The organism is Pseudomonas sp. 1D4 (assembly GCF_001728925.1).
GTDB lineage: Bacteria > Pseudomonadota > Gammaproteobacteria > Pseudomonadales > Pseudomonadaceae > Metapseudomonas > Metapseudomonas otitidis.
The window spans coordinates 55082-110454 of the sequence record NZ_LXJQ01000008.1 but is presented as its reverse complement, the minus strand read 5'-3'; the positions used below and the strand labels follow the sequence as shown (position 1 = coordinate 110454).

The 55373-nt window shown below is 63.5% G+C and carries 55 protein-coding genes and 2 tRNA genes (2 of these 57 running past the window's edge); 23 read left to right on the top strand and 34 right to left on the bottom strand.

The features are described 5' to 3' along the window. The 14 genes from A7D27_RS06575 to A7D27_RS06510 all read right to left on the bottom strand — a co-directional run. Positions 1-1405, bottom strand: the 5' portion of a protein-coding gene (locus A7D27_RS06575; RefSeq protein WP_069563256.1) for a TolC family protein. Its footprint begins 92 nt before the window's first position; only the first 1405 of its 1497 coding nucleotides appear in the window; it begins with the start codon at positions 1403-1405; its stop codon lies beyond the left edge, outside the window. Between the two features lie 49 nt (positions 1406-1454). Continuing rightward, entirely contained in the window at positions 1455-8819 is a 7365-nt protein-coding gene (locus A7D27_RS06570; protein WP_083265541.1) for an Ig-like domain-containing protein, read from the bottom strand. Between the two features lie 41 nt (positions 8820-8860). Then, a complete protein-coding gene (locus tag A7D27_RS06565) occupies positions 8861-9724 on the bottom strand; it encodes a sulfotransferase (RefSeq protein WP_069563255.1) in 864 nt (287 codons plus the stop codon). Positions 9725-9797: 73 nt separating this feature from the next. After that, positions 9798-10346 (bottom strand): phage tail protein, encoded by a 549-nt coding sequence (locus A7D27_RS06560; RefSeq protein WP_069563263.1) that lies wholly within the window; start codon positions 10344-10346, stop codon positions 9798-9800. Positions 10347-10448: 102 nt separating this feature from the next. Next, entirely contained in the window at positions 10449-10757 is a 309-nt protein-coding gene (locus tag A7D27_RS06555) for a hypothetical protein (protein WP_069563254.1), read from the bottom strand. 10 nt (positions 10758-10767) lie between these two features. Continuing rightward, a complete protein-coding gene (locus A7D27_RS06550; protein ID WP_240919441.1) occupies positions 10768-11265 on the bottom strand; it encodes an N-acetyltransferase in 498 nt (165 codons plus the stop codon). 171 nt (positions 11266-11436) lie between these two features. Further along, the gene (locus A7D27_RS06545; RefSeq protein WP_069564427.1) at positions 11437-12405 is read right to left on the bottom strand and encodes an aspartyl beta-hydroxylase; all 969 of its coding nucleotides are present in this window, start codon (positions 12403-12405) and stop codon (positions 11437-11439) included. Next, a complete protein-coding gene (locus A7D27_RS06540) occupies positions 12402-13202 on the bottom strand; it encodes an aspartyl/asparaginyl beta-hydroxylase domain-containing protein (protein WP_069563251.1) in 801 nt (266 codons plus the stop codon). Before A7D27_RS06540 ends, A7D27_RS06545 begins: the two co-directional genes overlap by 4 nt. Before the next feature lie 22 nt (positions 13203-13224). Continuing rightward, a complete protein-coding gene (locus A7D27_RS06535) occupies positions 13225-15321 on the bottom strand; it encodes an efflux RND transporter periplasmic adaptor subunit (RefSeq protein WP_170832276.1) in 2097 nt (698 codons plus the stop codon). Further along, positions 15318-16637 (bottom strand): efflux RND transporter periplasmic adaptor subunit, encoded by a 1320-nt coding sequence (locus tag A7D27_RS06530; RefSeq protein WP_069564425.1) that lies wholly within the window; start codon positions 16635-16637, stop codon positions 15318-15320. The genes A7D27_RS06535 and A7D27_RS06530 overlap by 4 nt, the downstream gene beginning before the upstream one ends. Continuing rightward, positions 16634-17407, bottom strand: a complete 774-nt coding sequence (locus A7D27_RS06525) for an efflux RND transporter periplasmic adaptor subunit (protein ID WP_371850583.1) — start codon at positions 17405-17407, stop codon at positions 16634-16636. Before A7D27_RS06525 ends, A7D27_RS06530 begins: the two co-directional genes overlap by 4 nt. Before the next feature lie 109 nt (positions 17408-17516). After that, positions 17517-18338, bottom strand: coding sequence for an aldo/keto reductase (locus A7D27_RS06520; protein WP_069563247.1), 822 nt, complete (start codon positions 18336-18338; stop codon positions 17517-17519). Next, positions 18331-18891, bottom strand: a complete 561-nt coding sequence (locus A7D27_RS06515) for a cysteine hydrolase family protein (protein ID WP_069563246.1) — start codon at positions 18889-18891, stop codon at positions 18331-18333. Before A7D27_RS06515 ends, A7D27_RS06520 begins: the two co-directional genes overlap by 8 nt. 74 nt (positions 18892-18965) lie before the next feature. After that, positions 18966-19658 carry a bifunctional 2-polyprenyl-6-hydroxyphenol methylase/3-demethylubiquinol 3-O-methyltransferase UbiG gene (locus tag A7D27_RS06510; protein WP_069563245.1) on the bottom strand — a complete coding sequence of 231 codons (693 nt, stop codon included), beginning with the start codon at positions 19656-19658 and terminating at the stop codon, positions 18966-18968. 159 nt (positions 19659-19817) lie between these two features. Here A7D27_RS06510 and A7D27_RS06505 point away from each other — a divergent pair, with 159 nt between their 5' ends. From A7D27_RS06505 to A7D27_RS06495, 3 genes are all read left to right on the top strand, one after another. After that, entirely contained in the window at positions 19818-22922 is a 3105-nt protein-coding gene (locus A7D27_RS06505; RefSeq protein WP_069563244.1) for a transglycosylase domain-containing protein, read from the top strand. Between the two features lie 334 nt (positions 22923-23256). Continuing rightward, entirely contained in the window at positions 23257-23922 is a 666-nt protein-coding gene (locus tag A7D27_RS06500) for a RadC family protein (RefSeq protein ID WP_069564424.1), read from the top strand. Between the two features lie 42 nt (positions 23923-23964). Further along, positions 23965-25809: a DEAD/DEAH box helicase gene (locus A7D27_RS06495; RefSeq protein ID WP_069562168.1), complete on the top strand. Its 1845-nt coding sequence runs from the start codon at positions 23965-23967 to the stop codon at positions 25807-25809. A 239-nt stretch (positions 25810-26048) separates the two neighbouring features. On the opposite strand, the gene rmuC is transcribed toward A7D27_RS06495, so the two are convergent. The 4 genes from rmuC to A7D27_RS06475 all read right to left on the bottom strand — a co-directional run bounded on the left by rmuC (position 26049) and on the right by A7D27_RS06475 (position 29517). Next, positions 26049-27410: a DNA recombination protein RmuC gene (rmuC, locus tag A7D27_RS06490; protein WP_165663966.1), complete on the bottom strand. Its 1362-nt coding sequence runs from the start codon at positions 27408-27410 to the stop codon at positions 26049-26051. 166 nt (positions 27411-27576) lie between these two features. Next, positions 27577-27990 (bottom strand): tetratricopeptide repeat protein, encoded by a 414-nt coding sequence (locus A7D27_RS06485; protein WP_069564422.1) that lies wholly within the window; start codon positions 27988-27990, stop codon positions 27577-27579. A gap of 387 nt (positions 27991-28377) precedes the next feature. After that, complete coding sequence (locus A7D27_RS06480; RefSeq protein WP_044405542.1) at positions 28378-29127, bottom strand: RES family NAD+ phosphorylase; 750 nt, start codon at positions 29125-29127, stop codon at positions 28378-28380. An 18-nt stretch (positions 29128-29145) separates the two neighbouring features. Continuing rightward, a complete protein-coding gene (locus tag A7D27_RS06475) occupies positions 29146-29517 on the bottom strand; it encodes an XRE family transcriptional regulator (protein ID WP_044405544.1) in 372 nt (123 codons plus the stop codon). A gap of 132 nt (positions 29518-29649) precedes the next feature. On the opposite strand from A7D27_RS06475, the gene A7D27_RS06470 reads away from it, so the two are divergent. The 3 genes from A7D27_RS06470 to A7D27_RS06460 all read left to right on the top strand — a co-directional run bounded on the left by A7D27_RS06470 (position 29650) and on the right by A7D27_RS06460 (position 30934). Next, positions 29650-30132, top strand: a complete 483-nt coding sequence (locus A7D27_RS06470; protein WP_069564421.1) for a GreA/GreB family elongation factor — start codon at positions 29650-29652, stop codon at positions 30130-30132. A 36-nt stretch (positions 30133-30168) separates the two neighbouring features. Continuing rightward, positions 30169-30564, top strand: a complete 396-nt coding sequence (locus A7D27_RS27680; RefSeq protein ID WP_069564420.1) for a hypothetical protein — start codon at positions 30169-30171, stop codon at positions 30562-30564. Between the two features lie 187 nt (positions 30565-30751). After that, positions 30752-30934 carry a hypothetical protein gene (locus tag A7D27_RS06460; RefSeq protein WP_069564419.1) on the top strand — a complete coding sequence of 61 codons (183 nt, stop codon included), beginning with the start codon at positions 30752-30754 and terminating at the stop codon, positions 30932-30934. Between the two features lie 27 nt (positions 30935-30961). On the opposite strand, the gene A7D27_RS06455 is transcribed toward A7D27_RS06460, so the two are convergent. From A7D27_RS06455 to A7D27_RS06445, 3 genes are all read right to left on the bottom strand, one after another. Continuing rightward, positions 30962-31390 carry a LexA family transcriptional regulator gene (locus tag A7D27_RS06455; protein ID WP_069564418.1) on the bottom strand — a complete coding sequence of 143 codons (429 nt, stop codon included), beginning with the start codon at positions 31388-31390 and terminating at the stop codon, positions 30962-30964. 109 nt (positions 31391-31499) lie between these two features. Then, positions 31500-33107 carry a M28 family metallopeptidase gene (locus A7D27_RS06450; RefSeq protein ID WP_069564417.1) on the bottom strand — a complete coding sequence of 536 codons (1608 nt, stop codon included), beginning with the start codon at positions 33105-33107 and terminating at the stop codon, positions 31500-31502. 275 nt (positions 33108-33382) lie between these two features. Beyond that, positions 33383-34048, bottom strand: coding sequence for an O-methyltransferase (locus A7D27_RS06445; protein WP_069564416.1), 666 nt, complete (start codon positions 34046-34048; stop codon positions 33383-33385). A 94-nt stretch (positions 34049-34142) separates the two neighbouring features. On the opposite strand from A7D27_RS06445, the gene A7D27_RS06440 reads away from it, so the two are divergent. Beyond that, positions 34143-34775 (top strand): TetR family transcriptional regulator, encoded by a 633-nt coding sequence (locus A7D27_RS06440; protein ID WP_069564415.1) that lies wholly within the window; start codon positions 34143-34145, stop codon positions 34773-34775. Positions 34776-34954: 179 nt separating this feature from the next. After that, positions 34955-35506, top strand: a complete 552-nt coding sequence (locus A7D27_RS06435; protein ID WP_083265538.1) for a GNAT family N-acetyltransferase — start codon at positions 34955-34957, stop codon at positions 35504-35506. 450 nt (positions 35507-35956) lie between these two features. Here A7D27_RS06435 and A7D27_RS06430 read toward each other — a convergent pair whose 3' ends face one another. Further along, positions 35957-36493, bottom strand: a complete 537-nt coding sequence (locus A7D27_RS06430) for an Arc family DNA-binding protein (protein ID WP_069564414.1) — start codon at positions 36491-36493, stop codon at positions 35957-35959. Between the two features lie 86 nt (positions 36494-36579). Between A7D27_RS06430 and A7D27_RS06425 the strand changes: the two genes are divergently transcribed. From A7D27_RS06425 to A7D27_RS06395, 11 genes are all read left to right on the top strand, one after another. Next, complete coding sequence (locus tag A7D27_RS06425; protein ID WP_069564413.1) at positions 36580-36864, top strand: hypothetical protein; 285 nt, start codon at positions 36580-36582, stop codon at positions 36862-36864. A 147-nt stretch (positions 36865-37011) separates the two neighbouring features. Further along, positions 37012-37248, top strand: a complete 237-nt coding sequence (locus A7D27_RS06420) for a type II toxin-antitoxin system ParD family antitoxin (RefSeq protein ID WP_069564412.1) — start codon at positions 37012-37014, stop codon at positions 37246-37248. Continuing rightward, on the top strand, positions 37245-37568 hold the full coding sequence (locus A7D27_RS06415) for a type II toxin-antitoxin system RelE/ParE family toxin (RefSeq protein ID WP_069564411.1): 324 nt from the start codon (positions 37245-37247) through the stop codon (positions 37566-37568). The genes A7D27_RS06420 and A7D27_RS06415 overlap by 4 nt, the downstream gene beginning before the upstream one ends. A gap of 175 nt (positions 37569-37743) precedes the next feature. After that, positions 37744-39270: a tyrosine-type recombinase/integrase gene (locus tag A7D27_RS27000; RefSeq protein ID WP_083265537.1), complete on the top strand. Its 1527-nt coding sequence runs from the start codon at positions 37744-37746 to the stop codon at positions 39268-39270. A gap of 571 nt (positions 39271-39841) precedes the next feature. Beyond that, positions 39842-40015: a hypothetical protein gene (locus A7D27_RS28270; protein ID WP_165674352.1), complete on the top strand. Its 174-nt coding sequence runs from the start codon at positions 39842-39844 to the stop codon at positions 40013-40015. Continuing rightward, the gene (locus A7D27_RS28265) at positions 40008-40169 is read left to right on the top strand and encodes a hypothetical protein (RefSeq protein ID WP_165679314.1); all 162 of its coding nucleotides are present in this window, start codon (positions 40008-40010) and stop codon (positions 40167-40169) included. The genes A7D27_RS28270 and A7D27_RS28265 overlap by 8 nt, the downstream gene beginning before the upstream one ends. A gap of 148 nt (positions 40170-40317) precedes the next feature. Further along, positions 40318-41619, top strand: a complete 1302-nt coding sequence (locus A7D27_RS27675; protein ID WP_139134059.1) for a hypothetical protein — start codon at positions 40318-40320, stop codon at positions 41617-41619. A gap of 197 nt (positions 41620-41816) precedes the next feature. Continuing rightward, entirely contained in the window at positions 41817-42326 is a 510-nt protein-coding gene (locus A7D27_RS27670; protein ID WP_139134058.1) for a hypothetical protein, read from the top strand. A 1-nt stretch (position 42327) separates the two neighbouring features. Continuing rightward, entirely contained in the window at positions 42328-42708 is a 381-nt protein-coding gene (locus A7D27_RS27665) for a hypothetical protein (RefSeq protein WP_139134057.1), read from the top strand. A 27-nt stretch (positions 42709-42735) separates the two neighbouring features. After that, positions 42736-42963, top strand: coding sequence for a hypothetical protein (locus A7D27_RS06405; protein WP_069564409.1), 228 nt, complete (start codon positions 42736-42738; stop codon positions 42961-42963). 414 nt (positions 42964-43377) lie between these two features. After that, positions 43378-43635 carry a hypothetical protein gene (locus A7D27_RS06395; protein WP_069564407.1) on the top strand — a complete coding sequence of 86 codons (258 nt, stop codon included), beginning with the start codon at positions 43378-43380 and terminating at the stop codon, positions 43633-43635. 40 nt (positions 43636-43675) lie between these two features. On the opposite strand, the gene A7D27_RS06390 is transcribed toward A7D27_RS06395, so the two are convergent. Further along, a complete protein-coding gene (locus tag A7D27_RS06390) occupies positions 43676-43990 on the bottom strand; it encodes a hypothetical protein (RefSeq protein ID WP_069564406.1) in 315 nt (104 codons plus the stop codon). 162 nt (positions 43991-44152) lie between these two features. Here A7D27_RS06390 and A7D27_RS06385 point away from each other — a divergent pair, with 162 nt between their 5' ends. Further along, the gene (locus tag A7D27_RS06385) at positions 44153-44701 is read left to right on the top strand and encodes a recombinase family protein (RefSeq protein ID WP_069564405.1); all 549 of its coding nucleotides are present in this window, start codon (positions 44153-44155) and stop codon (positions 44699-44701) included. Between the two features lie 362 nt (positions 44702-45063). Here A7D27_RS06385 and A7D27_RS06380 read toward each other — a convergent pair. From A7D27_RS06380 to dapA, 4 genes are all read right to left on the bottom strand, one after another. Further along, positions 45064-45153: transfer RNA gene (locus tag A7D27_RS06380), tRNA-Ser, on the bottom strand. A gap of 148 nt (positions 45154-45301) precedes the next feature. Further along, positions 45302-46171, bottom strand: coding sequence for a phosphoribosylaminoimidazolesuccinocarboxamide synthase (locus A7D27_RS06375; protein WP_044414056.1), 870 nt, complete (start codon positions 46169-46171; stop codon positions 45302-45304). A 122-nt stretch (positions 46172-46293) separates the two neighbouring features. Then, a complete protein-coding gene (gene bamC, locus A7D27_RS06370; protein ID WP_069562184.1) occupies positions 46294-47409 on the bottom strand; it encodes an outer membrane protein assembly factor BamC in 1116 nt (371 codons plus the stop codon). An 18-nt stretch (positions 47410-47427) separates the two neighbouring features. Then, a complete protein-coding gene (gene dapA / locus A7D27_RS06365; protein WP_069564404.1) occupies positions 47428-48306 on the bottom strand; it encodes a 4-hydroxy-tetrahydrodipicolinate synthase in 879 nt (292 codons plus the stop codon). A 166-nt stretch (positions 48307-48472) separates the two neighbouring features. Between dapA and A7D27_RS06360 the strand changes: the two genes are divergently transcribed. Both A7D27_RS06360 and A7D27_RS06355 read left to right on the top strand, forming a co-directional pair. Further along, positions 48473-49030: a glycine cleavage system protein R gene (locus tag A7D27_RS06360; protein ID WP_044414064.1), complete on the top strand. Its 558-nt coding sequence runs from the start codon at positions 48473-48475 to the stop codon at positions 49028-49030. Positions 49031-49046: 16 nt separating this feature from the next. Then, positions 49047-49520, top strand: coding sequence for a peroxiredoxin (locus A7D27_RS06355; protein WP_069564403.1), 474 nt, complete (start codon positions 49047-49049; stop codon positions 49518-49520). 51 nt (positions 49521-49571) lie between these two features. Here the strand turns inward: A7D27_RS06355 and A7D27_RS06350 are convergent, their stop codons facing one another. Then, positions 49572-50651, bottom strand: a complete 1080-nt coding sequence (locus A7D27_RS06350; protein ID WP_069562187.1) for an AI-2E family transporter — start codon at positions 50649-50651, stop codon at positions 49572-49574. 22 nt (positions 50652-50673) lie between these two features. Further along, positions 50674-50913, bottom strand: coding sequence for a sulfurtransferase TusA family protein (locus A7D27_RS06345; RefSeq protein ID WP_044414073.1), 240 nt, complete (start codon positions 50911-50913; stop codon positions 50674-50676). Between the two features lie 107 nt (positions 50914-51020). Between A7D27_RS06345 and A7D27_RS06340 the strand changes: the two genes are divergently transcribed. Then, the gene (locus A7D27_RS06340; protein WP_069564402.1) at positions 51021-52454 is read left to right on the top strand and encodes a M48 family metalloprotease; all 1434 of its coding nucleotides are present in this window, start codon (positions 51021-51023) and stop codon (positions 52452-52454) included. 58 nt (positions 52455-52512) lie between these two features. Here the strand turns inward: A7D27_RS06340 and nadA are convergent, their stop codons facing one another. The 5 genes from nadA to ybgF all read right to left on the bottom strand — a co-directional run. Beyond that, the gene (nadA, locus tag A7D27_RS06335) at positions 52513-53571 is read right to left on the bottom strand and encodes a quinolinate synthase NadA (RefSeq protein ID WP_044414080.1); all 1059 of its coding nucleotides are present in this window, start codon (positions 53569-53571) and stop codon (positions 52513-52515) included. A gap of 187 nt (positions 53572-53758) precedes the next feature. Continuing rightward, positions 53759-53834 (bottom strand) — tRNA-Lys (locus A7D27_RS06330). A 59-nt stretch (positions 53835-53893) separates the two neighbouring features. After that, entirely contained in the window at positions 53894-54568 is a 675-nt protein-coding gene (queC, locus tag A7D27_RS06325; protein ID WP_069562189.1) for a 7-cyano-7-deazaguanine synthase QueC, read from the bottom strand. A 1-nt stretch (position 54569) separates the two neighbouring features. Continuing rightward, complete coding sequence (gene queE / locus A7D27_RS06320) at positions 54570-55217, bottom strand: 7-carboxy-7-deazaguanine synthase QueE (RefSeq protein WP_069562239.1); 648 nt, start codon at positions 55215-55217, stop codon at positions 54570-54572. Between the two features lie 118 nt (positions 55218-55335). Further along, positions 55336-55373, bottom strand: partial view of a tol-pal system protein YbgF gene (gene ybgF / locus A7D27_RS06315; RefSeq protein ID WP_069564401.1) — the final stretch only. Its footprint extends 784 nt past the window's final position; only the last 38 of its 822 coding nucleotides appear in the window; its start codon lies beyond the right edge, outside the window — the gene reads right to left on this strand; the stop codon is at positions 55336-55338.

The following is a 55373-nucleotide window of genomic DNA, read 5'->3' as shown; positions in this document are numbered from 1 at the left end:
AACCGGGCAGCGGGTCGACACCGGCGCTGACGAACACCTGGTTGTAGGCGTTGCGCAGGTCGGCGTAGGCCAGGTCGCGCTTGAGCTGGGCCTGCAGGGTGTTCAGCTCGCCCTGGATCAGCTCCAGCTCGCCGATGCTCTGGGTGCTGTAGCGGTTGCGCAGTTGCTCGGCGATCTGCCCGTCCAGGTCGGCCAGTTGCTGGCTGGTCTGGAACTGCCGGCGGGCCTCGGCATAGTTGGCGCTGGCCACGTAGAGCTGCGCGAGGATAGCCATGGACATGGCCTGGCGGCGGGCCACGGTGACATCCTGGCCGGCCTTGGCCACGTCGATGGCCGCCGGGGCGGAGAGCACGTTGAACAGGTTCCAGGTGACCTTCACGCCGTAGTCGGCCCAGCTCTGGTTCACCAGGAAGCTGTTGCTGTCGTAGTGGCCGCCGGCGGAGAACTCAAGGCCAGGCAGCAGGCGCAGCATGGCCTTGCGGGTCTCGGCGGCGCTGATGCGCGCCTGGTAGTCCTGCTCGCGCAGTTCCGGGCGGCTGGCCAGGGCCTGCTGTTCCAGTTGGGCGAAGTTCACCTTCAGCTCGGGCACCGCGTAGTCGTTGCTGGCGGCCAGTTGGAAGTCGGTGTTCAGCGGCAGGTTGATCAGCGCGGCCAGCTCGGTCTTGGCCAGGGACAGCGCGCGGCGCTGCTCTTCCAGTTGACGGGTGGCCTCGATCAGTGCGCGCTGGTAGCTCAGCGCCTGCACCGGGTCACCGATACGCTGGGTGCTGAGGTTGCGGCTGTCCTCGCGAGCCTTGTCGACACGGGCCATGAGGCTGTCGATCTGCTTGAGCAGGCGTTCGGCAGCCACGGCACGCCAGTAGGCGGAGCGCACGTCCTGGGTGATGGTGTGGATGACCTTGCGGCGGCGCTCCTCGACGATCAGGCGCTGGTCGGCCTGCTGCTTGGCGCTCATGTAGCTGACGCCGAAGTCGAGCACGTTCCACACCATGGTCAGGTCCGCCACACCACGGTCGCGGTCCTGGGAGGTGGACGGTTCCAGGGACTGGGAGCCGGTCTCGATGCTGCGGCTGCTGGAGGCGCTGACGTTGTTGCGCCCGGCATAGCCGGCGGACAGTGCCATGCGCGGCAACATGTCGAAGGTGGCCAGGTCCAACTGGCGCTCGGCCAGGGCGTGCTCCATGACCTTGAGGCGCGCTTCGAGGTTGTACTTGATGGCACGGGCCATGGCGTCGTTCAGGGTCAGGGGCCCGCTGAGGGGCTCCTGGTCCTTGAACATGCTGGAGAGGTCCGCCCGTGCGCGGGCCTCGCTCTCGCCGCGATCGATGGGCTGAGTGGTCACGGCGCATCCGCTGATGGCCAAGGCCAGCAGGCTGGCGGTGAAGAGCTTGTAGGTCTGGTTCATGCTGGCGGCCGCCCCCTGGTACGGCACGATGGTTCCCTTTCTTGTCATGTCAGCCACGGGGGGTGGCCCCCGCCACCTGCCCGAGGGCCTGGGCCAACTCGCGCACCGGGCGCAGGTCGGCTTCCTTCATGGCGTGCAGTTGCTGGCCGAGGGTGGGAGCGCCGGTCAGGCCCTGCCCGCTCTTGCCGGTGTCACCACCGCGCCACTGCTTGCCGTCGAATACCTTCAATTGCATGTCCTGCTGCGGCACATCCTTGCCGAACATGCTGGAGAAGCTGCTGCTGCCGAACACCCCACCGTCGCCCCCGCCAAAGCCGAGGAAGCCATTGGCGCCGCCTTCACTGACGGAGCTGTCGCTGCTGGCGAAGACCTGGGCGATGTAGCTGGGCGCCAGGGCATTCGGGTTGATGAAGATGTTGCCCACGGTGGGCACCCCGCTGCCCAGGGTCGGCTGCTCGAACAGTGGCGGCGGCAGCAACGGCGAGGTGGCGCTGGACGGCGGCACACTGGGTACGTTGGGCTGGAGCGGTTCGCTCGGCGTAGTCGGCACACTGGGCGATGGGTTGACGCGGAATTCCGGGTCGCCCTCGACTCCGCCGAGTACGTAGCCCACGGTGGCGAAGTTGTTCGCCATGGCATTGCCGACAGCGTCGGTGATGCCACTGCCGGCGGCCGCCAGGGACAGCCCCAGGGTGCCCTGGCCGGTGACGCCGATGACGGTGACGCGGTAGGTGCGCGCATCCACCTGCACCAGCGACAGCAGGGTGCCGCTGGCGCTGCCGCTGGTGGCCAGGGCGAAGTCGGCCAGGTCGACGCCGCTGACGTCCTCGCTGAAGGTCACGGTGAAGCTGAGGGTGGTATCCCGGGTCGGCGAGGTGCCATCGATGGCGATGTTGGTGACCTGCGGTGCGGCGGCATCCACCAGCACGCCGGCGGTGGAGCCCACATTGTTGAGCGCGGTCTGGGCGTTGTTGCCGGCGGCGTCGCGCAGGGTCGCGCCGTTGGCATCGAGGCTGGCACCCACGGCGATGCCGTTGCTGTCCTGCTGGCCATTGGCGACGGTGAGGCGAAACACCAGGGCGGTGCCGCCCGAGCCGCTGACGTAGTTGGCGTAGACGGTGCCGCCAGTGTCCAGGGTGATCGCCAGGCGCGGCGTACCGCCGGTGGTGTCGACGGTCACGGCTTCGTCGAAGTTCACCGTGAAGTCGAGGGTGTTGCCGGTCAGGTAGGTGCCGTTGGCCGGCACGTCGACGGAGGTGACCGCCGGGGCACGGCTGTCGATGGCGTAGTTGTTGGAGTCGGTGCTGCCGGTGCCGGTGTTGCCGGCGGCGTCGGCGTAGCCGGTGTTGTCCAGGGTGATCAGGTTGGTGGCGTCGGTGACGTTGGCGCTCGGGGTCAGGGTCGCCGTCCAGGTGATGCCGCCATCGCTGCTGCTGAGCCCGCTCAGGCTGCCGTTGGCCACGCTGAAGTCAGCCGTGGTCAGCCCGCTCACCGCCTCGCTGAAGGTGATGGTGACGGTGGTGGTCTGCCCGGCCTTCAGCGCGGTGTCGGCCACCACGAGGGTGGCCGTCGGGCGCTGGGTGTCGATGGCGTAGTTGTTGGAATCGGTGCTGCCGCTGCCGGCGTTGCCCGTCAGGTCGGTGTAGCCGGTGTTGTCCAGGGTGATCAGGTTGGTGGCGTCGTTGACGTTGCTGCTGGGCGTCAGGGTCGCCGTCCAGGTGATGCCGCCATCGTTGGAACTGAGGCCGCTGAGGCTGCCATTGGCCACGCTGAAGTCCGCCGTGGTCAGCCCGCTCACCGCCTCGTTGAAGGTGATGGTGACGGTGGTGGTCTGCCCGGCTTTGAGCACGGTGTCGCTGACCACGATGGTGCCCATCGGACGCTGGGTGTCGATGGCGTAGTTGATCGAATCGGTGGTGCCGCTGCCGATGTTGCCCGCCTGGTCCATCACCCCGGTGTTGTCGAGGGTGATGACATTGGTGGCGTCGGCGATGTTGGCGCTGGGGGTGAAGGTCGCCGTCCAGGTCAGGCCGCCGTCGCTGGTACTGAGCCCGCTGAGGCTGCCATTGGCCACGCTGAAGTCGGCGATGTCCAGGCCACTGACCTGCTCATTGAAGGTCACGGTGACGGTGGCGGTCTCACCGATCCGCAGGTTGGTGTCGCTGAGGGTGATGCTGGTGGCGGCCGGGCGCACACCGTCCACCACCAGGTCCTTGTTGGCGCCCAGGGAGCCCGCGCCACCGGGGGTCGGCAGGGTGAGGACGGCGTTCTGGTTGGCAGCGTCCTGGATGGTGCCGCCATTGAGGCTCAGGGCCGAGGTAGAGGCGTAGTCCAGGTCGGCAGAACTGTCCCCGGCCTGCACGGTGTAGCTGAAGGTCAGGGTGTCGGTACCCGAGCCGGACACGTAATTGAGCACCCGGTCGGTGGCACCGGTCTCCAGGGTCAGGGTCGGGGTGCCGGTCACGTTCACCGTGCTGTCGAAGCGCACGGTGACGGTGATGACGTCACCGATCTTGTAGGTGCCGTTGGCGGTGCCGGACGACACGCTGGTGACGGTCGGGGCGATGGGCGCGGTGAGAGACAGGTCGTTGCCGCTGCCGCCTATGTAGCTGGTGGTCAGTTGGGTGCCGTTGCCAGCGGCATTGAACGTGCCGCCCTCGCTGACGCCGCTGAAAGTGCCGGTGACGGCATCGGCGGCGTCGTTGACGATCACCGTGTAACTGTCGCCGCTGCCGGCCGCGTAGCCGTGGGTGACCGCCAGGGTGGCACCGGAGACGTCGACGGTGCCGTTGACCACCACCCGGTCGTAGCCGGTGCCGGCGGTGGCGCCGTTGATGTCCAGGGCCAGGGTGCTGCCCGAGGCCAGGGTCAGGTTGCCGTTGACGGTCAGGGTGGCGACGCCCGCGCCGCCCGGGGCGAGGGTGCCGCCGCTCTGTACGGTGACATCGCCACCCAGGGCGCCGCTGCCGGCCAGGGTCGCGCCGCTGGCCACAGTGGTGGCGCTGGCGGTGCTGCCGTCGACCACCAGGGTGCCGGCAGCCACGGTGGTGGTGCCGGTGTTGGTGTTGCTGCCGGAGAGGGTCAGGTTGCTGGTGCCGGTCTTGGTCAGGCTGCCGGTACCGCTGATGACGCCGGACAGCGTAGCGGCAGCGCCGGCGTTGACGGTCACCAGGCCGGTCAGCGCCAGGGCGTTGTCGAGGGTAGTGTTGCCGGTGATCTGCAGCGTGGTGCCGTTGACCAGGTTGAGGGTGCCGGTGCCCAGGTTGCTGTCACTGGCGATACTCAGGGTTCCGGCACTGATGGTGGTGCTGCCGCTGTAGGTGTTGTTGCCGGTCAGGGTCAGGGTGCTGGCGCCGGTCTTGGTCAGGTTGTTGCTGCCACTGATCACCCCGGACAGGGTGGTGTCGGCACCGGTGTTGACCGTGGCGCTGCCGCTCAGGGCGATGGCGTTGTCGAGGGTGGCGGCGCTGGTCACCGCCAGGGTGGTGCCTGCACCCAGGGTCAGCGTGCCGCTGCCGAGGTTGCCGTCGCTGGCGACGCTGAGGGTGCCGGCACTGACGGTCGTCGCGCCGTAGGTGTTGCTGCCGGACAGGGTCAGGGTGCTGGCACCGGCCTTGGTCAGGGTGAAGGCACCGCTGATCACGCCCGAGAGGGTCGCGGCGGCCGAGGTGCTCACCGAGGCGTTACCGCCGAGCACGATGGCGTTGTCGATGATGTTGGCGCCGGTAAGCGCCAGGGTGGTGCCGGCGGCCAGGTTGACGGCGCCCGAACCCAGGTTGCCGTCGTTGTCGATGGACAGGGTGCCGGCGCTTACGTAGGTCGCGCCGTAGCTGTTGCTGCCGGACAGGGTCAGGGTGCCGCTGCCGGTTTTCGTCAGGTCGAAGGCGCCGCTGATGGCACCGCTGAGGGTGACGGCGTTGCTGTTGCCGATGCTGCTGTTGCCGGCCAGGACGATGGCGTTGTCGATGGTGGTCGCGCCCGTGACGTCGAGCACGGTGCCACTCGCCAGGTTGAGGGTGCCGGTGCCCAGGTTGCCGTCGCCGGCGATCGACAGGGTGCCGCCGGAGACGGTGGTGGTGCCGCCATAGCTATTGCTGCCGGAGAGGGTCAGGGTGCCGCTGCCCTGCTTGACCAGCGAGCCGGTGCCGGACACGACACCCGAAACCGAGGTGGAGGTGTTGTCACCGCCGGCGGTCAGGGTGTAGCTGCCCAGTTGGATGCTGGCGTTGGCGTTGTTACTCGCCAGGCTGCCGAGGGTCTGGTCCGAAAGCAGCGTCAGGACACTGTTGCCATTGACCCGCACGGCATTGGTATCAGCCATGGAAGCGTTGCCGTCGAGCTTCAACCAGCCGTAATTGAGCAGGAGGGTGTTGCCGGTGTAGGTGTTGGTACCGGTAAGCGTGGTCGAGTAGGTGGCGGCACCGGACTGGGTGAAGATCATCCCACCGGTGCCGCTGATGTTGCCGGAGAAGGTGGTGTCCAGCGTCTGGTTGCTGGTGAGGTTGAAGCTGCCGAGCGTCACCGAGCCGGCACCGGACAGGTTGCCGAACGCTTCGTCGCCGGCCAGGGCCAGGGTGGCACCGGCAGCGACCGACACGCTGGTGTTGGAGGCAAGCGCATCGCCACCACTGACCGTCAGGGTACCCGCGCTGATGGTGGTGGCACCGCTGAAGGTGTTGCCGGAACCGGAGAGGGTCAGGTTGCCCGCACCGGCCTTGGTCAGGGCGCCGCTGCCGGCGATGACGCTGCTGATGGTGGCGGTGTCGCCGGCGCCATGGGTGAAGGTCTGGGTGGTGCCGCCACCCAGGGTGAGGGTGCCGCCAGTGAGGACCAGGCCGCTGGCCTGGTCCATGTCGAAGCTCAGGCTTTCATTGATCGAGACGGCGTTGAGGTTCAGCGTCTGGCCGGCCATGGTGCTGGCGAAGACGATGGTCTGGCTGCCGGTGCTGTCGGCCGCGGCGATGGCGACGGCCTCGCTGAAGCTCGTGCCGTTGCTGGCATCGACGGTGGCGGTGTCGCTGGTGCTGGTGACGTAGATGAAGTCCGTGGCCACGGTGACGTTGGCCGTCGCGCTGGCCCCGGCACCGTCATTGAGGGTGAACTGGACGTTGGCATCACCGGCCGGCGTGTCGTTGCGGTAGGTGATGCGCTGCGCCACATCGTTCACCAGGGCCGTGGTGGCTGTGGTGCCGCTGCTGGTGAAGGTGATGGTCAGCACGCCACCGGTGTTGGTGAAGGTGGCGAAGGTCTGCCCACCGGACTGCAGGTTGCTGCCACTGACGGTGAACAGTGCGCTGGCTGTGTCGAAACCGAACATATCGCTGCTCACCGCCGTGCCGTTGCGCTGGATCACCAGGCTGGCGCCGGACCAGTTGCCGTTGCCGCCGTTCAGCGCGCCCAGCTCGGCATCAGCCAGGCTGGCACCCGTGCCGGTGTCAAGGCGAACGGTATTGCCTTCACCAGCCCAGGCGACACTGTCACCGTCGAGGTTGCCGAGGGTGGGCGCGGCATTGGGGTTGTAGTTGGTATCGGTGGTACCACCGTTGGTGGTGTAGATGGTCGAGGTGGACGCGCCGTTGGCGCCATCGACGTTGCCGGCTCCGGCCGCCCTGCCGCCCAGACCGCCACCGCCCACGTTACCGGTACCGAGGGTGTTGAAGCTGGTGCTGTCCATCCGTACCGTGCCACCCGCGTTCCAGATGGCACCGACCCCGGCACCACCATCACCGCCACTGCCCACCCGGCTGTAGTTTGCGGCCTGGTCGTTGGAAACCCCGCCCCCACCACCGCCCCCCGCACCGAGGTTGTTGGTCACGCTGCTGTTGACGATAGTCAGGATGCCGCTGCTGGAGTTGTAGATGCCGCCTGTGGCAGCAGCCCCCCTGCCGCCGGCCGCCGATGAGCCGCCGCCACCTCCGCCACCGCCAATGCTGGTGCTGCCGTTGTTGGCCAACCCACCCGATCCCCCGGCGGTGTAGCCGGAGATGCTCGATCCATTGCCGGTGTAGCTGCCACCCGCCCCCGCCGCAGCGCTACCGCCACGCCCACCCATGTTGCTGTTGGGGCCGGCGCCATTGCCACCCGTGACCGAAGACGGTGCGGTGGGCGTGATAGCCGCATCAGTGCTACTGCCACCTGTACCACCGAGGGTGGTACCAAAACCACCACCGCCGCCGCCGCCGCCGCCGTAGTTGCCTCCGAAGTCGCCACCGCCACCGCCACCGCCGGATGCCTTGTTGGCGGTGATGGTGCTGTTGGTGATGGTCAGTACGCCCGCGTTGCGGATACCCGCGCCCAGGCTGTCCGTGGCGGATGCACCTTCATTGGCACCGTTGCCGACGACCAGGCCGTTACGGATGGTGATGTTGTCCAGCGCGACCTTGGAGTTGAGGCCGCTGGTGGTCACGTCCAGCACCCGGGCCTTGTTGGCGCCGTCCAGCGCGAACCCCCCGCCGACGATCTGCAAGGTATGGCCGTCGGTGACGTTGATGGTGATGGCATCGCTGAAGCTGGCGAAAGTGATGTTGCCCGTCAGGGTGATGACATCGTCGACGCCGTCGGTATTGCCCGTGGCAATGGCGCTCTTCAGGTCGGCGATGTTGTTCACCGCCGTGGTCACCAGCAGGTGGTCATACCCCCCCAGGCGCGACAGGTTCAGGGCATTGCTGGCAGCGATCTGGCCGGTGGCGATCTCCAGGTCCCAATCGCCGCCCTTGGCGCTGCCGCCGGTGTTGTCGTCGGAGGCGGCGATGTCCGCCCCGGTCATGCCGGCCAGTTTGGTGACAAAGGCCTGGCCTTCGCTGCCTGCCCCTACTTCGCAGCCGTAGAGGAGGATGTCGCCCTCGGTGGTCAGCGCCTTGCCGATGCTGGAAAGCTGGGTGGCGTACTGCGCGAGGTTACCTTCGAAGAGCGGTCCGTTACCCAGCAGCAGCACCCCGGAATCGCCGTGGGAAATGATGTGGATGGCGTCGATGCCGGTGCGGCCGGCCAGGGCGTCGGCGATCTGCTGCACCCCGTCCTTGTTGGTGGACAGCAACACCACCTCGGCATTGGGCGAGACGGCCTTGAGCAGCTCCTGGTAGTTCGGCGCACGGGTATCGACGAAGACGATTTCCTTGCGCACGCCGCTCTGCCCGTCGGTCACCGGGCTGGCCTGCAGGTCCTGGGTGCCGTGGCTGTTGTCGGCGCTCGCGTGGCTGCTGTCGCGCGCGCCGGTGTCATGGGCTGCATCGGCGGTGGGGGCCGCTGTCGCCGTTGTGGCGGCGGTATCGGCCACGGTGGCCGCGACCGCGCCGTCGAACATCATGCGCGGCTCCAGCGCACTGATCAGCGGCAGCGGACATGCCAGCGGTGCAGCCTCCGCACCCTTGGCCTTGCCGTTGCGACCTGCCTTCTTCGAAAGACCCCAGCCCATGACTTCTACCTCCTCTTTCCAGCGCCCGCCTCAGCGGGTGCTCAGTTGCGTTCTTGTTCCAGGGCCCGGGCGTCCCGGGTGGTCCTGATCACATGGGCCTCGCTGTTGCGCGAGTCCTTCCAGAAATCCAGTTGTGCGTACTGCTCGAACAGGTCCGGCGGCAGCAGGGTGCGCCGTGCGGCCACCTCCACCTTCGGCCGTACCTTGTGCAGCCCACTCAGGCCCAGGGCCTGGTCGAACGCCGGGGCGTCGTACTCGATGTGCTCGAAGTCATGCTCGAACCAGGGCTCGCCGAGGAATTCGTAGACCAGCCGCAGCACCCGCTCGGGCGTGGCCACCAACAGGTCGTAGTCCACCAGCAGCAGGGAGCGGGCGTGCTCGCCGTAATAGGCATCCTTCAGCGCCGACCAGGCCAGGCCCACCAGGCGGTTGCGCTGGGCCAGGGTCTCGACCCGGCTGTAGACGGTGTTGCGTTCGCTGTCGTCGTTGAACAGCTTGGTGATCTCGTACGGATTGGCGCGGTAGAGCCGCTCGATGCTGTCCATCACCCAGGCGACATTGCGCACGCAGGCGATCACCTTGGCCTGGGGGAACAGGTCCAGCAGGGCCGGCAGTCGCGCGCACCACAGCCGGTTGGTGTCGAAGATCACCTCATGCTCGGTCTGGTCCGCGTAGTAGCTGCTGAACAGGCCGGCGAGCAGACGCTTGCGCTGCTCCTGGGTCACCACCGGACCAAACTCGCTCTCGGCGCCGAACTGCTTGAGCAGAGCCGAGAAGAAGCTGCCCACCGGGCTGGTCATGCCGGCGTGGAAGCGCGGGTTCTGCCGCAGCAGCGCCGCCAGTAGCGTGGACCCTGAGCGCGGCAGCCCGGAAATGAAGTGGAAGGTGGGTGTTGGATTGGCCATGGTCTGCGTGTACGTCTGCCTGTCGATGAATCACGGTGCCACCGGTGCAGCGAAGCACCGGTGGCCAAGGTCCTCAGTTGCGGGAGGGGAAGATGCCGTCCAGCGCAATGATGAAATTGATCCCGAGGAAGGGGCTGCGGATGCCCACCGGCTGGCTGCCGCCCGCCATCTGCACCGTGACATGCAGGGAGCTGGGGTTGGCCAGGGGGACCGGATCTTTCATCTCGCTCGACCAGATGGATGCCGCTCCAGCCGAACCTGCCGACGAGCCACCCAGCACGTCGTTGTCAGGGGTGGGCGACAGCGTCGTGCTGGTCGGGGTGCCCGCAACGTAGAGGGTGCAGGTACCGGAGGCCAGGTGGTTGTGCGCTGGCATCTGGGACTGCAACAGCGTGACGGCTTCCTCCCCCCCCGTTTCACCGAGCACGATGGGCGTCAGGCCGGGCCCCTCGAACTGGCCGACCGGCGAGCGGCCACGCAGGTCCGGCAGCCCGAAGGTGGTCTGGCCATTCCCGCCGTAGGTGGTGCCGAGCAGGGCAAACAGCGCCGTGTTCTGCGAAATGCTCATGGTCTGCCCCATGCAGTACGCATAGCCACGGGGCGCGAAGTTGCCGCCGAACATCTTGATCTCACCGATGAAAGGTTCCACGTGTTGACTCTCCTCTGGCTCTGGTTTCGCGCGCCTGAAAGACTCAGCCGCACATGCAGGCTTGTTGTTGTCGATTCATGCCGGCCGATCGGTGTGGAACACGGCCTGGAGTACATGGCGCCCATCCGAGGTGGGCATGCCGGGGGTCAGCAGCAGCGCCCAGCCGTCCTCTCCCGGCCGCCCGACGCGGTACACCTCCTGGGGCAGGCTGTAGGGCAAAGGCAACGCGAAGTGGGCGTGGTAGCAGCAATGCCGGGGGGTCATGGCAATCCCCTCCTCGACCCCGATCAGTTCGATCGCCAGCACCTGCTCCGGCGAAAGCCAGAGGTGGAAGGGCTGGCCGACGGCCGCGCTCAGCAATGCAAAGGATGGCATCGAGTCCATGGGCAACTCCTCAGGACAGGCCGGCGGCACGCTGTGCAAGCACAGCCGTGGGCTGATGGGCGCGAGCGGGACGGCGCAACTTCAGGTACACGCCGTTTTCCCCCACCACCTCGAAGCCATGGCGGAAGTAGAGGCGCTGGGCCGGGTTGTAGGACTCCACATGCAGCCCCGCACTGAGGCCCTCGCGGTCGGCCCGTTCGAGAAAGCGGCCCAGCAACTCACCGCCGATGCCACGGCCACAGGCCTCGGGCAACAGCGCCAGGTCGATGATCTGCAGGTGGGTGTCGGTCCAGAGCAGGTAAGCGCGGCCCAGGGACTGGCCGGACGCCTCGATGACGTATTGCTCGGCATCGGGGTAATGCGCCTGGTAATAGCCGCGCTGGGCGTCGAATTGCTGGTCGAGGAAACGCTCGCAGGCGGCCTGGTCCCAGCCGGTGTGCTCCAGCTCGTGGGCACGGGTGGTGCCGTAGAGGATGCGCAGAAAGGAGTGGTCGGCTGAGGATGCCAAACGAAGCGTCAAAGTCTGAACAGACATACGGCGTGCGTCCCTGCCGGCTCCGGGAATAGAGCCTACAACGATGGTTAAAGTTTCCCTGCACGGAGCATAGACGAGGATTTCAGTTGGCCACCATCGAAAAATCACCATTCAGCGGTTTCTGCAATGAATGTGAAGCGGCATTCACAACTGACGGTGTGAGAGCGCCTCCAGCGCGTCATAGGGCGCCTTTGCCCAGCGTTCCACCGCCGCCCGCATGGCCTCGTCCGCTTCGCTGCGCTTGGCCTCGCCATCGGCGCTGAAGGCTTGCCCCGGACGCTTCGCATCGTGCCCGGCAATGGCCTGCAGGTGCGGCACGGCGGCCGGGTTGATCCCCAGCAGCGGGCCCAGGCGCCCCCATAGGGCGCCGGGCAGCTCGCGGTAGTTCAGGGCCACCGCCTCCCCGCCCGCGCACAGGTCGAGTCCGGCCTGCAGCAGTTGCCCGACCATCCTGGCCAGGTAGTCGCCGGGCTCCAGCGCCTCCCGCCCAGGCAGGCCATCCAGCCCGGACGGACCCAGCAGCCCCGGTACCGCGTGCAGACCTGGCTGACGCCGCTGGGACACCACCACCTCCAGCGGGTCGCGGTAGAGGAACAGGCACGGGACCTGCGGGTAGAGCCGGCGCAACAACTCGGCCTCGAAGAGGTTCCAGGCGTCCAGCTTGACCACCAGCCGGGTCTCGTCGCCACGGCGGCGCTGGCCATAGGCCGAGCACAACGCCCTTACCGCATCCGCCTGCCAGGCCGAAGCGCTGGGGTCGCGGTAGTGCGCCCGCAGCAGGGCATCCAGCGGCGGCGGCTCGGACAGCACCACATGCCCGGCCAGACCACGCAACAGTTGAGCCAGCAAGGTGGAACCGCAGCGGGAGGTGTGGAACACCAGTAGCGACGGTGCCAGTCCGGGGCTGCGGGCCTGCCAGTCGAACAACGCTTCAAGCCCGCTCTGACGCCGCAGGGCCTGGTTGAACGGCAGGTGCAACACCTCGTCCACGTCGTCGTTGAAGAAGGGGCGGGCCAGGGGCATGGTGCCGAACCAGGCCCAGTCCAGTTGCCAGGTGCCGGCCTCCTCGAAGGCACGGATCGGCAGCCACTCGGTGAAATCCAGGGCTGTCATCGCATGTTCCATTGCTGGCTCCAGGTCTGCCGCCCCAGGCGCATGGCCATGCGCACATCCGCCTCCTCGAACACCAGCCCAAGGGATTGCCCGGCGGCCACTGCATGGCGGCAGAAGTCGGTGGGGTCGGTGATCCGTTGCAGCGCATGGGCCAGTTCCGGGCGCTGCTGCACCTGCTCGTTGAACGCGGCGAAGGCCCGCACGCCCCGACTGGGTTGCAGTTTCGGCGTGGTCGCCAGGCCCTCGAAGAGGGCCTGGCGCAAGCGCGTATCCATCATGCAATCCAGCACCAGGTGGATGCGTGGGCCCGGACCGGGGTTGTCCACCCGGTGCGGGCGGGACAGGTCGATGAACCAGCACTCACCCGGCGCCATCGGCACCTGCCGGCCGTCCACCAGGAACTCCACACCGGGCGGGCTGAGCAGCGGTACGTGCAGGCGCAGCGGTCCTTCCGGGCTGCCCAGGTCGGGGTCGCAATGCTCGCGGATACTGGCGCCCGCGCCCAGGCGCAGCAGGCGCGCGCTGCGCAGGCCCTCGCCGAACCACTCGATGGCTGCCTGCCACGCCGGCTCGGCCTCGCAATGGGCGGTGCGGGATACCGGCCCCTGCCCCGGCGCCAGGGGAATCGGTGCATCCAGCGCTGCCACCAGGTCCAGGCCGCTCCAGTCCCCCTGGTAATAGGCGGTGTTGAAGTGCGGCACCCAGGCCGTCGGGTCGATCCGCTCCAGGGCCGCCAGCAGCGGCGCCAGGTCGAAGCGCCAGGGCAGGCGGGAGCAGATCGGCAGGGTTACATCCATGGAACCTTCCTTGTCAGATGGGCTAGAAGCCGCTCTCCCTCACACCCAACGCCGCCACGCGGCGCCAGGCGAAGCCCAGCAGCGATTGCCGGCTGCCCTCCAGCACCACCACGCCGCGCAGCGGCTGGTCGGGGGGTGGCAGGTCCTGCAGCAGGCTGAGGCGCACGCCGTACTGAGCCTGCACCGGCTCGGCGCGTTGCTGGGCATTGCGTCGCACGGCCACCTGGCCGTGGTGGTCGGAGGCCAGGGCCTCCAGTTCGAGGAAGGCGACGCCGGTGGTGTCTACCTCATCCAGGCGCACCGGCAGGGCAGGCCGTGCCGGGTCGTCGGCGATGAAGCGGCCCTCGGCCCCCGGCGCCACGCGCCAGAGGCTCTCCTCGGCCAGGTAGCCGCGCAGGCGCAACCCGGGGGCGATCACCCGCGCCAGGGTCTCTCCGCTGTGCAGCCAGCGCCCCACCACCAGGTCCGGCGGCAGGTCGCGCACCACGCCGGCCAGGGGCGCGCGCAGTTGCAGGCGCTCGCGCTGGGCGGCCAGGCCGCGGTACTCAGCCACGGCCTCGGCCAGTTGCTGCTCGATCACTCCGGTCTCGGCGGCGGTCTCGCTGCGCCCGGCCTGGCGCCGCAACTGCAACTGGAGGATGCCGATCTCGCGGCGGACGATGCCCTGGCGCGCCTCCAGGTCCGGCGACTCCAGCTCCACCAGCAGGGCGCCCTGCTCCACCGTGTCACCGTCCTTCACCCGCACCGCCTTGACCCGCGCGCCGATGGGTGCGTGCAGGGTGCCGGTACGCGAGGCCTCCAGCATGGCCGGCACATCCACCGCGTTACGCCAGGGCACCAGCAGCACCAGCAGCACCAGCCCCAGGGCCGAACCGGTGAGCAGTACCTTGCGCGGCTCGGCCTGGTCGCGGCGCTGCCACCATTCGCCGAACTCCTTCCAGATCGGCAGGCCGATGAACCACACCAGTTCCACCAGCATCAGGAAGATGCCGAGCACCTTGAAGAACAGGTGGTAGACCGTCAGCGCAATGCCGAAGAACAGCGCCGCACGCCAGATCCAGGCACCGTAGCCCCACACCAGCAAGCGCCGGCGCATGGCCTCGGGCCAGGGCTCGGGGGCCGGCTCGCCGTAGCCGAACAGCGCCTCGCGCAGGCGCCAGCGGCACAGGGCGAAGGCACGGTTCTGCAGGTTCTCCACCTCCCACAGGTCGCTGAGCAGGAAGTAGCCGTCGAAACGCATGAAGGGGTTGAGGTTGATCGCCAGGGTGGTGATCCAGGTGGCGCTGGAGAGCATGAAGGCGGCGGTACGTGCCGGGCCGTCCGGCAGCAGCGACCAGGCCAGCAATGCCAGCACCGCCAGCACCAGTTCGGCCAGCACCCCGCCGGCGCCGATCAGCAGGCGCGAGCGGCGGTCCTGCACCCGCCAGGCGTCACTGACGTCGGTGTAGAACATCGGCAGCAGCACCATGAACGCCAGCCCCATGCTCTGCACCCGGCAGCCGGCACGCTTGGCCATGAAGGCGTGGCCGAACTCGTGGCAGAGCTTGGCGAAGGTCAGCGCGATACCGAAGGCCAGGGCGCCGCCCAGGCTGAACAGATGCGGGAAGGTGGCCAGGTAGCGCTCCCAATCCCGCGCCACCAGGAACAGCCCCAGCAGCAGGATCACCGGCAGCCCGCGCCGCAGCAGCCAGGGCCCGTTGCGCTCCAGCACCGGCCAGGCGCGGTTGAGGAAGCGGTCCGGTCGCCACAGCGGAATGCGGAAGAACAGGTACTGGTGCAGCACCTGCTGCCACAGGCTGTGCCGCGTGCTGGCGCGCTTGAGGCTGTAGCTGGCGCGCTGCTCCGGGTCGAGGGCGGCGATCAGGTCGTGCCCACGCAAAAAGCGCAGCATCTGCTCCAGCTCGCCAGCCCCCAGGGGTGCGCCCGGCTCGGCGTTGGCGGCTGCCAGCACCGCGCGGGGGTCGCCCAGGGACCAGTGACGCAGCAAGCGCACGGCCGCCGCACCGAGCTTGAAATAGCGGCCGCGCAGCGGGTCGGCGAGGGTCCACTGCGGCGCGCCTTCGCGGGTTGGCGCAGCGGCGGACAGCTGCAGGTCGGAACGCAGGGCCGGCAGCATCAGAAACCCAAGCCCTGGCGCAGCGCGGCCAGAGGCCGGCGCAACAGGTAGTAGGCCAGCGGCGCGCGGTCACCGAACAGCTTGGCGGTGCCGCGCAGGCCGATGCGTGGCGGGGCATCGGCGAAGGCGGCATCGAGGCGATAGGCCAGTTGCCCGGCGGCGGTGGCCTGAGCCTCGTAGGCGGCGCGCTCCAGGCGCGCGTCGTGGCGGTTGAGCGGGTCGCTGTCGAGGAACAGCGCCACCTCGGCGCCGGGCTCCAGGGCGATGGCGTCCCCCACCGGCAGCTCGATGCGCAGCTCGGCCTGGGCCGGGTCGGCGATCTGCATCAGCCGCTCGCCGGTCTGCACCGGTTTGCCGGTGAGGCGCTCGGCATCGGCGAACACGGCAATGCCGGCGCGCTCGGCACGCACTTCGCTGCGCGCCAGCAACTGCCGGGCGTAGTCGCGCTCGGCGCGCTTCTGCTCCACGCGGGCGGCCAGCAGGTCGATGCGGGCGCTGGATTCGGCGTCGGCGAAGGCGCGCTGGCTGTTGGCCTTCAGCTCCGCTTCGGCTACCCCCAGAGCACGCTCGGCGACATCGGCCTGGGCCTTGAGGGTGGTGGCGTCGAAGCGCACCAGCAGGTCACCGGCGGCGACACTCTGGTTGGGCTTGACGAGGAATTCGGCAATCACCCCGTCCAGCGGCACAGCCACCACGCGGCCGCCCTGGGGCACCACTTCGGCGGGGGCCAGCACCGACTGGCGCACCGGCACCAGCAGCACCAGGGCCAGCGCGCCGGCCAGGGCCAGGAGCTTCTTCTTCGGCCAGCGCAGGCGCCAGGGCTTGCGCGGCTGCAGGGCCAGCCAGGCGTGCGCGTAGGTATCACCGAGCTGCACCAGCAGGGCCTGCTCGGCCTCGCTCCAGGGGGTGTCGCGGGCGATCCACAGGCCGCCGAACACGGCGCCCTGGCGATCCTTCAGCGGCAGCCAGACGGCGTGGGGGGCGGACAGCGCCTGCCAGTCGTCACGGCTGCTCTCGTCCAGGCTGCCGGGGTCGACCACGCCGGGCTCGCCCAACTGGCCCGCAGCCAGGCGCTGGGCCGCTGCCCGCTCGACGAAGGCGACGAAGGGGGCGTTGGGTTCCACCACGCTGATGCCGGTGAGGGCACGGACCCTGCCGGCGATCAGCAGCGCGGCATGGCGGTAGCCGAACAGGCCCTGGCCGTCGTTGACCATGGCGAAGGCCAGTTGCTCGGTCGTGCCAGCCTGCCGGGCCTGGGCCTGGAGGCCGAGGAAGACCGCAAAGACCCGTTCGGCGAAACCGGGCACCGGTGCGTTCATTGCGCCTCCGGGAAGCGCGCACTGCCGCTCATGCCGGCCACCAGGCCTGGCGTGTCCTCGGGCAGGCTGCCGATCAGCAGCAGCGTCTGGCTGCCTTCGTCGATGCGCGCGCCCAGGCGCTTGACCACGGCCTTGAGCGGCGTGCCGGTCTCGTCGGGGATGAATTCGAAGGGCTGGCCCGGCTTGAGGGTGCCGATCCAGCGCGAGGGCACCAGCAGGTGGATCTCCAGGGTGCGGTTGTCCACCACCTCCAGCAGCGGCGCGCCGCCAGGCACGCTCTCATGGGGCTGCACACGGCGGTTGACCACCTGGCCGTCGTAGGGCGCCTTCACCTGGCAGCGCTGCACCTGCACCTGATAGACCTGCGCTTCCGCCTGGGCCTGGGCCTGGCGGGCCTCGGCCAGGGCCACTTCGAAGCGCCCGACGGAGTTGAGGGCGGCCAGTTGCTGCTTGTTCTTCAGTTCCTCCCGGGCGGCACGGGTGGCAGCGCTGGACGCGGTGAGCTGGGCCTGGTAGGCGCTGCAGTCGAAGCGCACCAGCACGTCGCCGGCCTTGAACGACTGGCCCTCGGCAAAGGGCATCTCGACGATGCGCCCGGCCAGCTCGCTGGACAGCACCGCCTGGTTGCGAGCGCGCAGCACGCCCCGTGGCGAAGGTGCCGACACGGCGGCGAGGGAGGGGGCGGGGGCATCCAGCAACGGATCGTGGGCGGGGGGCTCGTCGGCCCAAGCGGCGGTCATCAACACCAGCGAACCCGCCAGCCCGTACATCAGGTGCTTCATAGCTCTGTCCCTAGATTCCAAGTGGTGCAGAGTCTAGGAGAGCGCTCGAACAATAGGAATCGGGTGTCGGAAAGATTCCGCACCCGATGACGAAGCATCACACCATCGCCAGGGACCGCTTGCGGGTGGGCGCCGGCCAGGCACGGTCGATCAATGCCAGGTCCTCGGCGTCCAGGCGCAGGGCGTGGGCGGCGGCGTTCTGCTCGATGTGCCGGGGCTCCGCCGCCTTGGGGATCACCATCACCCCGTCCTGGCGCAGGGCCCAGGCCAGGGCCACCTGAGCGGGGCTGGCGCCATGACGCCGTGCCACCTCCAGCAGCGCCGCATCCTTCAGCAGGGCCCCGCCCTGCCCCACCGGGCAGTAGGCCATGAGCGGCAGGCCCTCGGCCTGCTGGCGCGGCAGCAGGTCGAACTCGATGCCCCGCGCCTCGGGGTTGTAGAGCACCTGATTGGCGGCACAGCCGGGGGGCAGCGCGTCGAGGTCGGCGACGTCGAAGTTGGACACGCCCCAGCGGCGGATCAGCCCGCGCTCGCGCAACTGCTCGAAGGCGTCCACCGTCTCCTCCAGCGGGTGCTCGCCAGGCCAGTGCAGCAGGTACAGGTCGAGGTGGTCGGTGCCCAGGCGCCGCAGGCTGCGCTCGCAAGCCTGGGGGATGCCGCGGCGGCTGGCGTTCCAGGGGTACACCTTGCTGACCAGGAACACCTGGTCGCGACGCCCGGCGATGGCCTCGCCCACCACCGTTTCGGCGCCGCCCTCGGCGTACATCTCGGCGGTGTCGATCAGGCTCAGGCCCAGCTCCAGGCCCTGGCGCAGGGCGGCCACTTCGCGGGGGCGCTGGTCGGCGCGCTCGCCCATGTGCCAGGTGCCCTGGCCGATGGCGGGTACGCGGGTGCCGTCGGGGAAGGTGATTTCACGCATGGAGGGCGTCCTCGGGTTCGAAACGGATATCGTCGGCTGCCGCCAGGCGCAGCGGGTGCTGGGGCTGTATGAACTGTGCCCAGACCCAGTTGTGGTGCTCGACGATGGCCTCGGCGCGCTGGTGCGGGCGGTCCTTGGTGGTGTGACCGTCACGCACCAGGGTGACGCTGAAGCCCTCGCTGGTGGCGCGGCGGATGGAGGTATCGACGCAGAACTCGGTGGCGTAGCCCACCACCACCAGTTCGGTGATGCCGAGTGCTTGCAGGGTGGCCTTGAGCGGGGTCTCGAAGAAGGCATCGCAGGCGGTCTTGCGCAGCACCGGGTCGAGGGGGGCGCGCTCCAGGCCCGGGTGCAGTTGCCAACCGATGCAGCCGGGCTCCAGCTCGCTGCCCGCCTCACCGTCGTGCTGCACGTAGAGCACCGGGGCGCCGGCGCGGCGCGCGCGGTCGGCCAGGCGGTTGATGGTGGCGATCAGTTCGACGGCGCGCCACGGCTCCGGGTCGGCGAGGAACAGCCCCGCCTGCACGTCCACCACCAGCAATGCCTTGCTCATCGTCACTCCTTGTCGGTACGGGGATACAGGCTGGCGATAGTGCAGGCTGGTGCCAGACGGGTAAAGCCAGGCGTTCAGCCAGCGTCGTGGCGCAACTCCATCAACAGCGACAGCGGCATGCCGGTGTCCGGGTGGCAGGGTTCGCTCAGCCGCTCCAGCCGGTAGCCAGCCTCGGTCATCAGGCTGAACCAGCCCTGGACGGTGCGGAAGTACCAGGGCATCGGCTCGCGGAAGCCCTCGCCCAGGCCGGCAAAGGTCTCCAGGCGCCAACCATCCCGGTAGCCCTCGGGCCCGCAGGCGGTCATCGGGTGGACCGTCTGGATCACCAGGCGACCGTTGGGTTGGAGCAGGCGGGCCAGGGTCGCGAGGACCGGCTTGAGGTCCTCCTCCAGCAGGGAGAAGTTGCAGGCGATGACGTCGTAGTGGCCGTAGAGCCGGTAGTCCTGTTCGAGGCCTCGATAATCCTCCACCACGAACTGCCCGAAGCCCTTGCAGGCCGGGTCTTCCCGAGCGGCGTCGATCAGGTCCCAGGAGGCGTCCACGCCGACGAAGTCGACGCCCCGGTAGAACATCTCGCGGCACAGCCAGCCCTCCCCACAGCCCAGGTCGAGCAGGCGCCGGGGGGAGGACCGCATCAGGGCCTCGACCATGGCCGAGTCGGTGACCAACCGGCGGCTTTCGATGCGCCTGGTGCGGATGGCATCGACCCAGGCCTGGGCGTTGGCCCGCCAGCTGTCACGGATACGTTGGCTCGTCGAATCGGTCATCGCGCTCACTCCCGAAAAACGCGCCGAATGAAAGCACAGTGCGCCCCACCCTGCCCATGGTCGCCGGCCGATAGCAGCGCCCCGCCGTGCCGCCCTCCAGATACGCTGCGACGGACTAAGCTTGCAGCGAGAGCAGTCACCTGAGGCGGGTTCTCGGTCATGGGCGTTGCCTGGCAGTCCCACGTGTCATCGGCCCGGTTGTCTTCGCACAGCCTGGACCCGGTGGTCGCGCGCCGCCGGGCCCGCCGACTCAGCAACCGCATCGCCGCGTGGCTGTTCCTGCTGCTGGTGGCGGTGATCCTGGGGCTGCTGGTCCGCGAAGAAATGCGCCACGCCTGGCTGCAATCCCGCGAGATCAGCCGCTACGCCGCCACCCTGGACTACCGCCTGGGCGACGGCCCCAGCCCGGCCATCCTCTTCCCCCGCGACGGTCCCTTCGACAAGCGCCTGGGCTACGCCCACCTGCCAGCCATGCTGCAGCGCCTGGAGCAGCGCGGCTACGAGATCCACCAGCAGGTGCGCTTCTCCCCGGCGCTGCTGGCGTACACCGAACACGGGCTGTTCCCGCCCTACCGGGAGAAGGTCCAGGCCGGGCTGGACATCCGCGACTGCCGCAACCAACCGCTGTACAGCTTCCGCTACCCCCAGCAGCTCTACGGCGCCTTCGACGAGATCCCGCCGCTGCTGGTGAACAGCCTGCTGTTCATCGAGAACCGCCACCTGCTGGACGCCGCGCCCCTGGCCAACCCGGCGGTGGACTGGCCACGCTTCGCCAAGGCCGCCCTGACCCAGGCCGGCAGGGTGCTGGACATGCCCGGCCAGAGCGCCGGCGGCAGCACCCTGGCGACCCAGCAGGAGAAGTACCGCCACTCCCCTGCCGGGCTGACCCTTTCGGCCCGCGACAAGCTGCTGCAGATGGCTTCGGCCAGCGTGCGCGCCTACCAGGGCGGGCCGGAAACCCTGCCGGCGCGACGCCGCATCGTGCAGGACTACCTCAACAGCGTGCCGCTCTCCGCTGCGCCTGGTCACGGCGAGGTGCATGGCCTGGCCGATGGACTGCGGGTGTGGTTCGGCGCCGACTTCGAGCGCAGCAACCGCCTGCTGGGCCAGCCCCAGGACGAGCCCGGCGGCCTGGCCGAACGGGGCCTGGCCCTGCGCGAAGCGGTGGCGCTGATGATCGCCCAGCGACGTCCGTCCCATTACCTCGGGCGCGGCCGCGACGAGCTGGAAGCCCTCACCGACAGCCACCTGCGCCTGCTGGCTGGCGCCGGCGTGCTGCGGCCCGCCCTGCGGGACGCCGCCCTCGGCGCGCGGCTGGCCTTCCGAGACCTGAGCCAGGACCCTGCACTGGCACGGGTGGACGGCAACAAGGGCATCAGCCTGGCCCGCACCCGGCTGTCGAGCCTGCTGCAGATGCCCCTGTACGACCTCGACCGCCTCGACCTGGGCGCCCGCACCAGCCTCCAGGGCGAGCTGCAGCAGGCCGTCACCACCTACCTGCACGACCTCGCCGAACCCGCCTTCGCCCAACAGGCCGGGCTGCTCGGCGAGCGCATGCTGACGGCGGAGAAGACCCGCGACGTGCGCTACAGCTTCACCCTCTTCGAGCGCACTCCGGCGGGCAATCAGGTGCGTGTGCAGACCGACAACACCGACCAGCCGTTCGACATCAACGAAGGCAGCAAGCTGGAGCTGGGCTCCACCGCCAAGTTGCGGGTGCTGGCCACCTACCTGGAGTACATCGCCCGCTTGCACCAGCGCTACGCCGGGCTCGACATCAAGGCCCTGCGCGAGGTGAACGTGGACCCACAGGACGTGCTCAGCCGCTGGGCCCTGGACTACCTGGCCAGCCACCCGGACGCGCGCCTGGCGCCGATGCTCGACGCCGCCATGGAGCGCACCTATTCCGCCAGCCCGGCGGAGCGCTTCTTCACCGGCGGCGGGATGCACACCTTCGGCAACTTCCGCCGCGAGGACAACGGCCGCACCCCGACCCTGCGCGAGGCCCTGCGCGAATCCATCAACCTGCCCTTCGTGCGCCTGCTGCGCGACCTGGTGCGCCACGCCATCTACCGCCCCGACGGCGACAAGGCCGCCCTGCTGCGGGACGACCGCGACCCGCGCCGGCAGGGCTACCTGGACCTGTTCGTATCCCGCGAGAGCCAGACCTACCTGCTGCGCTTCTGGAACAAGTACAAGGGCAAGGACGCCGACGCCCGCATGGCCACCTTCCTCGACGGGCTGAACCCCTGGCCCGCCCGCCTGGCGGCGATCCACCGCTACCTGCAGCCCCAGGCCGACCGCGCCACCTTCGCCGCCTTCATGCGCGCGCGCCTGCCCGGCGAAGCCCTCGGCGACAAGCGCCTGGCGGAGCTCTACGACCGCTACGGGCCGGGCGCCTTCAACCTCAACGACCAGGGCTACATCGCCCGCGTCCACCCGCTGGAGCTGTGGCTGCTGGCCTACCTGCAAGGCCACCCGCAGGCGAGCTTCCGCGAGGCGGTCGAGGCCAGCGGCGAAGTGCGCCGCGAGGTCTATAGCTGGCTGTTCAAGTCCCAGCGCAAGAACGCCCGGGATTCACGCATCCGCACCATGCTGGAGGTGGAGGCCTTTCTCGACATCCACCAGCACTGGCGCCAGCTCGGCTACCCGTTCGACCACCTGGTGCCGTCGCTGGCCACCGCACTGGGCAGCTCCGGCGACCGCCCGGCAGCCCTGGCGGAGCTGATGGGAATCATCGTCAACGACGGCGTGCGCCTGCCGACGGTGCGCCTGGACGACCTGCACTTCGCTGCCGATACCCCCTACGAAACCCGGGTTCGGCACCAGGCCCATGGCGGCAAGCGGGTGATGCCCTCCGAAGTGGCCGCCACCCTGCGCGGGGCTCTCGCCCAAGTAGTGGACGGCGGCACGGCGCGCCGCCTGCAAGGCACCTTCCGCCTGCCCGATGGCCAGCCGCTGGTGATGGGTGGCAAGACCGGCACCGGCGACAACCGCCTGCAGACCTTCGGCCGGGGCGGCCAGGTGCTCGCCTCCCGGGCGCTGAACCGCACCGCGACCTTCGTGTTCTACCTGGGCCCACGCCACTTCGGCACGCTGACCGCTTACGTGGCCGGCGACGAAGCCTCGGGGTTCCGCTTCACGTCGGCGTTGCCGGTGCAGGTGATGAAGGGCATGGCGCCGTTGCTGCAGCCCTATCTGGAGCCCGGGCGTGCCACCTTGTGCCAGGCGCCGCTGACGGCGTTGGGGGTGAGGCAGTTGTAGAGAGCACCTCTAAAAACTACCTACGTTGTAATCGCGGCGTTAAAAACCGGCTCGTGCGCCAGTCCGATCAAAATGCTCATTTACACCACGTAAACTGCGCTTTTTCGCCTGTTTTGCCTTGCGCTGACTGTCTCGCCTACGTTTTTAGAGGTTCCCATTGGATGTCACGAAATCGGCAATCGCCTGATACGCCGAATCCCGGCGCAATAGAGGCAGCACAGCAGGGAGAGCCTTCTTGGTTTCTCTGTGTTACTACCAGCAGGGCAAAAGAAACAGGCAAGGGGGAGTGCTATTATCGATGGCCAACTAGGTCCCTGTGAGGTTTTGTCGCGCAATGGAAATCAAGCTTTCCGACAAAGATAAGAGACAGATCACGAGTCCGGATGATGTCTACGGTATCATGCAGCGTATTTTATTACGTGAAAACAAAATCGATCAGGAAAAAGAACACTTCTGGATCATCGGCCTAAACACTGCCGGGTACATTCTTTATATTGAACTGGTAAGTCTTGGGAGTGTAAGGGCAACGGTTATTGAGCCGATGAATGTATTCCGTATTGCAGTGATGAAAAATGCAACACGGGTGATTGCCATTCATAACCACCCCAGCGGTGTCGTCACCCCTTCGAATAACGATGAAGATGTCACGGACCGCCTGATTCAAGTCGGACGCATTCTGGATATCACCCTGGAAGACCATCTTATTATTACACCCACCACTTACTTGAGTTTCAAGGCCATCGGGCTCATGAATAAGCTTGAGGCAAGCCTTAAGTATGTACCCACCTATCAGGTGATCGAGCGTGTCAGAAAGGAAGAGAAAGCGACTGCCAAAGAAGCCATTAAAAACGCTAGAGATGCCATAAAAATTGAGCGCGAACAAAAAGATACATTAATCGTTGAGCTAATCAACAGGGGCACGCCCATTGACACCGTTGCAAAGATATTGGGGAAATCACCGAAATCCATAGAAAAACTCATCAAGAAAGAGCAGCAGTAATCCCCGCCACTCGCACATCTAAAGGTTGCTTAAGGAAAAGCCATGGCCACTTTAATCCCTACATTAAATAGCTGCTTATCTCGAATGACGCTTGGAGAGAAACGGCTTGCCCGTATCTTAGAGGCCAAGCTAGATGACGACTACTGGTGTTGGTATGACGTGCCTGTCGGAAATAAAAGCCTCCACCCTGACTTCATTATTCTTCATCCTGGTCGTGGGCTATTAATATTGGAGGTTAAAGACTGGAAAACAGAAACCATTACCGGCCTTGATAAAGAGTACGCAACGCTGATAACTGAGCGCGGCCTCGTCAAAGAAAAAAACCCCCTTAGGCAAGCCAGAAACCATATTTTCTCGATCACAAACCTATTAGAGAGAGACCCTCTGCTCGTTTTTTCAGGTGGGCACAGGCAAGGGAAATTGATGTTTCCTTATGCTTTCGGCGTTGTCTTAACAAATATCACACGGAAGCAGTTCGATGATGCTGAATTATCCGGAGCGATTCCTGAGCACTGTGTCATCTGTAAAGATGAAATGACAGAACGGGTTGATGCCGAACTTTTTCAACAGCGCTTGTGGGAGATGTTCCAGTATAAAATGCGTGGAACGATCAGTTTGCCGCAGATTGACCGTATCCGCTGGCACATTTTCCCAGAGATTCGTGTCCCCGAGCAGCGGGATCTATTTGCTAATGAGCATGACGATCCAATAGCAGAGCTTCCGGACATCCTGAAGATCATGGATATTCAGCAAGAGCAACTTGCCCGCAGTTTAGGGGAGGGCCACCGCATTATTCATGGCGTAGCCGGCTCAGGAAAAACCATGATATTGGGCTATAGAGCCCAATATTTGGCTCCCCTGGTCAAAAAGCCGATTCTTATTCTTTGCTTCAACCGTAAGCTGGCTGAAACATTAGAGCAAAGCATGAGCAGCAGAGGCTTAGGCGAGAAAATTCACGCCATGAATTTCCACCAATGGTGTTATCGCCAGCTTAATGCTTACGGTATCGACCTGCCAAAAAGCAAAAACGACAAGACCCCCGAGGGGAAAAAACAGTTTTATTCTGATTGTGTAGAGCTGGTTATCCGGAATGTGGATCGTGGGCTTATACCCGGCGGCCAATATGATGCGATCCTCATTGATGAGGGGCATGACTTTGAAGACTCATGGCTAAAATTAGTTCTTCAAATGATCAACCCAGAGAGTAACGCGCTACTTGTTCTCTACGACGACGCTCAGTCTATTTACCAGAAAAAGAAAAAAATCGTATTCTCGCAATTGGGCATTCAAGCCAGAGGGCGCACCACCATCCTCAAGCTGAACTACCGGAACACCATAGAGATCCTTACAGTAGCCAAAGCCTTTGCAGAAGAATTGCTACATCCAGATAATCAAGATGAAGACCAACCACCTGTCATAGAGCCTGTCGGAGCCGGGCTTCGCGGACCATTACCTCTATTGATCAGGCTGCCCACCCTTTATAAAGAGTATGAAAAGATAGCCGACATTTTGATAGAGCATCAGCAGGCTGGCATGCCTTGGCGAGACATGAGCATCATCTATCGCTGGAACTATATGGCCGAACAGATTAAAAATATCTGCCAAAAAAAAGCCATCCCAATCAAGAGCAACAAAGATCAAGATGGAGTTAGCTTACTTACCATGCATGCCAGCAAAGGATTGGAATTCCCACTTGTCTGTATCCCAGCAGTAGGAATGCCTGCCAAATACGAAGACTCACGTACAGAAGAAGCCAGACTACTTTATGTCGGAATGACCCGAGCCACTAAACACCTAGTCATGACTCACGGAGAGAAATCTCATTTCTCTGAAAAACTAGGAAAAATCATAGGCGTAATTAATATGCAAACGCATAGAGATCTTTGATCTAAGCTCTATCTATTAACATGGCAAACACATCAGGCACAGATGGATAATCTCCTCCATGAAAACAGATGCCTGCAAACTCAGTCCCCAAGGGGCACCTCTAAAAACGTGGGCGAGACGGTCAGCACAAGGCAAAAAAGGCGAAAGACACGGTAAATGAACATTTTGCGCACGAGCCTGTTCTTAACGTCGCGATGACAATTCAGGTGGTTTTTTGGGTTTCCTAAACCGCCTACCACCTATTCCCGCCCCTCGTCCTCATCCCCCCACCCCGCTGCCTGCTCCAGCAGGTCGGGGGCGAGGCTCTTGCTGGCGCGGGCGCCCAGCAGCTTGAGGTTCTCGGCGCGGGAAATGAGGTTGCCGCGCCCGTCCACCAGCTTGTTGCGGGCAGCGGCGTAGGCCTTGTCCAGTTGCTGCAGGCGGCTGCCCATCTCGTCCAGGTCCTGGATGAAAGCGACGAACTTGTCGTACAGCGCCCCGGCGCGCTCGGCGATCTCGCGGGCGTTCTGGGTCTGCCGTTCCTGGCGCCAGAGGCTGTCGATCACCCGCAGGGTGGCCAGCAGTGTGGTGGGGCTGACGATGACGATGTGCTGGTCGAAGGCTTCCTGGAACAGGCCGGGGTCGGCCTGCACGGCGGCGGCGAAGGCAGCTTCGATGGGGACGAAGAGCAGCACGAAGTCCAGGCTGTGGAGCCCTTCCAGGCGCTGGTAGTCCTTTACCGAGAGGCCCTTGAGGTGACCCCGCAGGGAGCCGACGTGGGCCTTGAGGGCCTGGAGGCGGGCGTTCTCGTCCTCGGCGGCGAGGTAGCTCTGGTAGGCGGTGAGGCTGACCTTGGCGTCCACCACCACCTGCTTGTCGCCGGGAAGCTGGATCAGCACGTCCGGCTGGAAGCGCTGGCCGTCGGGGCTGTTGAGGCTGACCTGGGTGCGGTACTCGCGGCCCTTCTCCAGGCCGGCGTGCTCCAGCACCCGCTCCAGCACCAGTTCGCCCCAGTTGCCCTGGGTCTTCTGACCCTTGAGGGCGCGGGTGAGGTTGGTGGCTTCGTCGCCGAGACGCTGGTTGAGCTGTTGCAGGCGCTCCAGTTCGCGGCCGAGGGAAAAGCGCTCGCGCGCCTCCTGTTGATAACTCTCCTCGACGCGCTTCTCGAAGGCCTGGATGCGCTCCTTGAGCGGGTCGAGCAACTGGCCGAGGCGCTGTTGGCTGGTTTCGGCGAAGCGCTGCTCGCGCTCGTCGAAGATGCGCCCGGCCAGTTCGGCGAACTGGGCTCGCAGGTCGTCGCGGGCGGCCTGCAGGTCGGCCAGGCGCTGGGCGTGGGCCTCCTGCTGCTCACGCAATTCGGCAGCCAGGGCGGCGCGTTCGCTGTCGAGGCGGCGCAACTCGGCGTCCTTGCTGGCGCGCTCGTCGTTCCAGCCGGCGACGGCTTCACGGGCGGCGCGGCGCTCCACGGCCAGCAGTTCGGACTCGCGGCGCAGGGCGGCCAGCTCGGCCTGCTGGTCGGCGTTGAACTGGTTCAGTTCGCGCACTTCCGCCCGGCAGTCCTCCAACTGGGCGGCGAGGCCGTCCTGGGCCAGTTGGGCAGTGGCCAGGCGCTCGTCCAGCACCAGGCGCTCGGCCTCCAGGGCAGTGACCCGGCGTTGCTGGCGCCAGGCCAGGCCGAGCAGCGGCGCGGCGGCCAGCAGCAGGCCAAGCAGCAGGTTGGGCAGATCGAGTGGCATGGAGGGCTCCGCGGCAGGGTGCCGGGCAGTATACCCAGCGCCTTTGGGGCGGTCAGGCCTGGGGCAGGCGGGTCAGCAGGCGGCTGGCCTCGTGGGAACCCTGGGCGGCGGCCTGTTCCAGCCAGTGGCGGGCCTGCTGCAGTTCCTGGGTACGCGGCTGGGTGTAGAGGCGCCCCAGTTCGAGCTGGGCGCGGCGGTCGCCGGCACGGGCGGCCTGACGCAGCAGGTCGAGGCCGATGCGGCGGTCGCGGGTGTTGCCACAGTCCCGGCAGAGCATCTGCCCGAGGCGGCTCTGGGCGGCGACCACGCCCTCACGGGCGGGCTGCTTGAGCAGGCGGCCGGCGATGCGCTTGACGCTGTCGGCCTGGCTCAGGCGCGGGCTGTCCAGCAGCCACAGGGCGACGCGCAGCGGCAGGCGCTGGTCATCAGTGCGGGAAGGGTCGACGGCGGGAGTGCGAAACTTCATTGAAAGGCAGGGGAAGCCGAGAAGGCGCGCCACTCTACTCCTTTTTTCCCACAGGTAAAGACTTGCCAATATCCACAGTCGGCGTTCTAGAGGGCCGCCTTGGGACAATCCACAGAAGCTGTGGATAACTTTGTGAAAAACGTGCTCACACTTCTTCCGGAGCCTGATGGAATGGGCGCTCCAGACAAATTGGCGATTTTTTCACCAGTTGAAAAAGTCCTTATTTTTCATTGTTTTAGATTGACAAGACGAAAAATCAAATGGTTGCGCGCGTTTTTGACTGCCAAATGACAGGGTGCTTCGCGAGTGTGCACAACTGCGTTCACGACCCCGCGCGAACGCCCTGTTTCAGGGCGTTTGGCGGGAGTCTGGAGGGCCCACTTCGGGTCACGCCGGCTGGGGGATGACGCCGTCCACCAGGAAGGCTTCGCGGCGGAACAGGCGGGGCTGGTCCGGCGCCTGGGCGTGCTTGTAGGCGACGTAGTCGGCGGTGGTTTCGCAGAACCAGGGGGTGAGGTTGCGCGGGCGCCGTTCGGTGAAGGCGTCGGGGGTGAACAGGGCGATGTTCAGCCCCTGCTGCGGGCAGCGGGCGGAACGGTATTCGAAGGCTTCGACCCCGGCGGCGCGCATGGCAGCCCCCAGGGCCTGGGTGGCGCGGTAGTCGCGGCGATCGAGCAGCGCCGGGTAGGCATCGAACGGCGGGTTCTGCAGGCTCACGCCGCGCTCCACCTGGAAGCGTGCCTCGAAGGAAGCGTGCTCCGAGAGGATGCGCCCGCTGGGCGGTGGGGTGGCCATGCCGCTCCACAGCACGAAGCGGTAGAAGGCGCCTTCGGCCATGGCCGTCTCCAGGCGCGCGGCGGCGTAGAACAGGCTGGGCTCGTGCACCGTGCCGAAGCGCGAGCCCCAGCGCAGCGGCGGGTAGCGGAACGGGGTCTTGAGCAGGTAGTGCAGCGGTTCGGCGCTGCGCGGCAGAGGCGGTTTGCTGGTCTCGATCAGTTCTTCCAGCAGGGCCTGTTCGGCAAGGTTGTCCACCAGTTGCAGGGTCGCCACCTGCTCCTGGCTCTCCACCAGACGCACCACGCGCCCGCGCAGGGGGGCGATGTGGCGTTCGCCGTCGCATGCGCTCCAGATGTCCATTTCCATGCGCTTGAATCCTCAGACCTTGCCGCGAATGGCGTCGAGGTACTCCACCACCCGCACCAGCCCCTGCACCTGCCCCATCAGCTCCAGGGGCACACCACCGAGGTGACGGTTCTCAGTGCGCAGGAAGTGGCGCATGTCCTCGAGATTGCCGCCGAACAGCGCGAACAGGGCGCGGTAGATGCGGATCACCAGCAGCGCCAGTTCACCGGTCTTGCTCTGCGGGCGGATGCTGCCGGCGTCGGCCCAGCGGGTGACGACGGTGCGGTGGACGCCGACGATGTCGGCCAGTTGCTGGCGGGTCAGCCCCAGTTGCTCGCGGGTGTTGAGCAGGGCCTTGGCCAGGACGGCGTCGGGATCGAGGTGGGGGCGGGTCAGCGCGCTCATGGCATTCCTCCGTGCGATAGCATCAATATACATCACCAATGCTGCTTTATCACACACTGCGACTGCCTGCGGGCGGATCGACAGCCAGGCGCCAGGACGTAGAATGGCCCACCCACGCGAACCGGACCGACCATGGACAAAGCCCACCTGCTCCGCCTCATCCTCGACCGCCTGGCCGACGACCTGCAGCTGCTGCAACGGGCGGCCCAGACCGCCTACGAGACGGCGACCCACGAGGAGAACATCGCCGAGAACAAGTACGACACCCTCGGCCTGGAGGCGTCCTACCTGGCCACCGGGCAGGCCCGCCGCGCGGCGGAGATCCGCCAGGCGATAGGCCTGTACGAGGCGCTGGTGCTGCGGCCCTACGACCCGGAGCGCGGCATCGCCCTGGGTGCGCTGGTGTGCCTGGGGGACGAACAGGGCGGCGAGCGCTGGCTGTTCCTCGGCCCGGAGGCGGCCGGCCTGCAGGTCCAGGCCGAGGGTGCCGAGGTGACCGTGATCACCCCGCGCGCGCCCCTGGGCCAGGCCCTGCTGGGCAAGCGCGAGGGTGACGAGGTGGTGGTCGCCCCCGCGGGCGCGCCCCAGGTGTACGAGGTGCTGCAGGTGGCCTGAGTGGCTAGCCTTGCGCCCATCCAGAAGGAGATCGACATGACCCGCCGCACCCGCCCGCCCCTGCGTATCGCCTATTCCCCGCTGCAACTGGTGCTGTGCATCGCACTGGGCATCTGGCTCGGCGCGGTCGCCGTGGTGGCCACTGCGTGGCTCGGCTACCAGGCGGTGGTGGCCCAGGCCTGGAGCCAGGCGCCGGGGCGTGCCGCCCTCCCCTCCATTCCGCCAGCCGATGCACCGGCGCCCCAGGCGGACAAGGGCAGCGAGATGTTCCAGCACTACCAGGAGCGGCTGGACGCCGCCCAGCAGCGCGACAACGAACGGGCGGAGGCCCGTGACCGCGCGCAGAGCCCGCAATGCCAGTTCTGGCGCGAGCAGCAGCGCAACGCGCCGACGGAGAAGGCCCGGCAGAACGTCGAACGCTTCTGCCAGTAGCGCGCCCGACCAAGCGACCTGCACTTTCCGCCCATCGGGCTGCCCAACCCTGCATGGGGTGGCCTGGCGCCATCCGACGAATGCCCTGTCACCTGCCGACCGGAGGCCATGCCCCGACACACCCGGCGAAGCGGCGCGGACTAGACTTTCCAGCAGGCGCCCACACGCGGGTGCCAAGGCGGTTGTTATGAGTCCTGAAGGCTTTATCGTGCTGTTGGTCCTGGGCTGGCTGCTGGTCGCAGTGGCCATGTTGTGGGGCATGTTGCGCCTCACCCATCACCACCACCATCCCACCACCCGAGCGCCACGCCAGGCGGCCCAACCACGCAAGCCCGGCAAGCCTGGCAAGCGGCGCCAGCTTCTGCACTGACCCCGTGCGGCCCTGGGCATCCCTGGCTCAGGGCCGGCGGAAGCTGTGGGTCACCACGCCGCGAACCCGCCACGCCTCGCCTGGTGCGAGCGTCACCGGCGAGTAACCCTCGCTGGCGGCGCGCAGCACCTGCTGGCCGCTTTCCAGGCACAGCCGGCGGATGCAGAAGTCCCCTTCGATCACCACCACCACCACCAGGCTGCCGTCACCCGGCTGCAAGGAGCGGTCGGCCATGAGGATGTCCCCGGCGTACAGGCCGATGGCGCTCATGCTGTCGTCCTCCAGGCGCAGGCTGAAAGTCTGTGGGATATCGACACCAAGCAGGTCGTCCAGCGGCGCGCTGCGCGCCAGGTGCAGGCGGACCGGCTGCTGGGCGCCCTGGTCAAGGGCGAGGGTGTAGAGCGGCAGGGTGGCGTACGAGGGGCCGAGGCGGCCGATGATGCGGACAGTCCCCATGGCGGATTCTCCGAATACTGTTCATACATACAGTATTTCGAGAAAGGAAACGTCGTCAACCGGGAGAAGCCCTTGCGCCGAGGCCACCGGCGCAAGGGAACAGCGGGGATCAGCGCACGTAGTCCGAACCCCAGCGGTCGCTCTGGCGAACGCTCTGGGAGCGCAGCAGGGCCTTGCCGCCGCCAGCGGCCTTCGCAGCGGCGATCTCGTCGTCGATCACCTTGGTGGAGATGGACAGCCAGCTGGTGACGAAGGCCATGGCGTCGGCGTGCAATTCCAGGGCCTCAAGGCTGATGTTGGCGGTGCTGTCGCAGGCGTTGTGGTAGCACGGATCGAACGGCTTGCCGGCAGCACCACCGTACTTCTGCGCCTGCTCGGGGGTCTTGATGTCCTCGGCGCCGGTGAACAGGCCGCCGAAGGGAATGCCGTCCTCGAAGAACTTCGCATAGTCGGAGCGGAAATCGATCTCGGTGCCTTCACTGGCCTGGTTGCGCAGCTTGAAGTAGGCCTCGAACAGGCGCTCGATGGCGCCGGAGCCGGGCGGGCCCTGCAGGCCGAAGGACGAGCCGTCACCGTCGTAGATCTGGTTGGCGTAGTTGGGCGAACCGATCATGTCGAAGTTGAGATAGGCCTTGATCTTCTTCTTCTCCTCGGCGGTGAGGTTGTTCACGTAGTAGGTCGAGCCCACCAGCCCGGCCTCCTCAGCGCCCCACCAGGCGAAACGCACCTTGTTCAGCGGGTAGGCCTTGCGCAGCAGCACGGCCATTTCCAGCAAGGCGGCGCTGCCGGAGCCGTTGTCGTTGATGCCCGGGCCTTCGAACACCGAGTCCAGGTGGGCGCCGGCCATCACCACATTGTTCGGGTTGCCGTAGCGGGTCTCGGCGACCACGTTGTAGGTCTGGGTCTTCTCGCGCACCACGTCCACCACCATGCGCAGTTGCAGGCCCGGGGTCTGCGACCAGGCCACGCCGTTGTCGTAGGTGGCGAACATCACCGGCACGCCGCCTTCGTAGCCGTCGCCGAGGGTGACGTTCTCCAGGCCCTTGCGCTCGTCGGTATTGCCCTGGTTGAAGATGATCACGCCCGCTGCCCCGGCGGCGGCAGCGTTCTCTGCCTTGACTTCGAAGCTGCAGGTGCCGCGCTGGACCAGGGCGATGGCACCGCTGGGAAAGTTGGCGAAGTCTTCCGACTCGCAGCCGCTGCTGCTGGTGTTGCCGGCGCCCAGGGCCAGGTCCACCGGCACCACCGGGGCGCTGATGTCACCGGCCTCGGTCTGGGAGAGGTAGTTGAAGTCGGTCTCCCACACGTAGCTGCCCGGGGCGGGCGCCACGGCGCTCAGGGTGCCCGGCCCCTTGGGGTAGAAGGCGGTGAAGGGGAACGGCTGCACCGTGACCTTGTAGCCGGCCTTCTGCAGGGTGCGCTTCACGTAGTCGATGGAAGCCTGGTAGCCCGGTCGGCCGGCCGCGCGATTGCCCTCGTTGAGGCTGGCGATGTCTTCCAGGGCCTGCAGCCGTGCGAACACGTTGCGTGCCTGCATGCAGCGCGGCAGCCCCAGGGGCGTGCCCACCAGGAGCGGCGAGTTGCAGATGGCGGCATTGGGCTTGCCGGGGCTCCAGTATTCCTTGAACTGCTCGGCTTCCGAGCCAGGGCCCGCCAGGGCGGCGGTGGAGAGGGCGAATGCGAGTGAACCGGCAACACGTTTGACGTTGTTCTTCATGTTGACTCCAATCCATTTGAAGTGGCTTTAGGCAGGCCTGGGAATGGCGCAATGCCATTGTCCGTACGGCATCCTTCGGACGGCCTCGAACCTAGACTGGACGGTGTAGCCGGGGTTCTCCGGGAGAGTGGCCGGTTTAGTGAAATCTGTCGCTTTTTTGATACAAAAAGGCGCAAAGGGCCTTAAACGACAACGAAACGCCGATTATTTGCCAGCAATCTGCCAGCAATTTGACACCTGCATTCCGCATCAAGGCCCGGCACCCACACTCCGCCTCAACCCAGCCGCACGGACAACTCCACGTCGCCGCCAAAAGGCACCGACAGGTAGCCATTACCGGGCGCGCGGACGCGAGCCAGGTACTCAGGGCTGTGGTCGGCGTTGTCGGCAATCACCAGCGCCCCCACCCGCAGGTGTGGCTCCACCAGCGCCAGCACCTCGGGGTACAGCGCCTTGGCACCGTCCAGCAGGAGCAGGTCGACCGACTCGGGCAGGCCCGTGCGCAGGGTCTGCAGGGCATCACCCCGGCGGATCTCCACCAGGTCCAGCAGGCCGCCGACCTCCAGGTTGCCCCGCGCCCGCGCCACCTTGCCGGGCTCGAACTCGCAGGTGATCAACCGGCCGCCGCCGTTGTCCCGCAGGGCGGCCGCCAAGTGCAGGGTGGAGATACCGAACGAGGTGCCGAACTCGACGATCTGCCGGGCGCCGCTGCTGCGGGCCAGCATGTACAGCAGGCGCCCGGTCTCCCGCGAGACCGGCAGCGGCAGGTCGCGCAACTGGGCATACAGCTCCAGGTAGTCGGTCTTGCTGTGCATGAGCCGGGCCAGGGCCGCGCCGTCCAGCCCGGCCAGGGCGGGATGGTCGTCGACGGACAGGTCGTCGGCCTGCTGGAACAGGCTGTCCAGCAGGGAAGCAAGGGGGGCGGTGGTGAGGGTGGTCATGGCGACTCCGTGGGTCAGGTTGAGCGCTGTGTTGCGCCTGAATAGAATGCGACGATTTCGTCACATTCACCCATTCGCATTCCGCCGAGCCCTCATGCCCGAACGCCGAAACCCGCGCATCGCCACGCGCAAGGAGCCCCAGCAGGCCCGTTCCACCGAGTTGGTGGCGAGCATCCTCGACGCTGCTATTCAGGTTTTGCAGAAGGAGGGCGCAGCGCGCTTCACCACCGCTCGGGTCGCCGAACGTGCCGGGGTGAGCATCGGCTCGCTGTACCAGTACTTCCCCAACAAGGCGGCCATCCTGTTCCGCCTGCAGAGTGACGAATGGCAGCGCACCACCGACCTGCTGCGGCAGATCCTCGAAGACCGCGACCGCCCTCCGCTGGCCCGCCTGCGCTATCTGGTGCAGGCCTTCGTCCAGTCGGAATGCGAAGAGGCGGACATGCGCACCGCCCTCAACGACGCCGCCCCGCTCTACCGCGACGCACCGGAAGCCAGGGAGGCCAAGGCCTACGCCAGACGGTTGTTTCTCGCCTTCGTCGAAGAAGCCCTGCCGGCCGCTACCGATGAGCAACGCGCCCTCGCCTGCCAGTTGCTCACCACTACCCTCGGCGCCGTGGGCAAGAACTTCTCCGAACAGCCCCGCACGGCCGAAGCCATCCATGCCTTCTCCGAAGCGCTGGCGGACATGCTCTGTGCGTACCTGCGGGGGTTGGGGGCGGAGTGATCGGCCGTTATGTCTCGGACGGGCTGTTTACGTGCGCCCAGCCTCCACCCCTTCGCCGCTGTCTGGTTGCGTCGAAACAAGCACTCTAGAGAGGCTGGGTAGGTTTTGGCCTTTCCCGGTAAAACTCGGCGCACCGCGCTACCATTCCCGACCGCCCCTCGACTACCAGCAGGAAGCTCATGAGCAGCACCCCGGACATCATCCTTCACACCTCCCCGGTAGCCGATTCAGACCTGGACTTCGTTTTCACCTTCGAGCGGCGTCAGGTGGTGGATCGGGTCATTCGCTTGCAGGCGGGCCAGCCGGTGGAGAGCGCCGATCCCTTCATCGACGACTGGTCCCCGGCCGAACGCCAGGAGGTGAAGGACACGCTGCGGGCCGCACTGGCCAACGGCGGCATGGTCTGCCTGGCGACCTGTAAGGGGCGGATCGTCGGCTTCGCCTGTGTGGACGGCGCGCCTGTCGATCCCGGCGGGCGCTACCACCCGCTGAAGGAGTTCCACGTCGAGACCGGCGAGCGTGGTCGGGGCATCGGGCGCCGGCTGTTTGCCCGCTGCCTTGAAGAGGCTCGTCGCAAGGGCTTCCAGCGCCTGTACGTCTCTTCCCACTCGGCACGGGAGACGGTGCTGTTCTACCAGCGTCAGGGTTGCGTGGATGCGCAGTGGTTGTGGCCGGAGCAGGTGGAGCGGGAGCCGTTCGACTATCCGATGGAGTACGAGGTGGGGCGATGAGCAACGCAGGGGTGGGCAGGCCTGCCCTGTAGTCCTGCGTAGGGGTGGGCAGATGAGGGTCAAGCTGGTTACCGAGTTCTGCTGATGTTTTTTGTTTCGCCTTCCCAGGCGAGTCACTTTTCTCAATCGCCCAGAAAAGTAACCAAAAGGGCTCGCCCCTGCATCCGGGTCCCGCTTCGCGGGACTTCCCTCGCTCCGTCGCCGCTACGGGGGCCGGCGCGATGGGCCATCCATGGCCTGGCGCGCCTCTCGCGGCATCCATGCCGCTCGTCCCCCTGCGCAACGACTGCGCTCGGCCTTCTGAAGGGGCAGTTTCCCTGCCCCACCTTCTCGACCAAGCACACGTCCAGCGTGCGCTGACTACATTGCGCACATGTCTTCTTTCAAGGGGGTGAAGGCTGACTCAATGAATGAGTCCGGCAGTTCATGGCTACTCAGAACGTTGCCGTCTCAAAATTTGATGCCAATAGAGGCTGTCTCTTCCCAGCTCGCTTTGTAGCCCGCCTCAGACAGCTCTTGCAGCACATCCCCCATGAGGCGAGACAGGTCAATCCCTGAAAGTCCGAAGTTCAATCCCAGGTCTCCGACATCGACCGTCACCCCGTCATGACCCAGCCTGACGGCACGCGCGATGGCCTCAATCGCTCTCCTACGAATCTCATCCGGCAATCCCGCTCTCGCCATCAGCGCCAATTCCCTTGCTCTGGCGGCAGGCATCAACTTCTCGGTAGCGGACTCGCCAAGAAAACTGGCTTCGATGCGGGCAACCAGCTCGGCATTCAGTGATCGGCCTGAAGTCTTGGCTGCCTGCTCCACCTGGGCGCGCAGCTGGACAGGCATTCTTAGTTTGAATTGGGGGTCTTCTCTGCTCATTCGCGGGAGAATGGACCACCGTGGTATTGACAGCAATGGAACCACCGTGATCCCATCCCAACACAGATAAACCACCGTGATCCCTTTAGGCATAATCGGAGTCAACTCATGCATCCCAAAGACTTCTTTGCGGCTCCCCTGGCCGCCCTTGGAAAGCGCGCAAGTCTATTCGGCGTTTGGGAGTCCGGAGGGGAAGAGAAATGAACAACGAGTCCTTGGATACCGTCAGAGCCCTGGCAAACCTGGGGCAGACGGTGGTGATGGAGTTGCACTGGGAAGAAGTGCCGCGTCCGCTGTTCTGCTGCTACCACATCGTGGGTGTGGTGGTTCCGGTGGAGGGGGTTTGCGAGGAGGGCTACTTCCTAGTGAAGGACGCGCTGGCGCCGGGGCCGTTTCCGGATGAGCTGTTCTGGTCGGACATCCGCCGGATGAAGGTGCTGGTGCAGCGCCCCCTGCCAGCGCCAGGAGCGCGCGGGTATGCCTGAATGCACGAAGCCCCTGGCTCTCGCGGGCCAGGGGGCCTTGCTGGGCATGGGGTCGGGTTGCCGACGGCTGACCCAGGGCTCTGCGATACTGGCCTGCGGTATCCGGTGCTAAGATTCTTTGGCAATTTTTGCCAAAGGGTGAACGCGATGAGCACCATGAACATTTCCCTGCCCGACAGCCTCAAGAGCTTCGTCGACGAACAGGTCAGCCAGCGCGGCTACGGCACCAGCAGTGAGTACGTGCGCGAGCTGATCCGCAGGGACCAGGATCGTCAGCGCCTGCGCAACCTGCTCCTGGAGGGCGCCTCGTCATCCCCTGCCACTCCGGCTGACGACACCTACTTCGAAGCACTGCGCAACCGGGTCCGGAATGCCAAGGCATGAAGGCCAAGCCCATCATCCCCCGTGCACGGGCCAACCAGGATATCGACGACGCCATCAGCTACTACCTCAGCGAAGGCGCCGAGCAGGCGGCACTCGGCTTCATCGACGCGCTGGAGAGAACGTACAAGCGCATCGGTCGCCATCCCGAGGCGGGCTCATCGCGGTACGCCCATGAACTCGACCTGCCGGGGCTGCGCTCATGGGCGCTGGGGCGCTATCCCTATCTGGTGTTCTATCTGGAGCGCGAGGACCACATCGATGTGTGGCGCGTCCTGCACAGCCATCGGGATCTACCAGCCTGGATGCAGTCGGGCGACTGAAAGCACGGGCGCGGAAAGCACAAAGCCCCTGGCTCTCTCGAACCAGGGGCTTTGCTGTGTATGGCGGGAAGATAGGGACTCTCAGAATACGACATGCAACCCCTGAAGCCATTGATTTACAAGACTTCAAACACCTAGAGTAGTGACATTGAGTAGTGAAGTCAGGGTGTTGGATATGGCCAAAAAATATGAGCACGACCACCTGTATCAGAAGCCAGGAGAGTCGACATGGTACGTACGCCTAGTCGTGCCTGCGGATGTTCGCCCTGCTTTCGGCAACCGCCGTACCCTCACTAAAACTACAGGCACCAGCAACAAAGCCGAGGCTATGGTGGCTCGCCTCCCGATCCTCGCCTTGTGGAAGCAGCAGATACAGGAAGCAAGGAACTGGAAATCAGAAACAGGAGATGAGTGGCGACAACAAGCCGCTGATGCAGGTGAGCGCCTAAAAGCTTCACGTGCGCATGCTGCACAAAAGATTTACTCCTCTAGCATGGATGAGTCCTCGACATACGACTTGTCTTGGCTTGAAGAACTGCCCGGAATTGCTCAAGAGCTTGTAGATGCTGGCAGAGCCGATCTGGCAAACCGACTTGCCCTGTACGCGGAAAGATTTGTGGAAGGACTGGAGAGGAGGATGTCTCCAGAGGAAGGGATGAGCCTTGCCAATGAGTTTGCAGTGCTCATATCTGAAGTGAGTGCTCAAGTGACCGCTGAAGAGTATGAATTGACGGCAAACGAGCACGCCACAGCCCTGACTATTGTCCGCGACCCCAAGTCCTATAAGCCCAGAAGCCCTATTACCAAAGGCATGCTTGATAGCTGGGCTACTCATCTGGAAACACAGATTAAGACAGCCAAAACCCGCGACCGCCATAAGCGATCAATGCAGCGTTTCAGTGACTATCTGACGAAGGAAGGACTTCCCCTCACCTTCGATACAGTCCATAGCTTCCTTGATTCACTTCCTCCAGCGAAACAGACGAGAGCCAATTACTTGTGGTCAGGTAGGTCTTTCTGGAAATGGGCCAATAAATATCAACCAGTCTTCAGGGATCAATACGGGAACGCTTCATGTCCTTTTGACGGCCACGAATTGCCGAAGGTAGGGGAAGCCGCAGGTATCGAGCGACAAGCTTACACCAAAGCAGAAATAGAACGACTACACCGAAAAGCATCTGAATCCGATATTCAGCTTGCCCACCTCATTCAGTTCGGGGCCTACACAGGGGCCAGACTTGAAGAGATAGGGCGTATACGACCTGAAGACACAATATTTGACAGCAACGGGGAACCAGTAGGATTCAAGGTGCCCGAGTCGAAAACTGACGCAGGGGTTAGGGACGTTCCTCTACACCCCGCACTCGTACCATTGTTCAAAGAACTTTCAGCCAGAGCGGCTGAAAATGATGGCTACCTCTTCCCTGGTGGAAAAAATAAATACGGCAATCGGTTGGACTACCTCAGCAAGCGATTCGGGCGACTGAGGACGGCGGAAGGCTTTGGAAAAAAACACGTATTCCACAGCCTGCGACATTCATTCACAACGCTGTTGCATCAAGCCGGTGTAAGCATCGAAGTTCTGCCCTACATCACTGGGCATGAAACAGGATCCTTCACTTTAGCGCAATACTCCAAAGGGCCGAGCTTTGAACAAAAGAAACAAGCGGTCTCCCTGCTTAGTTTCAATTTCAGCAAGTAGAGAAATCACTTTACAGTTCGTCGGATAGCTGAAAATAAATATATAAGCCAAAGCCGCATATTTACTGGCTTACAGCTTTACGAGCAACTTTCAGATAGCTTTTATTTATGCAGAAGCTTGACTTTAATAGAGAAAATCTGTATAATAGGTTGCATAGGTAGAAGAAATATTTGGGCCTCGTTAACCCCCTCCTTCCGCTTTTCTAAGCACCTTCCTTATTGTTTTAGGTAGCCCGTCTACCAACCTCATTTGCTCCCACAGAGGGCAAAGATTCACAGTCCTCAAGCTGTGTTTCAAAGCAAGTGCTACCTCACTTGTCCACGCTGGTTTATCGGCAATGACTATTAGCTTGACTAAAAGTCTATAGGCCGCTTTAGCCCATCCCAGGGCTTTAGTGGCCTTTTTTATTCCCTAAGTTTTTACAATTTAAATTATCCATTCAAAAGGAGATTTTACTGTGCCTGACGAAAACGAAAGACTGTGCTTGTGGTGCTCAAAACGCTTCACATACACCTACCCCAACAGAATGCTTTGCTCTCAGAAATGTCATTGCGACTTTCATAGATTTAGAGTGAAAGACTACAGCGGATTATCACCACTGGAGTTTAAGAATCTGATCGTTGAGATGCTGAAGCAGCACCAGCATCCGAACAAAAACCATCCCATCAACACAACGAATGAAGATGCAATAGGCACCATAGAAAATTACGAAAAGACCATAAAGGAGAAACTGAAAAATGAATGACACATTCAAAAGCAAACAAGCCACCGTGAAGCTAAATCGCCAAACAACAATGAAACTGTCTGCCATAGCCGAGCATTACGGTAACGAGAACCTTCTTCACCAGCTCAATCTAATTGTTGATTCGTTGTTTAAGGCCCTGAAACTTGGCGATTAAGATATGCGATTAAAACTTAACGAACGGTCTCAAAACGAGCTATTAGCAATCATGGAAAGCATTGGTGAGAAATCCCCTTCATACTTCATCCAGAAGTTAATCAGCGAGCACTATAAACAAATGAAAAACCCAGAACGAGAGGTTATTAATGAACAACAAGAGTACAAAATCCACTAAGAGAAAGCGCACCTGTCACCATTGCAAGTCCAAGTACACCCCTTCACGTACAGATCAAAAGTATTGCTCTGATACCTGCCGGTATTCTGCCAGGACAGAAAAGCAGTCTAAAACCAATCAAAAGAAGATTGAACGTAGAGTTTCCCGGCTGCGGCGTACTGGCTTTGGTCAGTATCTTGTCAGAGAGTGTATGCGTGCCGGTAGCGTCCAGATTCTTACAGGTCACACACCAGACACCTTGCACGAATTAGATAATCTCCGTACATCATGCTTTATTTCTAACGGTGTTTCTCTTTCAGGTGAGTTACACAAAGCATATGAACTGTCGCATATCTGCCCCGTAAACGGCCATAGCATCGTTGGCCTGCTCCACCCTCATAATCTGGTTATTGCGTCTAAATCGTTCAACAGAGAGCGTGGAAAGCGGTATATGGGTGGTGGTAAATGGGTTGAACGGAAATCTCTAAGCCCACAATGGCAGGTAGATACAGAAACCGCCGTCAGCCAGGTATACACAAAGATTGAGCGGTTCTTGGGTCAGACACTCAAAGATTACCTAAACGAGCACAACCCCAAGCTTTCGTATAAGCACCGCTTGATTAACAAAATTATCAAACACTCCTTTACCTCTCAGTGCTTTAGCAGCAAAGAAGAAAGAAGGACTTGGGAAGACAAAGCCCGCCGCACGCTGTCAAACCTCAGCGCTGAAGAGTTAGAACAAAAAGTGATTGAGCGTAATTTGTCTGTATCGAGCTTCAATCGCAGTACAGTCCGTTACCTGCCTTTGATGATGAGTGAGGTTGAACGCTTCCAGAGCTATGGCGTCACCATTGACCCCACATTCAACGCATTCGCTGAATACCTGTACAAATTAGATTTTGAAGGTTGGACAGGTGATTACATTCTGGAGGTTGACTCTAACGATATTCAAGAAAATGAATGGGCGGCACCAAGCATTCAATATTGGATGGCTGAACAGCTCTGCTCCCTTCTACATAAAGAGAAACCCGAACATACTTTTAACGGCAAGCACTATACAGAATGCTTTAACCTCCCTGAGTATGTAAGTAGATGTTGGCAACCAAATCATCGCATTGAAGAGTGGAAACTTGCTCAGCACGGCAGGCCACCAGAGCCACCCACACCACCCAAACCCATTTACTCGGTGAGTATCGATGATAATGTGTTGCTTCCTTGGGAAGAGCCGGACTATATCTCAGACCCGCTACCTATAAAACAAGTGAGCCTTGAAAGCATTGATTGTCCATTTTAGACAATCACCACTCTACGTAGTAGTTAAGCAATTCATCCGTATAATTCTTTAATTATGCCCTACAGCCTTAGTCTCATAAGGCTTTCACGCTTAACTTAATTACATCAAACCAATACATAACCAGAATTTGTATCATCAGATACAAACAACGGACAGCCATTGTCCGACTTTCAATAAAACCACGAGGTAAACAACAAATGAAACAAGAAACTAAACAACACTTCACCCAACCAATGCAGTTCTGTCAATCAGAGCTTGATAGTCGTAAAGAGAAGACTAAGCAGCGTATTTTGAATGGTTACTATAACAACCGGGAATGGGTATATCCGGCAGTAAACCACCTTGTCTTTCCTAGCTATGACACGCTAATCGCAGGTGTAATTGAGCAAACCAAAGCAGGTAACGAGCTGTTCACTGGAAGCATTCTCAGAATGCCAATCCCCGGATTTTTTGAAGTAATGTTCTACAAACCACAAAATGAAATTGATGCTCTTCTTGGAGCTGAATATCAGAAAGTAGAACAGGACTACAAAGACGAGATTGAAGCTGATGTTAAACAGAAGACAGAACTTCTCGCCTCTCAGCTATACGAACAGCAACAGGCTAAAGCCCGCAAGCAAGCTGAAGAAAAAGAACGCAAAGAGAGAGAACAAGCTCTGAAAGAAGCAGAAGAATATGTCGCCTCTCTGATTAAGGACTCCAAATAATATGTATATTGATATTGAACTCTCAAAAGCGGCTGTAAGAAAGATTCTGCTGGCTAAATATCCAAATGCTGAATATCCAGAGGAGAAGCCAGCAATGGCTTTTCCCGAGGCAAGCCTTCCACGTAACCCACTAAAGCCTCAAAGAGTAGGCCCAATTATTACGCCAGAGACACAAGCCAAGCTAGATAAGCTGGAAGCAGCTAAAGCTCAAGTGGCACAACTAACAAAAGCCCAAGCCGAGACAAAGAAACAGCTTGATGCTCTTGCCACTAGGATAGCAACTCTTAAAAAGAAGATGGGCATTAAGAAACGTAGCCCAGAGGCAGAAGCCGCCTATCAATCAAACCTTCCCATGTTCCGCCGTCTTGGCGTCCTGGCCTAACAAAAACAACAATAAGGAAAATAACAAATGAACAATGACAAAAGCATCCAACGCACCACAGAAATCCTGAAACAACGCTACCAGCCAGAGCTTTATGCGAAGGAACAGGAAGAGAAACAGAAAAAGCTAGCTGAAACCTTAGCCTTTATTGACGGAGTGCTGGCAGCGTATGAACTTGAGAAGAGTCGTAAAGATTCAGAAATCTTGTTTGTCACTGACCCCACTCACCCCAAAGGTTTCCGACCGAGCAAATAAGCGCGTGAAACATTGGAATTATGTTCCACAAAATAGGGGTATCATTGATACCCCTTTCTTTTCAACACCTGATGTTTACACGCCTCGCCCTTGATTGTGCTTAGCGTGTATCCACCCTCGATTAGGAAATTAAACATATGAATGAAAAACTAATGATCGCTGGCCAGAGCCTAATGCTGCTGCTTACATGCTGTCTAATCTTTGCTTTCTTCAACATTGACCAGGGCAAGCGCATCAGCGAATTGGAGCGAAGACAGACCAACCATTTGGTCTATCTAGAGCAGAGAGTGAACAACGTAGACAGCAGGCTAGATGCAGTCACGAATGAGATACGTCATAATCTGAAGGTCATGGAAACGCGTAAAGGTCAGTAGTCTCTGCTATGGTGAGATTTAAACCAAGAAAGGAGGATGTATGCCAAAGCTTGTGATCGTTGATGATATGGACGTTGTATTAGCTCAGGGTCACGTCGCTGAAGTGTGTGAGGATCGAGCAGGTTGCAGCCTTTTGCCGGTCGGCTCTACCTCCTTCGAAGTCCCTGCTGAGTTCTTTGCCTACCAGTGGGTTGATGGTGTGGATGACGCATTAGCGGGCTTACCTTCCTATGAAGAGCGTGTAGCCTACTGCCGAGACAACCTGGAGCTTTTGGCCAGTTTCCACCGCAAAGCCTGAGGGCGATGGACGCGAGGAGCCGTAAAGACTCCTCTATTACTCAGTTGATGAATTGCTTGAAAGTGTAGAAAACCTTACCGCTGGGAGTCATGAAGTTAGACAGAAATCCGTCATGCTCTTGGAACACACTTACCTGAAGTGGTCGTTGCGCAATTACACAATCACCGGCCGCCACCATCCTGTCAGCGCCTGCCTCATCCCCATCCTGAGCATATGCCCCGAAGTCCTCTAGCTTCCCCTGACTCTTGCAGTACACAGCCCCGGTAGCCAGTGTGCCTGCATACTCTACGTCCTCCCACGCGAAAGCCTGAGAGGCTGCCAGCACCATCCCTACAGCCATCAATTTCTTCAGCATTCCCTTCATCCTTTTTTGTGTGATGCGCAGGAAGCATAGCCTTCTCAGATTTCTATTTAGGGCTTCCCCTAGATGTACGTGGAAAATCTTTCTATTTAGGGTTGCTAAGATCGTAGAAAATGATATTCTCTTTATATCTTAGACCCTATAGAGAACAACTCCATGACCACCTACATCTACGCTCGTGTATCCACCCTCGATCAGGATTCAGAGGCACAGGCCCGCGACCTCAAGGCAAAGCACGCTCATGACTTTGTTGTTGAGGAAAATTTCACCGGCACGACCACCGAGCGCCCCAAGTTCAAGAAGCTCATGGCCGACCTGAAGGCAGGTGACACGCTGATTGTGCGGGAAGTGTCGCGTCTCGGTCGTAACAGCATCGAGGTGCTAGAACTGGCTGAATCCCTAAAGTCGCGGAAAGTCCGCTTAATAATCGACAACCTTGGCATCGACGTGACTACACCAGCCGGAGAGATGATCTTCACCATGATGGCAGGCATGGCGAAAATGGAACGGGAGTTGATGCTAGAGCGCCAGCGCATCGGCATTGAGAAAGCCAAGCAGGAAGGCAAGTACACAGGGCGCAAGGCTTTAGACCCTGTGTTGGTTGAGACAGCTAAGAAGCTGGTCGCTGAAGGGATGGCAAAGCCCGCTGTTGCTAAGCAATTGAAGATGGGGCTGTCTACTCTGTACAAGTATCTAGCTGCTTAACCAGCGCACCCAGCACCAAACCAGAGAAGGGGCATAAAAGCCCCTTTCTAATGCCTTATATCCCGCCCATAACAGCCCAAGAATCAACGATCTATCGCCACCCTTTACCACCCTACAGGGTAGTCCTTTAGGCAGTTTAAACGTTGATATTTTGGGCAAATAGCATTCCCCCAAATAGGTGCTCTATGCCGGGTCAAGCCGTGTCACACCCGCGCCAGGGTGCATGGATATTTGGGGAAGGGTAACGAGGTGAACGCCTCAGAACGAGGCTAGAGGTGACAGCGGGGAGTAGTGACTTTAAGTAGTGAAGTCTGAAAAGAAAAAGCCCCGTAACTCATTGAATTACAGGGCTTTTCTATGAATGGCGGGAAGATAGGGATTTGAACCCTAGGTGCCATTGCTGACACAACGGATTTCGAATCCGTCCCGTTCGGCCACTCCGGCATCTTCCCGAACGGCGCGCATCATACCAGCTCATCCGCCGATGGCGAAGCCCATGAGGCGATTTTTTCGCGTGGTTTCAGATGCTTGCAGCAGGCCGGGCTTCCAGCCGCCCGCCGCTCCGTTATCGGGGCGGCAGGCAGTGGGCGTACCCTCGGCTCAGGCGGTGAGCTTGGTGAGGGCTTCGCGGTACTTGTCGGCGGTCTTCTGGGCGACGTCGGCCGGTACGGCGGGGGCCGGCGGCTCCTTGTTCCAGCCAGTGGACTCGAGCCAGTCGCGGACGAACTGCTTGTCGAAGCTGGGCGGGTTCTTGCCTTCGACGTAGCTCTCGACGGGCCAGAAGCGGCTGGAGTCGGGGGTGAGCACTTCGTCCATGAGGGTCAGGGTGCCGTCTTCGTCGATGCCGAATTCGAACTTGGTGTCGGCGATGATGATGCCGCGGGTGGCGGCGTATTCGACGGCGGTGCTGTACAGGGCGATGGCGGTGTCACGGACCTTGGCGGCCAGTTCCTTGCCGATGATGGCTTCGCACTGTTCGAAGGAGATGTTCTCGTCGTGGTCGCCGACGGCGGCCTTGGTGGAGGGGGTGAAGATCGGCTGGGGCAGCTTGGAGGCTTCCTTGAGGCCGGCCGGCAACTGGATGCCGCAGACGGTGCCGCTCTTCTGGTACTCCTTCCAGCCGGAGCCGACGATGTAGCCACGAACGATGGCTTCGACGGCGACGGGCTTGAGGCGCTTGGCGACGACGGCGCGGCCTTCGACGAGGGGCAGTTCGGCGGCGGGGACGACGTCTTCGACACGGTCACCGGTGAAGTGGTTGGGGACGATGCCGCTGAGCTTGTCGAACCAGAAGTTGGAGATGGCGGTGAGGATCTTGCCTTTCTCGGGGATGGGCTGGTCGAGAATGACGTCGAACGCGGAGAGCCGGTCGGTGGCAACCATGAGCATGCGCTTGTCGTCGATCTCGTACAGGTCGCGGACCTTGCCCGAATAGATCTTCTTCAGGCTCAGGGTGCTGGGAGTGGTCATGTCGTTTTCCGCCTCTATCAAACGAAACAGGCGAAACCGGGGTTTCGCCTATCGGGTTCCGCAGCCTGCACGGGGCCGGCCATTGGATGCCGGGCGGCGTGAGGGCCGCCCGGTTTCGGCTGTCAGCCGAGGTTTTCCTGGATCAGGGTCAGCACGCGGCGCGCCACGTCGGCGGGGGCGACGGTGTTGAGGTCCTTCTCGACGGTGACCTGGACGCTCTCGCCGACGCGGGTCAGGCGGACCTGGTAGCGCTCGGCACGGGCTTCGATCTCTTCCTTGCTCGGCGCGCTGCCGAACAGGCGGCTGAAGAAGCCGGGCTCCTTGTCCTTCTCGGCACCCTCGGCGAGGTTGATGTAGTAGACGCCGAGGCTGCGGTTGATGTCGTCGACGCGGACGTCGCCCATCTCCAGGGCACGGCCGACGCTGGACCAGCCGCGGTCGAAGTCGGCGCCGAGGTTGAGCACGGGGTTGCCGCTGCCGTCCTGGGTGAGGGTGACGCGGCTGGGGGCGTCGAAGTCGCGGGCGGCGAGCAGGGAGACGGAGCCGCCCTGTTCGGCGCTGCGGGCCAGGGTGGCGAGCATTTCGTCCATCAGCGCGGCTTCCAGGCCCGGGCTGTCGGAACGGCTCGGCCAGCCGGTGTCGGCGCTGCTGCCAGCCGGGCGGCTGGTGGTGAGGATGAAGATCTCGGAGGTGTTGCGCTGCACACCGGGCTCAATGCGCACGCGGGCACGCACTTCGCTGTCGGGCTCCAGGCCGCTCACGCGGCTGCCGAGGCGGCGGGCCAGGGGGGCGGAGAGCTGGTCGAGGCGCTGCCAGGCGGTGCTGAACTCACCGGTCTGCGGGCGCTCGTCGGCGATGCGGAAACCGCCGTCCTCAAAGAACTGGCGGGCCACCGGCCAGACTTCGGCCGGTACGCGCTGGGCGACGACCCAGCGGGAGTCGCCGCTCTTCTGCAGGCTGTACTCGCTGACTTCGCCACGCACCTGCAGGGGCTGCGGGCGCGGGACTTCGTAGTCGGGGTCGGTGCGGTTGTCGGCGACGTTGGCCGGGATCGGCAGCAGCGGGTCGAGCCGCTTGCTGTCAGCATCCGGCGGCAGCTGCATGGGCGCTGCCTGGCGCGCTTCCTGGTAGTCGTTGCCGCGGTCGCGGAAGTAGCCTTTTTCGCCCCAGAGCCAGCCGCAACCGCTGGTACTGGAGATCATCAGGGCAAGCGCGGAGAGTCCGGCCAGTCGCTTCATGCGTTGTTGCTCCAAGGGTTAGGCAAGCACGCCGGACTGGCGCAGGGCCTGGCGCAGGGTTTCGTGGCAGCGGGGGCTGAGCCAGGTGAGCGGCAGGCGGATGCCGTCCGGTATCAGGCCCATTTCGTGAAGCGCCCACTTGACCGGGATCGGGTTGGACTCGATGAACAGGGCCTTGTGCAGCGGCATCAGCTTGTCGTTCAGGCCGCGCGCGGTGGCGGCATCGCCAGCCATGGCGGCAGCGCAGAGCTGGGCCATCTCGCGGGGGGCGACGTTGGCGGTGACGGAGATGTTGCCCTTGCCGCCCATGAGTATCAGCTCGACGGCGGTGGCGTCGTCACCGGAGTAGACGAGGAAGTCCTTGCTGACGCGATCCAGTACTTCCTGGCCGCGCTTGAGGTCGCCGGTGGCTTCCTTGATGCCGATGATGTTGCCGATCTTGGCCAGGCGCTCGACGGTCTCGGGCAGCATGTCGCAGACGGTGCGGCCGGGAACGTTGTAGAGGATCTGGGGGATCGCGACGGATTCGGCGATGTGGCGGAAGTGCTGGTACAGGCCTTCCTGGGTCGGCTTGTTGTAGTAGGGGGTCACCAGCAGGCAGGCATCGGCGCCTACGTCCTTGGCGGCGGCGGTCAGTTCGACCGACTCACGGGTGGAGTTGCCGCCGGTGCCGGCGATGACCGGGATACGGCCGTTGACCTGATCCACCACGCGGCGGATGACTTCGACGTGCTCGGTGACATCCAGGGTGGCCGATTCGCCCGTGGTGCCGACCGCGACTATGGCGTTGGTGCCTTCCTGGAGGTGGAAATCCACCAGCTTGGCCAGGCTCGCCCAGTCCAGTTGACCCTGCGCGTCCATGGGCGTGACAAGCGCCACCATACTGCCCGCAATCATGCAACCGCTCCTGCCGGAAAAAGAGAGCGGTAATGGTACTGGCGGCCTGGGTCCAGCACAAGGTGACACGGGGCCTGCCAGCATTCCCCTTGGCGGCGCTTTTCGCTACCCTTCCCGCTTTGATAGACGCGGCCTCGCCGCCCTCCCCTCGCTTTAGGAACGCTGCATGTCCACCACCCCGCCCCGCGAACAATTCCTCGTGATCAGTGCCCTTGGCCGGAACCCGATGGACCTGACCACCGTGCTCTGCCGCGCCAGCCAGGAAAACCGCTGTGCCGTGGTCAGCAGCCGCATGACCCGCCACGGCGAGTACTGCGCCCTGGTGCTGCAGGTTTCCGGCAGCTGGGATGCGCTGGCGCGCCTGGAGTCCGGTGTACCGGCCCTGGCCAAGCGCCACGACTTCACCACCCACATGGTGCGCAGCGGCCTGCTGGAACCGCGTCCGAACTCGATGCCGTACGTCGCCTATGTGAGCGCGGTGTACCGTCCGGACATCCTCAGCGAGCTGTGCCAGTTCTTCCTTGACCACCGTGTGGAGATCGAGAACCTGACCTGCGACACCTACCAGGCGCCGCAGACAATGGGCACGATGCTCAACGCGACCATCACCGTGACGCTGCCGGCCGGCACCCAGATCAGCTGGCTGCGCGATCAGTTCCTGGACTTCGCCGATGCGTTGAACCTGGATGCGCTGATCGAACCGTGGCGTCCGCAACACCCCTGAACAGAGGAGCTTTCCCATGGCCGTGAGCCTCGACCAGCCCGTCGCCGATTTCACCGCTGCCGCCACCAGTGGCGTGGAAGTGAAGCTGTCTGCCCTGCGTGGCAAGCAGGTGGTGATCTACTTCTACCCGAAGGACAGCACCCCGGGGTGCACCACCGAGGGTCAGGACTTCCGTGATCGCCACGGCGCGTTCGAAGCCGCCAACACGGTGATCTTCGGCGTCTCCCGCGATGGCCTGAAGTCCCATGAGAACTTCAAGTGCAAGCAGGCCTTCCCCTTCGAGCTGATCTCGGACAAGGACGAAGCGCTGTGCCAACTGTTCGACGTGATCCGCCAGAAGAAGCTCTACGGCAAGGAGTACCTGGGCGTCGACCGCAGCACCTTCCTGATCGACAAGGACGGTGTGCTGCGCCAGGAATGGCGCGGTGTGAAGGTGCCGGGCCATACCGACGAGGTGCTGGCAGCAGCGCAGGCGCTGAACAAGGCCTGAGCCCCGCCGCCATGAAAAATGCCGCGAATCTTCGCGGCATTTTTTTGCCCGTCACATGATGGGCGCAGGCCCGGCCGGCTCCGCAGACGTACGTGGCCAGGCATCCAGCACGGCCTTGAACAGGGTGGCCAGGGGGATGGCGAAGAAGATGCCCCAGAATCCCCACAGCCCGCCGAACAGCAGCACGGCGCAGATGATCGCCACCGGGTGCAGGTTGACTGCCTCGGAGAACAGCAGCGGCACCAGCACGTTGCCATCCAGGGCCTGGATGATGCCATGGAGGACCATCAGGTAAATGAACTGGTCACCCCAGCCCCATTGGAACAGGCCGATCAACGCCACCGGCACGGTGACCACCACGGCGCCGATATAGGGCACCACCACCGACAGCCCCACCAGCAGCGCCAGCAGTGCGGCGTAGTTGAGCCCGAGGGAGACGAAGGCGACGTAGGTGACACCACCGCAGATGACGATCTCGATGACCTTGCCGCGGATGTAGTTGGCAATCTGCTGGTGCAGTTCTTTCCACACGCGGGTCATCAACTGCCGCTCGCGGGGCAGGTAGCCACTCAGCCAGCGCAGGATCAGCTCGCGGTCCTTGAGAAAGAAGAACACCAGGATCGGCACCAGCACCAGATAGATCATCAGGTTGACCAGCAGGGGCAGGCTGGAAAGGGAGAAGGTCAGTGCCCACTGACCGAACTTGCCGACTTCGCTGCGGGTGACCTCGATGGCGTTGAGCACCTGCTCGTCGGTCACCAGGTGCGGATAGCGCTCCGGCAGCAGCAACAGCAGCGACTGCCACTCGCCGAGCATGCGCGGCAGCTCGTTGAACAGCGTGCTCAACTGCTGCCAGAGCAGCGGCAGCAGCACCACGAGGAACAGCGCCAGCAGGCCGATGAACAGGGCGAACACCACCCAGACGGCCGCCGGGCCCGGCATCCGCAGGCGCTCCAACTGGTTGACCAGCCCCTGCATCAGGAAGGCAAGCACCAGGCCGGCCAGCACCGGGGCGAGCATGTTGCCGAGCGTAAGCACCAGGGTGAAGCCCAGCACGAGGAAGACGGCCAGCACCACCGCTTCTTCATCGGAGAAGTAGCGCTGTACCCAGTCACGAAGCACCTTGAACATCGGAATCCCTCGAACGCGGCGCTCAGGCCTTGCGCAACCAGTAGCGGAACACGCCGTCGGCGGCGTCCTCGTGCAGCAGCTCATGCCCGGCCAAGCGGGCGAAGGCGCGGAAATCGCGTTGCGAACCGGCGTCGGTGGCGGTGACCTTGAGGACTTGGCCGCTGGCGAGGCGGTTGAGTTCGAGCTTGGCCTTGAGCAACGGCAGGGGGCAGTTGAGCCCGCTGGCATCCAGCTCGGCGTCGAAGGGAACGGCGTCGGTCATGGGGCATCTCCAGAAGGGCGCCTAGGATACAGAAGCGCTCTCCGCGCTGGCCAGCCGAGCGGAATGAAAGCTACATTTACGCCTTTGCCCGCTACGAGCCACCGTGCATGAACCCGTTGCGCCCTACCCTGCTAGCGCTTGCCTGCCTCCTTGCCACGCCGGCCATTGCCGATGACCTGCCCTCTCTGGGGGATGCCAGCTCCTCCGTCGTCTCGCCCGATCAGGAACACAAGCTGGGCCGGGCCTGGCTGGGGCTGCTGCGCGCCCAGGTGGAGCAACTGCCCGATCCGCAGCTCAAGGAGTACGTGGAAACCAGCGTCTACCGCCTGGCCGAGTCCAGCCAGTTGCAGGACCGCCGCCTGGAATTCGTGCTGCTGAAAAGTCCGCAACTGAACGCCTTCGCCGCCCCTGGCGGGATCATCGGCGTCAACGGCGGCCTGTTCCTCTATGCACCCAACGAGGCCGAGTACGCCTCGGTCATGGCTCACGAGCTCGCGCACTTGTCCCAGCGCCATTTCGCGCGCGGCGTGGAAGCCCAGCAGCGCATGCAGATCCCGGTGATGGCAGCGATGCTCGCCGGCATCGTCGCAGCGGCGGCCGGCGCCGGTGACGCGGGCATGGCAGCGATCATGTCGACCCAGGCAGCGGCCATCCAGGAACAGCGGCGCTTCTCCCGCCAGAACGAGCAGGAGGCTGACCGCATCGGCCTGCTCAACCTGAAAAAGGCCGGCTATGACCCGCGCGCCATGCCAAACATGTTCGAGCGGCTGATGCGCCAGTACCGCTACGATTCCAAGCCACCGGAATTTCTGCTGACCCACCCGGTGACCGAGTCCCGTATCGCCGACACCCGCAACCGCGCCGAGCAGTTACCCGCTGGCGGCGTGGAGAACAGCCTGCGCTACCAGCTGATGCGTGCGCGGGTGCAACTGATGTTCGAGGAAACTCCGGGCATCTCCGCCAAGCGCTTCCGCGCGATGCTGGACAGCGATCCGAAGCTGGACGCGGCGCGCTACGGCCTGGCCATCGCCCAGATCAAGGCCGGCCAGTTGAACGAGGCCCGCGAGGCGCTGACGCAGCTACTGGCCAAGGCGCCCAACGAGGTGGCCTACAACCTGGCCCAGGTGGACCTGGACATCACCGCCAACCGCCTGCCTGACGCGCAGAAGCGGGTGGACCGGATGCTCGGCCTCTACCCAGCCAGCTACCCACTGAAGCAGGCCCGGGCGGACCTGCTGTTGAAGCAGAACAAGCCTCAGGACGCCGAGAAGGTGCTGGAGGATCTGGCCCGCACCCGCGCCAACGACCCGGACATCTGGTACCAGGTAGCGGAGGTGCGCGGTCTGGCCGGCAACACCATCGGCCTGCACCAGGCCCGTGCCGAGTACTTCGCCCTGGTGGGGGATTTCGACCAGGCGATCGAGCAACTGGACTTCGCCAAGCGCCGGGCCAGCAGCAACTTCCCCCTGGCGGCCCGCATCGACGCGCGCCAGCAGGAGCTGATCGAGCAGCAGAAGGCGGTGAAGCAGATGATGCGCTGAGCCTGCGCAGAAACGAAAAAGCCCGGACATTGATCCGGGCTTTTTCATGGGCGTTCGCTCAAGCGTTGCCGCTGAGCTTCATGCGGGCGGCCTGGGTGAAATCGAGCATGCGCTTGAGCGGCTTGACGGCGCGGGGAATGAGCGCGGCGTCGACGAAGATTTCGTTGCTGCCCTCACGCAGGCACTGCAGGGTGCGTTCCAAGGTGTTCATGGCCATCCACGGGCAATGGGCACAACTGCGGCAGGCAGCACCATTGCCGGCGGTGGGGGCTTCGATGAACTGCTTGTCCGGACAGAGCTGCTGCATCTTGTAGAAGATGCCGCGGTCGGTGGCGACGATGAAGGTCTTGTTCGGCAGCGTCTGGGCGGCCTTGATCAACTGGCTGGTGGAACCGATGGCATCGGCCAGCTCGATGACCGACTCGGGCGACTCCGGGTGCACCAGGATGGCAGCGTCCGGGTAGAGCGCCTTCATGTCTTCGAGTTGCTTGGCCTTGAACTCCTCGTGGACGATGCAGGCACCGTCCCACAGCAGCATGTCGGCACCGGTCTCGCGCTGGATGTAGCGACCCAGGTGCTGGTCGGGTGCCCAGAGGATCTTCTCGCCGTTGTCCATCAGGCTCTCGACGATCTCCAGGGCGCAACTGGAGGTAACGACCCAGTCCGCCCTCGCCTTCACGGCTGCGGAGGTGTTGGCATAGACGACGACCGTGCGCTCGGGGTGCTGGTCGCAGAAGGCGGAGAACTCATCCACCGGGCAGCCCAGATCGAGGGAGCATGTGGCCTCGAGAGTCGGCATCAGCACGCGCTTCTCGGGGTTGAGGATCTTGGCGGTCTCGCCCATGAAGCGCACGCCAGCGACCACAACGGTCTGGGCAGCGTGCTGGTTGCCGAAGCGCGCCATCTCAAGGGAATCGGAGACGCAGCCGCCGGTCTCTTCCGCCAGCGCCTGGATCACCGGGTCGCAATAGTAGTGGGCCACCAGGACGGCATTCTGCGCCTTGAGCTCGGCGGCGATCGCCTGGCGCAGCTGGGTCTCTTCTTCGGGCGTCAGTTGCCGGGGTTGCTTGGCTGCCAAGTGAGCCTGGACGAGGAAACGTTCGGAGAGCTGGGACATGTCTGCGGACCTGCGGGACGCCTGAGCGTGGAAGCCATGTAAAACCGCGTGCCGGACAACGGTAGGGCACGCGGGCGGCGGATGATAGCGCAGATCAATGACGGGGTGGATGGCTGCGGCGCCACAACGAAAAAGCGGGAAGACCTTTCGATCTTCCCGCTTCTGTTGGCCCCATCGAGGCCTTGTATGGTGGGTCGTGTAGGATTCGAACCTACGACCAATTGGTTAAAAGCCAACTGCTCTACCGACTGAGCTAACGACCCAACGCGAGGCGTATAATACTGATTTTATTCAGGAATTCAACACCCCTCGGGAAATTTTTTCAGAAGTAGGGTGTCGGATCTTCCACGCCGGCCGACGCAAAGCCGGCGGCGCGCAGCCGGCAGCTGTCGCACCTGCCGCATGCCCGCCCCAGGTCGTCGGCCTGGTAGCAAGAAACGGTCAGCCCGTAGTCCACACCCTGAGCTATACCGGCCAGGATGATCTCGGCCTTGGAGAGGTTCTGCAGCGGCGCCTGGATGCGGAACCCCTGCCCTTCCACACCCGCCTTGGTGGCGAGGTTGGCCATGCGTTCGAAGGCGTCGACGAACTCCGGGCGGCAGTCTGGGTAGCCGGAGTAATCCACGGCATTCACACCGATGAAGATGTTGCGCGCACCCAGCACCTCGGCCCAGCCCAGCGCCAGGGAGAGGAACACGGTGTTGCGTGCGGGTACGTAGGTGACGGGGATGCCCTCGGAGGGGCTCTCCGGAACGGCGATGCTGTCATCGGTCAGTGCCGAGCCGCCGATGCCGTTGAGGTTGAGGCCGATGACCTTGTGCTCCACCACGCCCAGCTGGCGAGCCACGCGCTCGGCGGCGTGTAGCTCAGCCCGGTGCCGCTGGCCATAATCGAAGCTCATGGTGTAGCAGGCGTAGCCGTCGGCGCGGGCCAGGGCTACGACGGTGGCGGAATCCAGGCCGCCGGAAAGAAGGATGACCGCTTTCTTGTCGCTCATGTCAGTGTCCCGGTTCGTCGTTCCAGAGAATCTTGTGCAGCTGCAGTTGCAGGCGGACGGGCAGGTTGTCCGCCACGATCCAGTCGGCCAACTCGCGCGCGTCCACCTGGCGGTGGCTAGGAGAGAACAGCACCTCGCCGGCCCGCTGTTCAAGGCGGTACTCGATGAGCTTGGAGACCGCCCAGTCGTAGTCCTCCCGGGAGCAGATGACGAACTTCACCTGGTCGTTCGGGGTGAGCTGGGCAATGTTCTCGTAGCGGTTGCGAGCGACTTCGGCAGAGCCGGGCGTCTTGAGGTCGAGCACGCGGCTCACGCGGGTGTCGACGGCGGCGATGTCGAGGGCGCCGCTGGTCTCCAGGGACACCTCGTAGCCGGCATCGCACAGGCGCACCAGCAGCGGGATGCAGTTGGGCTGGGCCAGCGGCTCGCCCCCGGTGACGCAGACATGGCGCGGCCGGTAGGCGGCCACTTGTTCCAGGATGTCGTCGAGGGACTGGAGTTGCCCGCCATTGAAGGCATAGGCGGTATCACAGTACTGGCAACGCAGGGGACAGCCGGTCAGGCGCACGAATACCGTCGGCAAGCCGGCGGTACGCGTCTCCCCCTGCAGCGAGTAGAAGATCTCGGTGATTCGCAGGGTCTGTTGCATAAGGGCCACGGGCGTGACGGCGAAACAGGCCATCCGCCTCCGTTGCAGGTAAGAGGGGCGGCGATTCTAAACGAAAAAACCCGCGACGGGCGCGGGTTTCTCGATGGACGCAACGGGCTCAGCGAAGGCGCTGCAAGTCACGCTGCGCCAGTTGGG

Bases quoted from the DNA above. Each gene is read 5' to 3' on its own strand.
- A7D27_RS06570 (WP_083265541.1), bottom strand. From the start codon at position 8,819: ATGGGCTGGGGTCTTTCGAAGAAGGCAGGTCGCAACGGCAAGGCCAAG.
- A7D27_RS06565 (WP_069563255.1), bottom strand. From the start codon at position 9,724: ATGGCCAATCCAACACCCACCTTCCACTTCATTTCCGGGCTGCCGCGC.
- A7D27_RS06560 (WP_069563263.1), bottom strand. From the start codon at position 10,346: ATGTTCGGCGGCAACTTCGCGCCCCGTGGCTATGCGTACTGCATGGGG.
- A7D27_RS06555 (WP_069563254.1), bottom strand. From the start codon at position 10,757: ATGGACTCGATGCCATCCTTTGCATTGCTGAGCGCGGCCGTCGGCCAG.
- A7D27_RS06545 (WP_069564427.1), bottom strand. From the start codon at position 12,405: ATGACAGCCCTGGATTTCACCGAGTGGCTGCCGATCCGTGCCTTCGAG.
- A7D27_RS06540 (WP_069563251.1), bottom strand. From the start codon at position 13,202: ATGGATGTAACCCTGCCGATCTGCTCCCGCCTGCCCTGGCGCTTCGAC.
- A7D27_RS06530 (WP_069564425.1), bottom strand. From the start codon at position 16,637: ATGAACGCACCGGTGCCCGGTTTCGCCGAACGGGTCTTTGCGGTCTTC.
- A7D27_RS06525 (WP_371850583.1), bottom strand. From the start codon at position 17,407: ATGTACGGGCTGGCGGGTTCGCTGGTGTTGATGACCGCCGCTTGGGCC.
- A7D27_RS06520 (WP_069563247.1), bottom strand. From the start codon at position 18,338: ATGCGTGAAATCACCTTCCCCGACGGCACCCGCGTACCCGCCATCGGC.
- A7D27_RS06515 (WP_069563246.1), bottom strand. From the start codon at position 18,891: ATGAGCAAGGCATTGCTGGTGGTGGACGTGCAGGCGGGGCTGTTCCTC.
- A7D27_RS06510 (WP_069563245.1), bottom strand. From the start codon at position 19,658: ATGACCGATTCGACGAGCCAACGTATCCGTGACAGCTGGCGGGCCAAC.
- A7D27_RS06505 (WP_069563244.1), top strand. From the start codon at position 19,818: ATGGGCGTTGCCTGGCAGTCCCACGTGTCATCGGCCCGGTTGTCTTCG.
- A7D27_RS06500 (WP_069564424.1), top strand. From the start codon at position 23,257: ATGGAAATCAAGCTTTCCGACAAAGATAAGAGACAGATCACGAGTCCG.
- A7D27_RS06495 (WP_069562168.1), top strand. From the start codon at position 23,965: ATGGCCACTTTAATCCCTACATTAAATAGCTGCTTATCTCGAATGACG.
- A7D27_RS06485 (WP_069564422.1), bottom strand. From the start codon at position 27,990: ATGAAGTTTCGCACTCCCGCCGTCGACCCTTCCCGCACTGATGACCAG.
- A7D27_RS06480 (WP_044405542.1), bottom strand. From the start codon at position 29,127: ATGGACATCTGGAGCGCATGCGACGGCGAACGCCACATCGCCCCCCTG.
- A7D27_RS06475 (WP_044405544.1), bottom strand. From the start codon at position 29,517: ATGAGCGCGCTGACCCGCCCCCACCTCGATCCCGACGCCGTCCTGGCC.
- A7D27_RS06470 (WP_069564421.1), top strand. From the start codon at position 29,650: ATGGACAAAGCCCACCTGCTCCGCCTCATCCTCGACCGCCTGGCCGAC.
- A7D27_RS27680 (WP_069564420.1), top strand. From the start codon at position 30,169: ATGACCCGCCGCACCCGCCCGCCCCTGCGTATCGCCTATTCCCCGCTG.
- A7D27_RS06460 (WP_069564419.1), top strand. From the start codon at position 30,752: ATGAGTCCTGAAGGCTTTATCGTGCTGTTGGTCCTGGGCTGGCTGCTG.
- A7D27_RS06455 (WP_069564418.1), bottom strand. From the start codon at position 31,390: ATGGGGACTGTCCGCATCATCGGCCGCCTCGGCCCCTCGTACGCCACC.
- A7D27_RS06450 (WP_069564417.1), bottom strand. From the start codon at position 33,107: ATGAAGAACAACGTCAAACGTGTTGCCGGTTCACTCGCATTCGCCCTC.
- A7D27_RS06445 (WP_069564416.1), bottom strand. From the start codon at position 34,048: ATGACCACCCTCACCACCGCCCCCCTTGCTTCCCTGCTGGACAGCCTG.
- A7D27_RS06440 (WP_069564415.1), top strand. From the start codon at position 34,143: ATGCCCGAACGCCGAAACCCGCGCATCGCCACGCGCAAGGAGCCCCAG.
- A7D27_RS06435 (WP_083265538.1), top strand. From the start codon at position 34,955: ATGAGCAGCACCCCGGACATCATCCTTCACACCTCCCCGGTAGCCGAT.
- A7D27_RS06430 (WP_069564414.1), bottom strand. From the start codon at position 36,493: ATGCATGAGTTGACTCCGATTATGCCTAAAGGGATCACGGTGGTTTAT.
- A7D27_RS06425 (WP_069564413.1), top strand. From the start codon at position 36,580: ATGAACAACGAGTCCTTGGATACCGTCAGAGCCCTGGCAAACCTGGGG.
- A7D27_RS06420 (WP_069564412.1), top strand. From the start codon at position 37,012: ATGAGCACCATGAACATTTCCCTGCCCGACAGCCTCAAGAGCTTCGTC.
- A7D27_RS06415 (WP_069564411.1), top strand. From the start codon at position 37,245: ATGAAGGCCAAGCCCATCATCCCCCGTGCACGGGCCAACCAGGATATC.
- A7D27_RS27000 (WP_083265537.1), top strand. From the start codon at position 37,744: ATGGCCAAAAAATATGAGCACGACCACCTGTATCAGAAGCCAGGAGAG.
- A7D27_RS28265 (WP_165679314.1), top strand. From the start codon at position 40,008: ATGAATGACACATTCAAAAGCAAACAAGCCACCGTGAAGCTAAATCGC.
- A7D27_RS27675 (WP_139134059.1), top strand. From the start codon at position 40,318: ATGAACAACAAGAGTACAAAATCCACTAAGAGAAAGCGCACCTGTCAC.
- A7D27_RS27670 (WP_139134058.1), top strand. From the start codon at position 41,817: ATGAAACAAGAAACTAAACAACACTTCACCCAACCAATGCAGTTCTGT.
- A7D27_RS27665 (WP_139134057.1), top strand. From the start codon at position 42,328: ATGTATATTGATATTGAACTCTCAAAAGCGGCTGTAAGAAAGATTCTG.
- A7D27_RS06405 (WP_069564409.1), top strand. From the start codon at position 42,736: ATGAACAATGACAAAAGCATCCAACGCACCACAGAAATCCTGAAACAA.
- A7D27_RS06395 (WP_069564407.1), top strand. From the start codon at position 43,378: ATGCCAAAGCTTGTGATCGTTGATGATATGGACGTTGTATTAGCTCAG.
- A7D27_RS06390 (WP_069564406.1), bottom strand. From the start codon at position 43,990: ATGCTGAAGAAATTGATGGCTGTAGGGATGGTGCTGGCAGCCTCTCAG.
- A7D27_RS06385 (WP_069564405.1), top strand. From the start codon at position 44,153: ATGACCACCTACATCTACGCTCGTGTATCCACCCTCGATCAGGATTCA.
- A7D27_RS06375 (WP_044414056.1), bottom strand. From the start codon at position 46,171: ATGACCACTCCCAGCACCCTGAGCCTGAAGAAGATCTATTCGGGCAAG.
- bamC (WP_069562184.1), bottom strand. From the start codon at position 47,409: ATGAAGCGACTGGCCGGACTCTCCGCGCTTGCCCTGATGATCTCCAGT.
- dapA (WP_069564404.1), bottom strand. From the start codon at position 48,306: ATGATTGCGGGCAGTATGGTGGCGCTTGTCACGCCCATGGACGCGCAG.
- A7D27_RS06360 (WP_044414064.1), top strand. From the start codon at position 48,473: ATGTCCACCACCCCGCCCCGCGAACAATTCCTCGTGATCAGTGCCCTT.
- A7D27_RS06355 (WP_069564403.1), top strand. From the start codon at position 49,047: ATGGCCGTGAGCCTCGACCAGCCCGTCGCCGATTTCACCGCTGCCGCC.
- A7D27_RS06350 (WP_069562187.1), bottom strand. From the start codon at position 50,651: ATGTTCAAGGTGCTTCGTGACTGGGTACAGCGCTACTTCTCCGATGAA.
- A7D27_RS06345 (WP_044414073.1), bottom strand. From the start codon at position 50,913: ATGACCGACGCCGTTCCCTTCGACGCCGAGCTGGATGCCAGCGGGCTC.
- A7D27_RS06340 (WP_069564402.1), top strand. From the start codon at position 51,021: ATGAACCCGTTGCGCCCTACCCTGCTAGCGCTTGCCTGCCTCCTTGCC.
- nadA (WP_044414080.1), bottom strand. From the start codon at position 53,571: ATGTCCCAGCTCTCCGAACGTTTCCTCGTCCAGGCTCACTTGGCAGCC.
- queC (WP_069562189.1), bottom strand. From the start codon at position 54,568: ATGAGCGACAAGAAAGCGGTCATCCTTCTTTCCGGCGGCCTGGATTCC.
- queE (WP_069562239.1), bottom strand. From the start codon at position 55,217: ATGCAACAGACCCTGCGAATCACCGAGATCTTCTACTCGCTGCAGGGG.